Origin of the sequence: Allochromatium vinosum DSM 180 (assembly GCF_000025485.1) — a bacterium.
GTDB classification, from domain to species: Bacteria; Pseudomonadota; Gammaproteobacteria; order Chromatiales; family Chromatiaceae; genus Thermochromatium; species Thermochromatium vinosum.
Window position 1 is genome coordinate 1,713,064 of record NC_013851.1, and the last position, 57,671, is coordinate 1,770,734.

At 66.0% G+C, this 57,671-nt stretch carries 42 protein-coding genes and 1 riboswitch (2 of these 43 only partly in view); of the genes, 16 read left to right on the plus strand and 26 right to left on the minus strand.

The features are described 5' to 3' along the window. Positions 1 to 1,129 carry the 5' portion of a UvrD-helicase domain-containing protein gene (locus tag ALVIN_RS07335; RefSeq protein WP_012970692.1) on the minus strand. The gene continues 881 nt to the left of window position 1, outside the view, so 1,129 of the gene's 2,010 nt are visible here — the first part of the coding sequence; the start codon lies at positions 1,127 to 1,129; its stop codon lies off the left edge, out of view. A gap of 122 nt (positions 1,130 to 1,251) precedes the next feature. On the opposite strand from ALVIN_RS07335, the gene ALVIN_RS07340 reads away from it, so the two are divergent. After that, positions 1,252 to 1,611: a DUF2782 domain-containing protein gene (locus ALVIN_RS07340; protein WP_043795567.1), complete on the plus strand. Its 360-nt coding sequence runs from the start codon at positions 1,252 to 1,254 to the stop codon at positions 1,609 to 1,611. A gap of 42 nt (positions 1,612 to 1,653) precedes the next feature. On the opposite strand, the gene ALVIN_RS07345 is transcribed toward ALVIN_RS07340, so the two are convergent. The 3 genes from ALVIN_RS07345 to polA all read right to left on the minus strand — a co-directional run bounded on the left by ALVIN_RS07345 (position 1,654) and on the right by polA (position 5,611). After that, complete coding sequence (locus ALVIN_RS07345; RefSeq protein ID WP_012970694.1) at positions 1,654 to 2,019, minus strand: PilZ domain-containing protein; 366 nt, start codon at positions 2,017 to 2,019, stop codon at positions 1,654 to 1,656. Positions 2,020 to 2,140: 121 nt separating this feature from the next. Next, complete coding sequence (locus tag ALVIN_RS07350) at positions 2,141 to 2,461, minus strand: hypothetical protein (protein WP_012970695.1); 321 nt, start codon at positions 2,459 to 2,461, stop codon at positions 2,141 to 2,143. A 414-nt stretch (positions 2,462 to 2,875) separates the two neighbouring features. Next, complete coding sequence (polA, locus tag ALVIN_RS07355; RefSeq protein WP_012970696.1) at positions 2,876 to 5,611, minus strand: DNA polymerase I; 2,736 nt, start codon at positions 5,609 to 5,611, stop codon at positions 2,876 to 2,878. A 163-nt stretch (positions 5,612 to 5,774) separates the two neighbouring features. Here polA and ALVIN_RS16580 point away from each other — a divergent pair, with 163 nt between their 5' ends. Beyond that, positions 5,775 to 8,423: a CHASE domain-containing protein gene (locus ALVIN_RS16580; RefSeq protein WP_223295278.1), complete on the plus strand. Its 2,649-nt coding sequence runs from the start codon at positions 5,775 to 5,777 to the stop codon at positions 8,421 to 8,423. An 11-nt stretch (positions 8,424 to 8,434) separates the two neighbouring features. On the opposite strand, the gene ALVIN_RS07365 is transcribed toward ALVIN_RS16580, so the two are convergent. Continuing rightward, the gene (locus ALVIN_RS07365; RefSeq protein ID WP_050750301.1) at positions 8,435 to 11,938 is read right to left on the minus strand and encodes a response regulator; all 3,504 of its coding nucleotides are present in this window, start codon (positions 11,936 to 11,938) and stop codon (positions 8,435 to 8,437) included. A 169-nt stretch (positions 11,939 to 12,107) separates the two neighbouring features. Here ALVIN_RS07365 and ALVIN_RS16585 point away from each other — a divergent pair, with 169 nt between their 5' ends. The 3 genes from ALVIN_RS16585 to rapA are packed head-to-tail and all read left to right on the plus strand — an operon-like array spanning position 12,108 to position 18,196. Continuing rightward, complete coding sequence (locus tag ALVIN_RS16585) at positions 12,108 to 14,948, plus strand: MASE3 domain-containing protein (protein WP_190275527.1); 2,841 nt, start codon at positions 12,108 to 12,110, stop codon at positions 14,946 to 14,948. Continuing rightward, positions 14,851 to 15,351, plus strand: a complete 501-nt coding sequence (locus ALVIN_RS16590) for an Hpt domain-containing protein (RefSeq protein ID WP_050750303.1) — start codon at positions 14,851 to 14,853, stop codon at positions 15,349 to 15,351. Before ALVIN_RS16585 ends, ALVIN_RS16590 begins: the two co-directional genes overlap by 98 nt. 58 nt (positions 15,352 to 15,409) lie before the next feature. Next, positions 15,410 to 18,196, plus strand: a complete 2,787-nt coding sequence (rapA, locus tag ALVIN_RS07380) for an RNA polymerase-associated protein RapA (protein ID WP_012970700.1) — start codon at positions 15,410 to 15,412, stop codon at positions 18,194 to 18,196. A 69-nt stretch (positions 18,197 to 18,265) separates the two neighbouring features. Here rapA and ALVIN_RS07385 read toward each other — a convergent pair whose 3' ends face one another. Further along, complete coding sequence (locus ALVIN_RS07385; protein WP_012970701.1) at positions 18,266 to 18,457, minus strand: Trm112 family protein; 192 nt, start codon at positions 18,455 to 18,457, stop codon at positions 18,266 to 18,268. 380 nt (positions 18,458 to 18,837) lie between these two features. On the opposite strand from ALVIN_RS07385, the gene ALVIN_RS07390 reads away from it, so the two are divergent. Further along, positions 18,838 to 19,284, plus strand: a complete 447-nt coding sequence (locus ALVIN_RS07390; RefSeq protein ID WP_012970702.1) for a hypothetical protein — start codon at positions 18,838 to 18,840, stop codon at positions 19,282 to 19,284. 13 nt (positions 19,285 to 19,297) lie between these two features. Here ALVIN_RS07390 and nifM read toward each other — a convergent pair whose 3' ends face one another. The 9 genes from nifM to ALVIN_RS07435 form a co-directional block, all read right to left on the minus strand. Beyond that, a complete protein-coding gene (gene nifM / locus ALVIN_RS07395) occupies positions 19,298 to 20,170 on the minus strand; it encodes a nitrogen fixation protein NifM (protein ID WP_012970703.1) in 873 nt (290 codons plus the stop codon). A gap of 47 nt (positions 20,171 to 20,217) precedes the next feature. Then, entirely contained in the window at positions 20,218 to 20,682 is a 465-nt protein-coding gene (locus tag ALVIN_RS07400) for a nitrogen fixation protein NifZ (protein WP_012970704.1), read from the minus strand. Next, the gene (nifW, locus tag ALVIN_RS07405) at positions 20,666 to 21,010 is read right to left on the minus strand and encodes a nitrogenase-stabilizing/protective protein NifW (RefSeq protein ID WP_012970705.1); all 345 of its coding nucleotides are present in this window, start codon (positions 21,008 to 21,010) and stop codon (positions 20,666 to 20,668) included. The genes ALVIN_RS07400 and nifW overlap by 17 nt, the downstream gene beginning before the upstream one ends. Before the next feature lie 48 nt (positions 21,011 to 21,058). Next, positions 21,059 to 22,213, minus strand: coding sequence for a homocitrate synthase (nifV, locus tag ALVIN_RS07410; protein WP_012970706.1), 1,155 nt, complete (start codon positions 22,211 to 22,213; stop codon positions 21,059 to 21,061). 360 nt (positions 22,214 to 22,573) lie between these two features. Then, positions 22,574 to 23,749, minus strand: coding sequence for an AmmeMemoRadiSam system radical SAM enzyme (gene amrS / locus ALVIN_RS07415; protein ID WP_012970707.1), 1,176 nt, complete (start codon positions 23,747 to 23,749; stop codon positions 22,574 to 22,576). A 429-nt stretch (positions 23,750 to 24,178) separates the two neighbouring features. Next, on the minus strand, positions 24,179 to 26,908 hold the full coding sequence (locus ALVIN_RS07420) for a 1-acylglycerol-3-phosphate O-acyltransferase (RefSeq protein WP_223295279.1): 2,730 nt from the start codon (positions 26,906 to 26,908) through the stop codon (positions 24,179 to 24,181). Positions 26,909 to 27,157: 249 nt separating this feature from the next. After that, the gene (locus tag ALVIN_RS07425; RefSeq protein ID WP_012970709.1) at positions 27,158 to 27,592 is read right to left on the minus strand and encodes a type II toxin-antitoxin system VapC family toxin; all 435 of its coding nucleotides are present in this window, start codon (positions 27,590 to 27,592) and stop codon (positions 27,158 to 27,160) included. Positions 27,593 to 27,996: 404 nt separating this feature from the next. After that, complete coding sequence (locus ALVIN_RS07430) at positions 27,997 to 30,510, minus strand: glycogen/starch/alpha-glucan phosphorylase (RefSeq protein ID WP_012970710.1); 2,514 nt, start codon at positions 30,508 to 30,510, stop codon at positions 27,997 to 27,999. 97 nt (positions 30,511 to 30,607) lie between these two features. After that, positions 30,608 to 32,182: a sensor histidine kinase gene (locus tag ALVIN_RS07435; protein ID WP_012970711.1), complete on the minus strand. Its 1,575-nt coding sequence runs from the start codon at positions 32,180 to 32,182 to the stop codon at positions 30,608 to 30,610. Between the two features lie 142 nt (positions 32,183 to 32,324). Between ALVIN_RS07435 and sucC the strand changes: the two genes are divergently transcribed. The 3 genes from sucC to ALVIN_RS07450 all read left to right on the plus strand — a co-directional run bounded on the left by sucC (position 32,325) and on the right by ALVIN_RS07450 (position 36,358). Then, on the plus strand, positions 32,325 to 33,533 hold the full coding sequence (gene sucC / locus ALVIN_RS07440) for an ADP-forming succinate--CoA ligase subunit beta (protein ID WP_012970712.1): 1,209 nt from the start codon (positions 32,325 to 32,327) through the stop codon (positions 33,531 to 33,533). Continuing rightward, positions 33,530 to 34,405: a succinate--CoA ligase subunit alpha gene (gene sucD / locus ALVIN_RS07445; protein WP_012970713.1), complete on the plus strand. Its 876-nt coding sequence runs from the start codon at positions 33,530 to 33,532 to the stop codon at positions 34,403 to 34,405. The genes sucC and sucD overlap by 4 nt, the downstream gene beginning before the upstream one ends. 153 nt (positions 34,406 to 34,558) lie before the next feature. Further along, entirely contained in the window at positions 34,559 to 36,358 is a 1,800-nt protein-coding gene (locus ALVIN_RS07450) for a SufS family cysteine desulfurase (protein ID WP_012970714.1), read from the plus strand. A gap of 89 nt (positions 36,359 to 36,447) precedes the next feature. Here the strand turns inward: ALVIN_RS07450 and ALVIN_RS07455 are convergent, their stop codons facing one another. From ALVIN_RS07455 to mnmA, 8 genes are all read right to left on the minus strand, one after another. Beyond that, the gene (locus tag ALVIN_RS07455; protein ID WP_012970715.1) at positions 36,448 to 36,786 is read right to left on the minus strand and encodes a TusE/DsrC/DsvC family sulfur relay protein; all 339 of its coding nucleotides are present in this window, start codon (positions 36,784 to 36,786) and stop codon (positions 36,448 to 36,450) included. A gap of 97 nt (positions 36,787 to 36,883) precedes the next feature. Beyond that, positions 36,884 to 38,149 (minus strand): NupC/NupG family nucleoside CNT transporter, encoded by a 1,266-nt coding sequence (locus ALVIN_RS07460; RefSeq protein WP_012970716.1) that lies wholly within the window; start codon positions 38,147 to 38,149, stop codon positions 36,884 to 36,886. A 24-nt stretch (positions 38,150 to 38,173) separates the two neighbouring features. Continuing rightward, positions 38,174 to 39,046 (minus strand): Hsp33 family molecular chaperone HslO, encoded by an 873-nt coding sequence (hslO, locus tag ALVIN_RS07465; protein ID WP_012970717.1) that lies wholly within the window; start codon positions 39,044 to 39,046, stop codon positions 38,174 to 38,176. A 75-nt stretch (positions 39,047 to 39,121) separates the two neighbouring features. Continuing rightward, entirely contained in the window at positions 39,122 to 39,958 is an 837-nt protein-coding gene (locus ALVIN_RS07470) for a metallophosphoesterase family protein (protein ID WP_012970718.1), read from the minus strand. Continuing rightward, complete coding sequence (locus ALVIN_RS07475; protein WP_012970719.1) at positions 39,955 to 40,278, minus strand: thiamine-binding protein; 324 nt, start codon at positions 40,276 to 40,278, stop codon at positions 39,955 to 39,957. The genes ALVIN_RS07470 and ALVIN_RS07475 overlap by 4 nt, the downstream gene beginning before the upstream one ends. A gap of 139 nt (positions 40,279 to 40,417) precedes the next feature. Next, positions 40,418 to 43,081, minus strand: a complete 2,664-nt coding sequence (acnA, locus tag ALVIN_RS07480; protein WP_012970720.1) for an aconitate hydratase AcnA — start codon at positions 43,079 to 43,081, stop codon at positions 40,418 to 40,420. A 122-nt stretch (positions 43,082 to 43,203) separates the two neighbouring features. Beyond that, a complete protein-coding gene (gene hflD, locus ALVIN_RS07485) occupies positions 43,204 to 43,827 on the minus strand; it encodes a high frequency lysogenization protein HflD (protein ID WP_012970721.1) in 624 nt (207 codons plus the stop codon). A gap of 64 nt (positions 43,828 to 43,891) precedes the next feature. After that, positions 43,892 to 45,007 (minus strand): tRNA 2-thiouridine(34) synthase MnmA, encoded by a 1,116-nt coding sequence (mnmA, locus tag ALVIN_RS07490; RefSeq protein WP_012970722.1) that lies wholly within the window; start codon positions 45,005 to 45,007, stop codon positions 43,892 to 43,894. A gap of 201 nt (positions 45,008 to 45,208) precedes the next feature. On the opposite strand from mnmA, the gene ALVIN_RS07495 reads away from it, so the two are divergent. The 4 genes from ALVIN_RS07495 to ALVIN_RS07510 all read left to right on the plus strand — a co-directional run bounded on the left by ALVIN_RS07495 (position 45,209) and on the right by ALVIN_RS07510 (position 49,245). Further along, positions 45,209 to 45,628, plus strand: a complete 420-nt coding sequence (locus tag ALVIN_RS07495; protein WP_012970723.1) for a hypothetical protein — start codon at positions 45,209 to 45,211, stop codon at positions 45,626 to 45,628. A 9-nt stretch (positions 45,629 to 45,637) separates the two neighbouring features. Further along, entirely contained in the window at positions 45,638 to 46,426 is a 789-nt protein-coding gene (locus ALVIN_RS07500) for a polysaccharide deacetylase family protein (RefSeq protein WP_012970724.1), read from the plus strand. 38 nt (positions 46,427 to 46,464) lie between these two features. Further along, entirely contained in the window at positions 46,465 to 47,901 is a 1,437-nt protein-coding gene (hldE, locus tag ALVIN_RS07505; RefSeq protein ID WP_012970725.1) for a bifunctional D-glycero-beta-D-manno-heptose-7-phosphate kinase/D-glycero-beta-D-manno-heptose 1-phosphate adenylyltransferase HldE, read from the plus strand. Between the two features lie 99 nt (positions 47,902 to 48,000). Continuing rightward, the gene (locus tag ALVIN_RS07510) at positions 48,001 to 49,245 is read left to right on the plus strand and encodes a glucose-1-phosphate adenylyltransferase family protein (protein WP_012970726.1); all 1,245 of its coding nucleotides are present in this window, start codon (positions 48,001 to 48,003) and stop codon (positions 49,243 to 49,245) included. A gap of 111 nt (positions 49,246 to 49,356) precedes the next feature. On the opposite strand, the gene ALVIN_RS07515 is transcribed toward ALVIN_RS07510, so the two are convergent. Beyond that, on the minus strand, positions 49,357 to 49,953 hold the full coding sequence (locus tag ALVIN_RS07515; RefSeq protein WP_012970727.1) for a TMEM165/GDT1 family protein: 597 nt from the start codon (positions 49,951 to 49,953) through the stop codon (positions 49,357 to 49,359). A 141-nt stretch (positions 49,954 to 50,094) separates the two neighbouring features. Further along, a riboswitch (yybP-ykoY riboswitch) is annotated at positions 50,095 to 50,233 on the minus strand. Between the two features lie 200 nt (positions 50,234 to 50,433). Here ALVIN_RS07515 and ALVIN_RS16595 point away from each other — a divergent pair. The 3 genes from ALVIN_RS16595 to ALVIN_RS07530 are packed head-to-tail and all read left to right on the plus strand — an operon-like array spanning position 50,434 to position 55,307. Beyond that, positions 50,434 to 50,868, plus strand: a complete 435-nt coding sequence (locus ALVIN_RS16595) for a copper-binding protein (RefSeq protein WP_012970728.1) — start codon at positions 50,434 to 50,436, stop codon at positions 50,866 to 50,868. Further along, entirely contained in the window at positions 50,865 to 52,172 is a 1,308-nt protein-coding gene (locus ALVIN_RS07525; protein ID WP_012970729.1) for an efflux RND transporter periplasmic adaptor subunit, read from the plus strand. Before ALVIN_RS16595 ends, ALVIN_RS07525 begins: the two co-directional genes overlap by 4 nt. Further along, positions 52,173 to 55,307: an efflux RND transporter permease subunit gene (locus ALVIN_RS07530; protein WP_012970730.1), complete on the plus strand. Its 3,135-nt coding sequence runs from the start codon at positions 52,173 to 52,175 to the stop codon at positions 55,305 to 55,307. Here the strand turns inward: ALVIN_RS07530 and ALVIN_RS07535 are convergent. Next, the gene (locus ALVIN_RS07535) at positions 55,304 to 55,558 is read right to left on the minus strand and encodes a FeoC-like transcriptional regulator (protein ID WP_012970731.1); all 255 of its coding nucleotides are present in this window, start codon (positions 55,556 to 55,558) and stop codon (positions 55,304 to 55,306) included. The genes ALVIN_RS07530 and ALVIN_RS07535 overlap by 4 nt on opposite strands. Beyond that, positions 55,555 to 57,671, minus strand: the 3' portion of a protein-coding gene (feoB, locus tag ALVIN_RS07540; protein WP_012970732.1) for a Fe(2+) transporter permease subunit FeoB. The gene runs 277 nt beyond the window's last position; the window shows 2,117 of its 2,394 coding nt (coding positions 278–2,394); its start codon lies beyond the right edge, outside the window — the gene reads right to left on this strand; its stop codon occupies positions 55,555 to 55,557. The genes ALVIN_RS07535 and feoB overlap by 4 nt, the downstream gene beginning before the upstream one ends.

A 57,671-nucleotide genomic window follows, 5' to 3' on the forward strand; every position in this document is an offset into this window, starting at 1 on the left:
ACGTTCCGCCGCTGAGGAAATAGGGGACGCTGTGCTCGCGCAGCGCCTGCTCGAAGGGGCGCGCCTGATGATTGCCGCGAAACAGGATGGCGATGTCGCCGAAGCGACACTTCTCGGCAAACTTCAGGTGCAGGATCTCGGAGACCACGCGTGCGGCCTCGTCGCGCTCGTCGCGGCAGCGGATGACGCGGGCGCGCTCGCCGGGGCCGTGCTCGCTCCACAGCCGTTTCTCGAACACATGCGGGTTGTTGGCGATCAGGGTGTTGGCCAGCCCCAGGATGCGCGCGCTGGAACGATAGTTCTGCTCCAGCATGATGACCCGCAGGGCCGGATAGTCCTCCTGGAGCCGCGCCAGGTTCTCGGGCCGCGCGCCGCGCCAGGCATAGATCGACTGATCGTCGTCGCCGACCACGGTGAAGGCCCCGCGCGCGCCGGTCAACTGGCGCACCAGCTCGTACTGGGCGCTGTTGGTGTCCTGATACTCGTCGACCAGCAGATAGCGGATGCGTCCGCGCCACTGTTCCAGGATCGCCGGCTGGCTGCGGAACAGGCGCGTCGGCGCCAGGATCAGATCATCGAAGTCCACCGCGTTGTAGATGCGCAGACGACGCTCGTAGTCGGCATAGAGTGCCGCGAGCCGCGCCTCGAAGGCATCCTCGGCGAGCTGGGCCGCACGCTCGGGGTCGACGAGATCGTTCTTCCAGCGCGAGATCCGGTGCTGCACCGCCCCTGGACTGAGCGCATCGGCCTCGGCCAGACCGCGTAACCCCTCCTTGAGCAGCGACTCGGCATCCTGGGCGTCGAGCAGGGCAAAACCCGAATGCAGACCGGCCGCCTCGGGATGACGGCGCAGGATCTCCAGCCCCAGCCGATGGAAGGTCGAGATGGCCAGTCCGCGCGTCTGGGTGCCCTTGAGCTGATGGCTCACCCGCTCGCGCATCTCGCGCGCGGCCTTGTTGGTAAAGGTCACGGCCCGGATATGCCGGGGCGCGAGTCCGATCTGCTCGATCAGGTGTGCGATCTTCTGGGTGATGACGCGCGTCTTGCCCGAACCGGCGCCGGCGAGCACCAGCAGCGGGCCGGCGGTGTAGTGCACGGCGTCGAGTTGTCGCGGATTGAGTTCGGCCATGATGTCGGGGCGCGTTCGGGCGGAGCAGGCGGGGAGGGCGCATTATGCCCGATCGGGCGAGCAATCCGGAGCGGATCGTACTACCATTCGGGCCATGTTCCCCGACCTGGCCTGGTGATCCCGTGCTCAACCGACGACTTGCCGTTCTGATCCTCGCGTCCTGCCTGACGACCGCCCACGCTCAAGAAGCTCAAGAAGAAGCGGAGGCACCAGACGCCGGCGGATTCCTTCAGGCCCCCGAGGTCGTGCCGTCCCCGGTCACGGGCGAGGCGGTCGAACCGGATATTACCATCCGCGAGTCCGGCGACGAGATCGTCTACGAATATCGGGTGCGCGGCGTGCTGTATATGGTGCGGGTGCAGCCGCAAGTCGGGCCGGCCTATTATTTCTATGACATCAATGGGGATGGGCTGATCGACGCCCAGGAGCGCGCGGCGCGTAACACCTCCGTGCCGCAATGGGTGTTGTTCGAGTGGAAATGAGGCGTGCTGGAATCGCGCCCCGTTCGAACCGCGCGGCGCGGGTCAAACGGCGCTGAGTCCTGACCCGGCCTGGGCGTCGAAGGCGGTGTGCGGCATGGGGGGCATGGGGGGCATGAGCGACTCGGCGCTCGACTGCAAGAGATCGGGATGGGTGTCACGGAACATGACGCCGATTCCGGCGTTGTCCTGATGGACCACGATGGCGGGGATGCGCCAATCGCGGTCCATGTCCCGGACCTCGAGCACCACCAGGGTACCTGTGGGCAAGGTCAGATTGCTGACCTCGAGATACATGCCCTGGTCGGAAAGATTACGTCCCCTGGCGCTGCGGAAGCGGCGGTTGCGATACTGGATCTGGACTTCGATGTCACTCGCACGGCGCGTGCGGTAGCGATGCTCGATACTCATTGGTTGACTCCGGAGGCATCCTCGTTGCCTCGCTATGTTAGGCGCGGATGTTGACGATTGTATTCAGCGCCCATGACGAGCCCGTGAACGGGCATCCGATCGTGCGCCGGATTGGTGCATGTCAGGCGGTCTGGCACGAGTAGGTGGCACTGAGCCGGCTCACCTTCGGACTATCCTTGAATACGGCGGCCTCGATCTGATTCCGGTCGCGAATGCCGCGTGCGCGCAGATAGTGCCAGATAGCGGCGGCGAAGAATTCGGCGTCCTCGCGCAGAAAATCGAAGCCAAAGGTGCTCATGTAGTGAGCAAGGATGGTGTCGGCATGTCTGGCCGCGAATTCCTGTTCCGTCAAACGGCTGTCCGTGAGTAATCGTGCTTCGGTCTCAGGTGTCATGGCCAGATCTTCGAAGAACCCCCGGCCAATGCGAATGAGCTCGGTCATGGTCTTCCGCCCCCGTTGAAAATCAATAATCAATGTCTGAAGTATTTATATAACAACTTCGTTAAGTTCTCGTGACGGTCGCGCCGGTTCGTGGGCCTGCATGTGCGATCTGCCGTCCAGCGTTGTGAATTAATTTCTTTAAGGCAATAAATGAGCCATCCGGGAGTCAGGCGGCTGGCTGGAACGACAGGCAAGCGTGGGCGCCGAGAGCGCAGCAGGGCTGCTCGGTGATGACGGCTTGGGATGAAGTGGGTTCAATCAAAACAAAGACCCCCGAGGCTCGGGGTCAGGGCCTCGGGGGAACATTCCCCGGCCAGGGGAAGCCGGGGATTGGGGCCGTCATCCAGGGGGAGAAATGCCCGGTCCCGTTTCGCTCGAAAACTCCGACTGTCGGGATCGGATTTGGTTCCCGGCTCAGTGCGCGTCGTCCCAGTTCGCGCCCTCGCCGATGTCGACCACCAGGGGAACGGCCAGCTCGGCGGCGGTCTCCATCGCGGCGCACACCCGTGCACGGGTTTCCTCGACCGCCGACTCGGCAACCTCCAGCACCAGTTCGTCGTGGACCTGGAGGATGAGCCGGGCCGCCGGCTGTTCGGCTTCGATCCAGGCATCGACGGCGATCATGGCGCGCTTGATGATGTCGGCGGCCGTGCCCTGCATTGGTGCATTGATGGCGGTACGCTCGGCGGCGGCGCGTCTGGCCTGGTTGCCGTGGCCGATCTCGGGCAGGTGCAGTCGGCGACCGAAGAGCGTCTCGACATAGCCGTCCTCGCGCACCTGCCGGCGGGTGCGGTCCATGAAGTCACGCACGCCCGGATAGCGCTCGAAATAGCGGTCGACGTACTCCTGAGCCGCGCCGCGCTCGATGCCGAGCTGACGGGCGAGTCCGAACGCCGACATGCCGTAGATGAGCCCGAAGTTGATGGCCTTGGCCGAACGGCGCTGTTCTCCGGTGACATCCTCGGGTGCCAGCCCCAGGATCTCGGCTGCGGTGGCGCGATGGATGTCCTGACCGCCGGCGAAGGCGGCGAGCAGGCGTTCGTCGCCCGAGAGATGAGCCATGATCCGCAGTTCGATCTGCGAATAGTCGGCGGCGAGCAGGCGATGACCGGACGCCGCGATGAAGGCGCGGCGGATGCGCCGCCCCTCCTCGGTGCGGATCGGGATGTTCTGGAGGTTGGGATCGCTCGACGACAGCCGTCCGGTGGCCGTGACCGCCTGATGATAGGAGGTGTGGACGCGCCCGGTGTCGCGGTCGACCATGCGCGGCAGCTTGTCGGTGTAGGTCGACCTGAGCTTGGACAGTCCGCGATGGTCGAGGATGATCCGGGGCAGTTCATGGCCCTCGGCGGCCAGACGTTCGAGCACATCCTCGGAGGTCGAGGGCGCGCCCTTGGGCGTCTTGGCGACCACCGGCAGCCCCAGCTCGTCGAAGAAGATGGCGCCGATCTGCTTGGGTGAGCCGAGATTGAAGCGTCGGCCCGCGACCCGGTAGGCGGATTCCTCCAGTTCGAGGATTTTGCGCGCCAGCTCGGCGCTCTGCGTGGCGAGCCGGGCGCTGTCGATCAGCACTCCGGCGCGTTCCAGGCGCGAGAGCACCGGCACCAGCGGCATCTCGATCTCGCGATAGAGGCGCTCGAGCGCGGGCACGGCCGCCAGACGCGGCTGGAAGACCCGATGCAGGCGCAGCGTGACCTCGGCATCCTCGGCGGCATAGGGACCGGCCTGCTCCAGCGGCACCTGATCGAAACCGATCTGTTTGGCGCCCTTGCCGGCGACGTCCTCGAAGCGGATGGTGTCATGGTCGAGAAAGCGCTTGGCCAGCGAGTCCAGATCATGGCGCGCGGTGCTGTCGAGCACATAGCTCTCGAGCAGTGTGTCGTGAGCGATGCCGCGCAGGGCGATGTCATAGCGGGCGAGCACGCTCATGTCGTACTTGAGGTTCTGGCCGACCTTGGGGCGGCCGGGGTCTTCCAGAAGCGGCTTCAATCGGGCCAGGACGCGATCGCGGTCGAGCTGATCGGGTGCGCCCGGATAGACGTGCGCGAGCGGAACATAGGCGGCGCGTCCGGGTTCGAGCGCGAACGAGACGCCGACCAGCTCGGCCTGCATGGCGTCGAGTGCGGTGGTCTCGGTGTCGAAGGCGAAGAGGTCGGCTGTTTGCAGGCGACTCAGCCAATCCTCCAGAGCCGCTTCGGTCAGTATCAGCTCGTACTGTGGTTCGGTGCCGGCCTCGGACTCCGTCGAGTGCTCGGCCTCGTGCGAGCGTGCAGCGGTCGGCGCGCCGGCGACTCCGACCCCATCGAGCGTCGCCAGCAGGCGGCGCGATTCCAGTCGCTCATACCAGTTGCGCAGCGTCTCGACGTCCGGCGGGGTGGGGCGCAGATCGGTCGGCCCGAGATCGAGTGCGACATCGCGCTTGATGGTGGTGAGGTCGCGCGCCAGCGGCAACTGATCGAGCACCGCGCGCAGCGACTCGCCGATCTTGCCCTTGATCGTACCGGCCTGAGCCATGACGCCGTCGAGATCGCCGTATTCGGCGATCCACTTGGCCGCCGTCTTGGGGCCGCACTTGGGCACGCCGGGGACGTTGTCGACGCTGTCGCCCATCAGGGCCAGATAGTCGACGATGCGTTCGGGCGGCACGCCGAACTTCTCGCGCACGCCGTCCGGATCGAGCCGGGTGCCGGTCATGGTGTTGATCAGGGTCACGTGTTCGCCGACCAGTTGCGCCAGATCCTTGTCCCCGGTCGAGATCAGGGTCGGCAGACCCGTTGCCGCCGCTTGCGTGGCCAGGGTTCCGATCACATCATCGGCCTCGACTCCCGGCACCACCAGCAGCGGCAGTCCCATGGCGCGGATGATCGTCCGCAGCGGCTCGATCTGCGCTCGCAGATCCTCCGGCATCGCCGGGCGGTTGGCCTTGTAGTCGGGATAGCGGTCGTGACGGAAGCCGCGCCCGCCGGCATCGAAGACCACACCGATGTACTCGGGTCGATGATCCTCGATGAGCTTTCGCAACATATTGAGTACGCCAACCAGCGCCCCGGTCGGCTCGCCTCGCGAGTTGGTCAGCTTGGGCAGCGCATGATAGGCCCGAAAAAGATAGCCGGAGGCGTCGACGAGGATCAATGGATATTGGGGTATCATGAGAGGCGTGTTTGGATGCATTGGCCGTCAACGGACGTTCAACGGTAGCACAATCAGCGCTGTCGCTGGCTTTTTGCCTTTAAGCGAGATCTTTATGCCTGACTCTCGAAGACGCTTTGCGATTGCCGCCATCGCGTTCGTTTTGGGCTTGTTCTTGACGCTGTTGGCGACGATTTATACACATACGGATGTTGAATCCCAGCTTCGACGCGAACTGTCCCTGATCGGCGAGGAGACCGCCGCCAAGATTCAGGCACGGTTGCGCGCCCATGCGCTCCTGCTGCGCAGTGGCGCGGCTTTCTTCATGGGATCGGAGGCAGTCAGTCGCGAGGAGTGGCGCGCCTTCGTCCAGCGCTCGCAGATTCACTCGGTCCTGCCCGGAATCCAGGGCGTCGGTTTCGCGCGCGCCATCCGGTCCGAGGATCTCGCCGAACACGAGCGTTCGATACGCGCCGAGGGATTCGCCGACTATCGGGTCTGGCCGGCGGGCGAACGTCCACTCTACACGGCCATCGTCTATCTCGAACCCTTCAGCGGGCGCAATCTCCGCGCCTTCGGCTACGACATGTTTTCCGAGCCGGTGCGGCACGCGGCCATGGAGCGCGCCCGTGACCTGGATGTCGCCGCGCTCTCGGGCAAGGTGCATCTGGTTCAGGAGACCGAGCGCGACGTCCAGGCCGGAACACTGATGTACGTTCCGGTCTATCGCGTTGGAATGCCCGTCGCCACCATCGAGCAGCGACGTGCCGCCTTGGTCGGTTGGGTCTACAGTCCCTACCGGATGGACGACCTGATGCGCGGCATCCTGGGCGGATGGGATCGCTACAATGGGCGGCGCATCCATCTCAGACTCTATGCGGGTGATCAGCCCGTGCCGGCGTCCCTGCTCCACGACAACGAACCGGCCGCCACCGAGGATTGGGAGCCGGCCGGACTGGACATCCCCTCCATCCCGATCGATTTCGAGGGGCAGCGCTGGACGCTGGATCTGACTCGGCCCGATTTGAATGAAACCTTGTTCTGGGATATCCGGGTCTGGGGAGTGGCCACCTCCGGGGTTCTCGTCACCCTGCTGATCGCGGCGCTGTTATTCGCCCTGGACAGGTCTCGTCGGCAGACGGTGCGATTGGTCATGGAACTCAGGGCGCGCGAGGAGGCTGAGGCCGCCTTGAGCGAGAGTGAGCGGAACTACCGCGAGTTGCTCGACAATCTGCACGTAGGCGTGGTGGTCCATGGTCCGGATACCGCCATCCTGCTCGCCAATCCCATGGCTTCGCGCCTTTTGGGGCTGGCGGTCGATCAGCTGCATGGTCGCACGGCCATGGACCCGGCCTGGCGCTTCGTCCGCGAGGATGGGACACCGATGCCGCTGGCCGAATATCCGGTCACCCGCGTCGTGAATACCGGCGTGATCGTGCAGGATCTGGTACTGGGCATCCTCGAACCCGAGGACATCCGGCTCACCTGGGTGCAGTGCGAGGCGTATCCGCTCTGGGACGAGCCGGGGCGCCTTCAGCAGATCGTCGTAACCTTCTTCGACATCACGGCGCGCAAGAGCGCCGAAACCGAGTTGGAGCGCTATCGTCAGCACCTGGAGTCACTGGTGGCCTCGCGTACCCAGGAATTGAGCGAGGCGCGCGACGCGGCCGAAGCGGCCAACCGTGCCAAGAGCGCCTTTCTGGCCAACATGAGCCACGAGATCCGCACCCCGATGAATGCCATCATCGGTCTGAATCATCTGCTGCAACACGAGGTCACGGACCCGCGCGCACACGACTGGCTGACCAAGGTCGGCGAGGCGGCCGCCCATCTGCTGCGGATCATCGACGACATCCTGGATCTGTCCAAGATCGAGGCCGGGCATCTCACGCTCGAAACGGGCGAGTTCTCGCCGCGCAATCTGATCGAGCGGACCTTCAGTCTGCTCGGTGACCGGGCGCGGCAGAAGGGGTTGCGGCTGCACGCGGCCATCGCACCCGATGTGCCCGAGTCGCTGGTCGGTGATGCGCTGCGTCTGCAGCAGATCCTGCTCAACTTCGTCTCCAACGCCATCAAGTTCTCCGAACAGGGCGAGATCCGGGTTCGCGCCTGGACGCAGGCCGAAGACGCCGAGTGGATGCGGCTGCATCTGGACGTTGCGGACCAGGGGATCGGCCTGACCGCCGAACAGCAGGCACGCCTGTTCCAGCCCTTTGCCCAGGGGGACGAGTCGACGACCCGGCGCTATGGCGGCACGGGTCTGGGACTGGCGATCGCGCGCCGTCTGGCCAATCTCATGCAGGGTGAGGTGGGCGTGGTGAGCGAACCCGGTCGGGGCAGCACGTTCTGGGCGAGCGTGCGCCTGCGCCGGTCCCCCTCGGCCGCCGCCCCGGACGGGGCGGCCCGATCCGAACACGCCCAGCTCCAGCCGGAGCGGCTCATCGCCCAGCGTCATCAGGGCGCACGCCTGCTCCTGGTCGAGGATGACCCCATCAATCAGGAGGTCGCGCTCCAATTGCTGAGCACCACCGGCCTGATCGTCGATGTGGCCGACAACGGTCGTCACGCGCTCGAATGTCTGCGCGCGCGCGACGACTACGCCCTGGTGCTGATGGACATGCAGATGCCGGTCATGGATGGTCTGGAGGCGACGCGCGCCATTCGTCTCCTGCCGGGGCGCGCGGCGTTGCCGATCCTGGCGATGACGGCCAATGCCTTCGAGGGCGATCGGCAGCGGTGTCTGGAAGCGGGCATGAACGATCATCTCGGCAAGCCGGTCGAGCCGCGCAAACTCTACGAAGCCCTGCTCAGATGGCTGCCGGGAGCCGGATAGGTGCGCTCTGGTCAGGCGCCGTGCTCGACGGCAATCCCAAGCCGGTCGGCCAGCACGCGCACCGCTGCCACCCCGCTGCGGGCATCGAAGTTTCCGAGCGCTTCGCGCAGGTCGACGAGCCGGTCGTCGGGCAGCTCGTGCGCGAGCCGTTTGACGGCTGATTCGGCGCCGATGATGTCGAACTCGTTGAGGGCGCTCAGGGCTGCATGCAGGAGCGGTGCGATCCGGCCGCGCTTGGCGGCGGATTCCGGTTCGGCCGCCATACCCGCCTCGGACACGACCGGCGTCTCGCGCGCGTAGCGGGCGATGGAGTCGAGCGCTGTCTCCAGGGCTGACTGCAGGGCCGTCATGGACGTTGCGTCCGACTCGGCCGCGACCGGATCGGCCATCAGCGACTCCAGTCTGCCGGCCTGCGACGCAACCTCGGTGAGTCCCAGATTCCCGGCAACGCCTTTGAGCGTATGGAGCAGTTGCTGAGCCAGCGGCGGTTCGGCCGCTGCGAGGCGGCTGACCACATCGGCGTATTCCTGCGCGAACCGGCGCAGATAACGACGATAGGTTTCGGCCTCCTGCCACATGGTCAGCGCGCGATCGATCGCCAGTCCCGGTAGCGGCAAGGCGTTCGGTGCGTGCGTGGCTGACGTGGCGGCCGAGGCGGGCGGGTGCTCCGTGTCGGATGCCTTGAGCGTCGACGCCCGCGTCTGGCCCCGGTCGTCTGTCAGGCGCCGGATGACAGTCACCGCCTGCTCGACCTCGAAGGGCTTGGGGATGAAGTCATCCATTCCGGCCTCCTGGGCCAAGACCTCCTGGGAATGCAGCGCGCCGGCGGTGAGCGCCACCACCGGCAGGCGTGAGAGCTCCGGGATCTGGCGAATACGACGTGTGGCTTCGTGGCCATCCATGATCGGCATTTGCACATCCATCAGCACCAAGTCGACGGCATCCGGATGCGCCTGGAGCCAGTCGAGCGCCTGTTGACCATCGTTGGCCAGCGTGATCGTCGCCCCTTCGTCGCTAAAAATGCGCCGAGCGACCTCGCGGTTGATCTCGCTGTCGTCGACCACCAGCAGGCGCCGACCCGCGAGCCGTCGCGGCTGGCGGCGGACGCGCGCGGGTGTCTCGATCTTGCCGAGACGCCGGCCGCGCGCCTTGGCGACAGCGTCGTACAAGGGGGTGGGGGTCAACGGCTTGGCGAGCACGGCCTCGATGATGTCGCCGTCGGGACGTTGCCGGATCTGGTCGGCCGGCGCCTGGGTCAACAGGAACAGCAGCGGCCGGCGTGACGCGGGCAGGGCCTGGCAGATGGCTTGAGCGGTCGCCAGCCCGTCGCGCTCCGGCCCCCAGTCCAGAAGCACCGCGGCATCCGGTCCCTGCAGGAACGAATGATTCAAGACAGCGTCCAGCACCGCGTCCCGCGAGTCCACCGAGGTCGCTGACCAGCCCAGGGCACTGACCGTCGCCCACAGCGCATCGCGGACACAGGGATGGTCGTCGCTGATCAGCACCTGTAGAGGCCGCGCCCGAGGCCGATCCGGCGCGTCCGGTTCGGTGCGGCCTAGCGGAACCTCGAACCAGAAGGTGCTGCCGACGCCCGGCGCACTCTCGACGCCCAGCCGTCCGCCCATGAGTTCGACCAGTTGCCGCGAGATCATCAGCCCGAGACCGGAGCCTCCGAAGCGGCGCGTGGTGGACGCATCCGCCTGCATGAAGGGCTGAAACAGCCGGGCCTGGGTCTCGGCATCGATGCCGATCCCCGTATCCCGAACCGTGAACCGCATCACGAGATTGGATGCGCTGGACTCGACAGGCGTGATCCGCACCTCGACCACGCCGGAGTCGGTGAACTTGATGGCATTGTTGGTGAGGTTGATGAGGATCTGGCCCAGTCGCAGCGGATCACCGAGCAGCGGCCAATCACAGTCGCGCGGCGGCACGATGGCCAGCGCGAGATCCTTGCCTCTGGCCGCCGTGGTCATGATGGTTGCCAGGTTGTCCAAGACCTGACTGAGCTGAAACCTGGTCTGTTCGATCAAAATCTTCCCCGACTCGATCTTGGAGACGTCGAGGATGTCGTTGATGATGCCGAGCAGACTCTGGCCGGAGTGATAGATCTTGCGTGCCAGGTCGCACGCCTCCTCGGGCAGGTTTTCCTGACGCTCCAGTAGATAGGCCAGCCCCAGCACGGCATTCATGGGAGTGCGGATCTCATGGCTCATGTTGGCCAGGAACTCGCTCCTGGCCTGTGCCAGCCGCAGCGCCTGCTCACGCGCCGCGCGCAGCTCGGCGGTACGCTCGGTCACGCGCTGCTCCAGGTCGGCATTGAGTCGCCGCACGGCCTCTTCGGCCTGGAGGCGCGCGGTGACATCGCTGCCGACGGAGAGGATTTCGCTCACCGCGCCGTGCGCGTCGCGGATCGCCTGGTTGGTCCAGCTCATCCAGACCCGGCGCCCATCGCGGCAGACGTTTTCGTTGATGTTGCTGCGATAGTCCTCCGGGTGCGCCAGGAGGTTTTCGATCAGTCCGCGGAGATCGGTCCCGGTCGATGTCTGGTCCGGCACCAGGATGTCGATGCGGCATTTGCCGACGACCTCCTCGGCACTCCAGCCGAAAAAGCGTTCGGCATACTCGTTGAAAAAGGTCAGGGTACCGTCGCGGGTCCAGCGGATGATGGCGCTGCTGGCGCTCTGCACCAGCTCGCGGTAGCGTCGCTCGCTCTCGCGTAGCGCCGCTTCGGCCTGTTGCTGCTCGGTGATGTCGCGCAGGATGAAGGTGTAGGTTCTGGAGCCGAAGACGGACGCGCACGAGCTGCTGGCCTCGAGCGTGAGCATCCGCCCATCATGGCGTCGGCCTTCCACCACCACGTAACGGCGTTCATAGACCTGGGTGCCAGTCAGATCGCCCGGTGACTTGAGTTGGACCGGATTGCATTTGAGCCGCTCGTAGCCATCGCCCGGCAGCAGAAAGCCGATGCCCTGGCCGAGCATTTCGCGCATGGCATAACCGAAGATGGCTTCGGCACCCTGGTTGTAGACCTGGATCCGGCCGTGTTCGTCGACGACCATGATGGCGTCCTGAACGCTGTCCAGAAGCGCGCGGAACTGCACCTTGGTCACCAGTGTCTGGCGGCGACGGTTGGCTTCCTGGAGCTCACGCTCGACCAGCACTCCCAGGCGCGCCAGATGCCCCTTGAGGATGTAGTCGTTCGCACCGGCCTTCATGGCGCGGACACCGATATCCTCATCTGCGGCATCCAGGAGGACGATGAGCGGAACGTCCGGCCATCCGCGTCGCATGCGAGCCAGAGCCTTGGGGTCGTCGAGGCCGGGCAGGCGATCGTCCGAGATGATGATGTCCCAGGGGCCGATCAGCCATGCTTCCCGGAGCTGCTCAACCGTTTCCACGCAGCGATGCTCGACCTGATATCCGGCCTCTTTTAGAGTGTGTACGAGCAGGCCGGCATCGTCGGCTGAGTCCTCCACGATCAGGAGGCGTAGGAGTGTCGGTGCCGTTTCCATTATCATCGCGTCCATTCCATCCAATATGTCCGCCTGTCCGCGTCGGCTACACTGTGGTCGACGGAGGCCGGTCTCGATGTTTCACCCACGGGTACGCGAGGTTTCGGAGTTGGGTCTCAAAGCCAATAAACCAAGATCCAGTGGGTTCGCGGATCCAGATCAGACTGTGATGTTGCCAGTGAACGCTCATCCGCAAGTTCGCGCGGCGCTGACTCCGCTACGTGGAGGGCGTCTGTTCGTTCCTCTGCTGGTCATTGCCCTGCTCGTGCCGGTGAGCGCCTTCAGTTTCCCGCTGTTCCACATCCTGGCCGAGCTGATTCCGATCATCATCGCCACCAGCGCCTTCACCATCGCCTGGAGCACCTACCCCTTTTCGCGCAACAGCTTTCTGTTGTTCCTCGCCACGGGCCTCTTCTGTCTGGGGCTGCTGGATCTCTTCCACTCGCTCGTCTACAAGGGCATGGAACTCTATCCGGGCCAGGCCGACTCCAACCGGCCGACCCAGTTCTGGATCGGCGCCCACTATCTGCAAGCGTTGCTCCTGTTGATCGCCCCGTTGACCTCGAACCTTGCGCTGAAGCGAGTGCCCCTGCTGCTGGCGATGGGCGGCTGCACGTTGCTGGTATTCGCCTGGATCATGAGCGGCCATTTTCCCGACGCCTTCATCGAGGGGCAGGGACTGACATCGTTCAAGATCTACAGCGAATACCTGATCGTCGCCCTGCTGGCGGCGTCATTGATACAGCTTCACCGCCGGCGCGCGGACCTGGGCGCGGATCTCGTGACCCTGGTCCAGGTCGCCGTGTTCGTCACCATCCTCTCCGAGCTGTCCTTCACCTTCTACGTGAGCGTCGATGGCCTCTCGAATCTCGTCGGACATCTGCTCAAGATCATCGCCTACTGGTACATCTACAGCGTTTTCATGGATTTCGCCATTCGTGCCAGGGCCGAGAGCGAGGACCGCTTTCGCTCCGTTTTCGACCAGCAGTTCCAGTTCATGGCCATCCTCACGCCCGAAGGCCGTGTCATCGACATCAACGAGTTGGTACGCCGCTTCCAGGGCTATGCCCGTGAGGACTTCATTGGCCAGCTGTTCTGGGAGTCCCCGGCCTGGCGTGACTATCCGGAGTGGCGGGAGATCTGGCCAAAACGTCTCGCGCAGGCGACCACGATGGATGGCCCGCTGATCACACATGACATCTATCAGAAGCGCAATGGCGAGATCCGCATGGCCGATGCCGCCACCACGGCGATCCGCGGACCCGATGGCGCGGTACGCTGGTATGTGATCCAGGCCACGGATACGACAGAGCGTCGTCGGGCCGAGGCCGCGTTGCGCGAGAGCGAAGAGCGGCTGCGCATGCTGCTGCGCCGCATCCCCGACCTGGTGTGGCTGAAGGATCCTGATGGCCGGTATCTGACCTGCAACGCACGCTTCGAGACGCTCTTCGGCCGGCCAGAGGCAGAGATCATCGGCAAGACCGACTACGACTTCGTCGATCGTGCGCAGGCGGATTTCTTCCGGGCCAATGACCTGGCCGCCATCGCCGCCGGTGGCCCCAGGGTCAACGAGGAGGAGATCGTCTTTGCCGGCGACGGTCATCGTGAACGCATCCAGGTCGTCAAGACGCCCGTGCATGACGCCGATGGAACCGTGATCGGTGTGCTCGGTATCGCGCGCGACATCACTGAGATGCGACGGGTGGAGCAAGAACTCGAACAGCACCGTCATCATCTGGAGGAACTGGTGGCGGAACGCACGGAGGAACTCACGCAGGCGCGCCTGGAGGCCGAGCGTCTGGCCCAATCCAAGGGCGAGTTCCTGGCCAACATGAGCCATGAGATCCGCACCCCGATGAACGCCGTGCTCGGTCTGGCCTACCTGCTGGAACGTCAGCCCTTGCCCGATGAGGCACACGAGCTGGCGCGCCAGATCCATCGTTCCGGTCAGAGCCTGCTGCACATCATCAATGACATCCTGGACTTCTCCAAGATCGAGTCCGGTCGTATCGAGATCGAACGCATTCCCTTCCAGCTCGGCGAGGTGCTCGACAATCTGGTCACCATCGTGGGTACGAGCGCGGCCGACAAGGCCATCGATCTGGTCATCCGGCCGCCCGAAGATCTGGAGTCCAGCCTGGTCGGCGACCCGCTGCGCCTCGGTCAGATCCTCATCAACCTCACCAGCAATGCCGTCAAGTTCACCTCCGACGGTCAGGTCGAGGTGCGGGTCGAGTCCATCGCCCGCAGCCATACCGAAGTCACCTTGCGCTTCACGGTGCGCGACACCGGCATCGGCATCGACCCGGAGACCCAGGCCCATCTGTTCCAGCCCTTCACCCAGGCGGATGCCTCCACCACGCGGCGCTTCGGCGGCTCGGGACTCGGGCTGGTCATCTGTCGTCGTCTGGCCGAGCTGATGGGCGGGCGTCTGGGACTGGACAGTGTGCCGGGTGAAGGCAGTACCTTCTGGCTCGAGCTGACCTTCGGCCTGACTGAACACGAGAGCCGGCCGGGAACCTCTTCGCTCGACGCCTCCCCGGAGTCAGGCGAGCCCCCGTTGAGCGGTCTGCGTGTGCTGGTGGTCGACGACAGTGAGATCAACCGCGAGGTCGCCCAGCTCATCTTCAGCGGTGAGGGCGCTGAGGTCTGTTCGCTGAACGATGGGCGCCAAGCCGTCGATTGGCTCATCGCGCATCCGATGGCTGTCGACATCGTCCTGATGGATGTGCACATGCCGGTCATGGATGGACGCACGGCCACCCGTCTGATCCGCGAGACACCCGAGATCGCCTGGATTCCCATCGTGGCCCTGACCGCCGATGCCGTGGGCGATCAGGAGGGCGCGGCGCTGGAGGCCGGCATGGATGCCTTTTTGCCCAAGCCGCTCGATGTGCCGGCGGCCGTCGCCTTTGATCCGGCGTCTGACCGGGCGGGCGGTCGAGATCCCAGAGGATCGCCATACGCCCGATCCCGCTGCCGGCAGCGTCCAGATCCACTCGTCCGATAGCGAACTCGAGTTCCCCGGTCTCGATGTCGAGCGCGCGCTGACGGTCTGGAAAGACGCTGACGTCTATGGTCAGTACCTGCGTCATTTCGTCGACAGCTATGGTGAGGTGAGCCGCCGCCTCGTCACGGCCGAGCCGGAGTCGGCGCGACAGCTGGCGCACAAACTCAGGGGCGCGGCAGGCAATCTGGGGCTCGTCGATGTAGCCGCCCGCGCCGCCGAACTGGAGCAGGCACTGAAGTCGGCCGGAACCGGCACGACTCCGGAGATCGACAGTCAGGTCGTCGCACTCCAGGGGGCGCTCGCAACCGCCCTGGCCAGCATCGAGCGCTTCGCGACTGTCCCGTCGTCGGTGCCGACAGGTCTCCGGCATCACATCGGGAGCCGTGCAAACCCAGGTCGCTAAAGAGGCGAAGATCGAGTACAACGCGCCCTTTACCACATGGTTTGAGTGATCGTTCCAGATGCAAGATTTCGTACCCGGTCAGCGTTGGCTGAGCGAGACCCAGACCGAGCTCGGACTCGGCCTGGTCGAGGCTGTCGATGGCCGCCATGTCCGGATCGCCTATCCGGCGACCGGCGAGACCCGTCTCTATGCCAGGAGCGAAGCACCGCTGGCGCGGCTGGTGGTCGAGCGCGGCGAGCGTATCCGCGACCGCGCCGGGCGCGAGCTGCGCGTCATCGAAGCCCGTGTTGAGCACGGACTCATCATCTATCGCGGCGAGGATGCTGAGGGTCAGCTCCGGGAGCTGCCCGAGCCGGAACTCGACGATCGCCTGAGCTTCAACCGTCCAGGCCAACGCCTGCTCGCGGCCCGACTCGACAGCGATCACTGGTTCCGGCTGCGCCATCGGACCTGGACGCAGGGAATGCGTGAGGCCGGTTCACCGACCCTGGGACTGGTCGGCGCACGGGTGGCGCTCATCCCACATCAGTTGCATATCGCCGCTGAGGTCTCGCGGCGCGAGGCCCCGCGCGTGCTCCTGGCCGACGAGGTGGGGTTGGGCAAGACCATCGAGGCCGGTCTGATCCTGCATCGGATGCGCCTCACCGGGAGTGCGCGCCGGGTGCTGATCCTGACCCCCGAGCCGCTGCTGCATCAGTGGCTGGTCGAGATGCGTCGTCGTTTCAATCTGGCGCTGGCGCTGTTCGATCAGGAGCGCTTCGAGTCGATCCGGGACGACAATCCCTTCCTGTCCGAACAATGCGTGCTATGCGGGCTGGAACTGCTGGTTGCTCAGGCCGGGGCGGGGCGGGCGGTCCTAGAGGCCGAGTGGGATCTGTTGATCGTCGACGAGGCCCATCATCTGACCTGGTCCGAGACCGATCCGAGTCCGGCCTATCGGCTGGTCGAAGCGCTGGCGAGCCGCATTCCCTCGGTACTGCTGCTGACGGCCACGCCCGAACAGCTCGGGCGCGCCGGCCATTTTGGACGGTTGCGCCTGCTCGATCCGGCCCGCTTCCATGATCCGGCCGCCTTTCAGGACGAGGAGGCGCGCTATGCACCCATCGCCGCCTTGGCCGCACGCCTGCTTGATGACGAACCGCTCGACGACGCTGACCGGGCGCGCCTCGAATCGCTGCTCGGCGAGTGCGACGGACTAGACCGCGAGACGCTCATCGAGCGCCTGATCGACCGTCACGGCACCGGGCGCGTGCTCTTCCGCAACACCCGCGCCACCATTCCCGGCTTTCCGCGCCGCGAACTGATCGCTCATCCGCTGCCGGAACCGGACGCCTACCGCACCGTTCCGGACCTCGACCCGCTGGCACGCCTGACTCCGGAGTGCGCGCACGGCTCCGGCTGGGAGTCGGTCGACCCGCGACTCGACTGGCTGATCGCGACCCTGCGCGACCTGCGTCCGGCCAAGGTGCTCCTGATCTGCGCCCAGGCGCACACCGTGCTCGAACTGCGCGAGGCGCTGCGCCAGCGCGCCGGCATTCATGCCGCCGTCTTCCACGAGGGAATGGAGATCGTCGAGCGCGACCGGGCGGCGGCCTATTTCGCGTCCGTCGAGGATGGCACCCAGATCCTGCTGTGCTCGGAGATCGGCAGCGAGGGGCGCAACTTCCAGTTCGCCCATCACCTGATCCTGTTCGACCTGCCGCTGGAGCCGGATCTGCTCGAACAGCGCATCGGACGGCTCGACCGCATCGGCCAGGCCCAGACCATCCGCCTGCACGTGCCCTATCTGAGCGGCGGCCCGATGGAGATCCTGTTTCGCTGGTATGCCGAGGGGCTGGGCGCCTTCGAGCAGCTGTGTCCGGCGGCCGCCGCCGTGCACGAGCGTCTGGGCGGGAGACTGAGGGACGCCCTGGCCGATCCCGCGCAGGCTGAGGCGCTGATCGCGGAGACCCGAATGCTGGCCAGCCAACTCAACGGCGAACTGGCCGCCGGGCGCGATCGGCTGCTCGAACTGCACTCGCACCGGCTCACGCGCGACGCGGCCCTGGTCGAGTCGATCGCGGCCAGCGACGCTGAGCGCTCGGTCGCGGACTATCTGAGCGACTTCTGGGACGCCTTCGGTGTGGAGCACGAACCCGGTCCGGGTGGATCGGTGGTGGTGCGGCCCGGTCCGCAGATGCTCCAGGAGACCTTTCCGCGTCTGCCCGAGGATGGGCTGACCGCGACCTTCGACCGCGCCCAGGCACTGGCCAACGAGGACCGCGCGTTCCTGACCTGGGAGCATCCGATGACGCGCGAGGCGATGGAGCTGCTGACGGCGTCCGAGCTGGGCAGCGCGGCGCTGATCCTGATCCAGGGCGATGCGCGCTTCCCCCGTGCCACGCTGTTGCTGGAGATCCTCTACGTTGCCGAATGTCCGGCTCCGCCCGAACTCCAGGTCGAGCACTTCCTGCCACCGACCCTGGTGCGTCTGCTGCTCGACGCCGAGGGGCGGGATCGCGCCGGGGAGATCGCGCACGAGAGCCTGCGGGGCGACTGCCTGAGCCATAACGGCACGCTCGCCCGCGCCCTGATCGCCTCACAGGCGTCGCGTCTGGCCGAACGGCTGGAGCAGGGCGAGGAGCTGGCGCACGGGGCGCTGAAGGATCTGGAGCAGGAAGCGCGAGCGCGCATGCATCAGGTGCTCGGTGATGAGCTGGAGCGGCTGCTGGCGCTGGCAGCGGTCAACCCTGCGGTGCGCCCCGACGAGATCGCGCGTCTGCGACACAGGCGTGAGCGGCTCGACGTGCTGCTCGGTCAGGCACACCTGCGACTCGACGCATTGCGGCTGATCATCGCGCATTGAGTGGCGATGAATCGCCTCTGATGAGGAGACGGGCGGGCGACTGGACGGACCTGTGCGCCCGCCGCCCCTTCAACGATAGCTGTCGAGTTCGTCCAGCGTCAGGCGACGTGCTTCGTCCTCCAGCATGATGGGGATATCGTCGCGGATGGGGTAGGCGAGCTGGGCCGACAGCGAGATGAGCTCCCCGCGCGCCTTGTCGAGGATCAGCGGACCCTTGGTGACCGGGCAGACGAGGATGTCGAGGAGTTTCTTGTCGAGCATGGGTTGATCGCTCCTTGGGCGAGACATAGCTTGGTAGATACGGACCAAGTTTAACTGTTATCGTGCCCATGGAGATACTGGACAGGCGGTAGTCTGAATTTTGCCGCCGGCCTGCTCTCGGCGGTCAGGGCAACAGGCCCGGCCACCTTGATTTTTCAGGCTGACATAAAAACAAATATTGATTATGGGCAATCTATATTCATCCCTGAGTTTGACGTAAAATGCAGAAACCATGGTGGTTTACTTGAGTCGCGACACCTTTATCTCACGTCAAACGCGACCTGTACCATCGATCCAGCCCGCAAGGGAACCGCGTCCCCGCGGGAAATCACCAGAATAATCATCCCCGCTATCCACCGTTCGGCAGGAGGAGTCTCGACATGGTCGCTTTCGAACAATTACACGCTCAGAACCATAAGATCACGGAGCTCTCGAACGTCTTCCTCTATCTGGTGCGGGAGCGTTCCATGTGCGATACCGATGTCACGTGCAACGTCTTCTTCGATCTCACCAATCATGTGCGTGAGCACATGGAAGTCGTCGACCGTGATCTCTGCGGCAAGCTCCTGTCCTATCCGGACCAGTCGGTCAAGAACACCGCCAACCGCTTCCTGTCCGGCTCGACCGAGATCAAGCGCATCTTCAGCGCCTATGTCAAACAGTGGTGCTCGGAGAAACGCCACTCGCTGACGATCAACGATCACGCCTCCTTCGTGCAGGATACCGAACAGATGTTCGCCCTGGTCATGGATCGCCTGCAACGCGAGACCGAGTATCTCTATCCGCTGATTCGCAATCTCGACGAGAAGGAGCAGGCGGCGGCTTGAGCGCGCCCCTCTTTCAGGTGCCGGCGCGGCGCAGCCGAGCGATCCAGGCTTTCTGGCAGTCGTGCCGGCGCTGGGATTGGAGTCGCTCCCGGATGTGTGGGCGCGCCTGCTCGAAGTCGATCGTGCGCCCCGGCTCGATGTGCTCGCACCAGAGTAGATGGAAGCCGATCTCGGATTCCAGCACGCCGCTGACCTGACCCGCGTCGAGGGCAAAGAGCGCGGCGTCGAGTTCGGGGTAGAGCCGTCCGCGGGGGAGGGTGCCGAGGCGTCCGTCTTCCAGCGCGGTCGGGCATTCGGAATGACGGCGCGCGAGTTGGCCGAAGGCGTCCGGGCGGGCCTGAGCGTCGGCGGCGAGCGCTTCGATACGGGCACGTGCCGCCTCACGGCCGTTCTCGGCGTAATCGGCGTTGATGGTGATCAGGATATGACGTGCCGCGCGTCGTTCCGGGATCTGGAAGCGCTCGGGGTGCTCGGCATGGAACCGGCGCACCTCCTCCTCGCTGACCGCCTCGGCACGCGCCCCGACGCGCGTCATCACGGCATCGAAGATCAGTTCGCGTCGCAGTGCCTGACGCAGCCCCGTCTCGTCGAGCCCATTGCGCGCGAGATCCGCCAGAAACGCGCCTTCGTCCGGGTAGCGGCGTCGAACCTCGGTCAGCGCCTCGTCGAGATGCCGCTCGGGAATCAGCGTATCGCGTGCCTCATCCGTGGCCAGAACCAGTGATTCGAGCGTCCAGGTCTGCTCGGCCAGACGCTCGACCACGGTCCGTTGCGCCGCGTCCAAGGCATCCACGGGCGCCTGGAAACGCTCACTGGCGGCGCGTAGCCGATGGTAGCGGTATTCGGCCGATGGTGTGTGTCGATGTCTGTCGGCAATCTGGTTCATCTTGGGATACTCGCGCGTGCCCGGAATCGAATCACATGCCGTCCGATCTAGGCCGAGGCTGCGGCGGCCAGAGGCTCGGGTTCGGTCAGGGCGGTCTCGGGGACGATCAGGGTGTTGCGATCGGGGAAATGGACGTGATAGGCCACGCCGCCCGGATGGTCGCGCAGGACGCGGATCACCTCGCCGACCTCGCCGGCCTCGACCAGGACACGCCCCTGGAGTCCGAGCGGTAGCCGGGCGGCGACCTGATCGCGGAACTCGAAACGGCTCGGGATCCAGGGCGCGTCGGCGTGCTGGAGTTCCTCGGCGCGGCAGCCGACGATGCGATCGCTGTCCAGGAAGTGCACCGAATAGATGATCTGATCCTGCAGAAAGGTGCCCACGTCACGCACGAAGCCGGTGCTGCCGCGCCGGATCAGGAGCGCGCCGGTCGGCTCACCCGGATAGGTGCCGTCGTTGCGCACGTTGCGCAGCACCCGCACCTCGTCGCCATATTCATACTCGGGTCGCATGGGGGCGGCTCTCCATCAGGTCGTTGAGCGGGATGGCCACTTGTCGTGGTTCATGCATCCGGAACACCCGAAACACCTTCTCGGTGCGCGCGTCCGAGGTCTCGAAGTCCTGGTAAGCCGCTTGCAGCCGATCGGCGTACAGCGCCCACTTGGCCTGGACCGAGTCCGGCATCTCGTCGACCTGATCGAGATAGTCGTGGAAGCGTTGCAGGATGTGCAGGCGATTGACCTGCACCACGGCCGGCTGATACTGGATACCGAAATAGTCCAGGAAGTCCTCGGCGCTGGTCAGTTCGCTCAGATCGAGTTCGAAGTCGTCGTCGGTCATGGAATCACCTCTGTCGTTGGGCGGTCGTGGGTGTTTAGCGGCCACCCGTCATTGCAGTCGCGCCGTTTGCGGATAGCCGATCTCGGCGAGGAAGCGGCGCAGGTCACCAGTCTCTGGACTGCGCTTGGTCTCGGTGACGAAGCGGCGCACCAGCGGCAGCAGACGTTCGGCCTGCTCCTGATCCAGCTCAAAGCACAGGCTTTCGGCATAGACACGTTGAACGGCATGTCGGCCCGAGTGCTTGCCAAGCACCAGCCGATGGTTGAGTCCGAGTTCGGCCGGATCGACGCCCTGATAATTCAGCGGATCCTTGATCAGACCATCGACATGGATACCGGCCTCATGCGTGAAAGCACCGGCGCCGACCAGACTCTTGTGCCAGGCGATCGGCTTGCCGGAGGCTTGGGCGACCAGGCTCGATAGCGCCGAGAAACGTTTCAGATCGACGCCGCAGTCGAGTCCCTGGACATGCCGGAGGCCCATGACGACCTCTTCGAGCGCCGCATTTCCGGCTCGCTCACCGAGACCGTGGACCGTGGTGTTGACATGGGTCGCGCCGGCACGGACCGCCGCCAGGGTGTTGGCGGTCGCCAGTCCGAGATCGTCATGCGCGTGCATCTCGATTTCGAGATCCACGCGGGCGCGCAGCGCGTGCAGCCGCTCGTAGAGACCGAAGGGATCCATGAGTCCGACCGTGTCGGCGAAGCGGAAGCGCCGCGCGCCGGCGGCCTGAGCGGTCTCGGCCGCGCGCCATAGGAATTCGGAATCGGCGCGCGAAGCGTCCTCACCACCGACACAGACCTCCAACCCCAGATCCAGGGCCAAGCGAACCTTGCGCTCGATCTGGGCGAGCACCCAGCCCCGATCGCGCCCGAGCTTGCGGGCGATCTGCTGATCCGAAAGCGGCATGGAGAGGTCGACCAGTTGCACCCCGAGATCGCGGCATTGAACGATGTCGTCGGCCAGCATCCGCGTCCAGACCATGAGCCGCGCCGAGAGTCCGAGTGCGGCCACGGCGCGGATCGACTCGCGTTCCTCCTCGCCCATCGCCGGGATACCGATCTCCAGCTCCGGGACGCCGAGCGCGTCGAGACCCTGCGCGATGGCCAGCTTCTCGTCGAGTGAGAAGGCCACGCCTGCCGACTGCTCGCCGTCGCGCAGGGTGGTGTCGTTGATGATGACTGAATGCTGGGGGTTCGACATGGCTCGCTCCAAAAGACCTCTGGTGAAGCTCTATGCACAAAGCGAGCCAGTTTATTTTACTTCTTCGTTTCAGATGCTTAGGACTTTCTCGCCGTCCAGTCCCTGTGTTATTTACGACAAAAGGGCGAGATTCATCCACTCTGCGCTTGTGGCAGGGTGCGTAGACGTCCCATAAAAAAACCCCGCCGGTGAAGGCGGGGTGAATCACCACTGAGGAAGTCAGAGAACGAGACAGAGGGACAAGCCTCAACTCTGCCGCTTTTCAGCAAGGCATTTTCAGTGCCAGCTTTTTGTAAGTGGCTGTTTTCACTTTTGTATCAGGCTTCTACACGCAGCGATCGATGTGGCGTATGACCGGGCTTACTGCAAATCGAGGCCGTTTTGACCTGGATTCGACCCGCTTGCACTCGATTGGTGCATCGGCGTCGAGGCGCGTTCTTCAGCGCGCCCCAGACCAATCCCCGCCACAGGCGTTCCGCAGTCCGGACAGATGCCATGCCGGACACGGTTCTCCAGCAGCTGAAAACCGTGACGGTGGATGAGCCGCGCGCCGCATCCGGGGCAATGGGTATCCTCGCCGCCATCGCCCGGCAGATTGCCGACATAGACATACCGCAAGCCGACCGCAAGCCCGATACCGGCAGCACGTCTGAGCGTCGCCGAGGGCGTGGGCATCACATCGGCCATGTGATAGGCGCCATGGAACCGCGAGACGTGCCAGGGGATGTCGGGCGAGACCGAATGGATGAAGCGCGCGATGTCGCGCAATTCCTCGTCCGAGTCGTTGACGCCCGGAATCACCAGGGTCGTGACCTCCACCCATACACCGAGGGCGTGATAGCGACCGATGGCGTCGAGCACCGGCTGGAGCCTGACGCGGCTGATGTGACGGTAGCTCTCGTCGCGGAAGAACTTGAGATCCACGTTGGCCGCGTCCAGCACACCGGCCAGCTCGCGCTGGGGCGCCGCGTTGATGTAGCCGTTGGTGACGAAGATATTGATCAGCCCCGCCTCGCGCGCCAGACAGGCCGTCTCATAGGCCAGCTCATAGAAGATCGTCGGCTCGGTATAGGTGTAGGCGATGGAGCGCGCGCCCGCTGCCTGGGCCGCGCGCACGATCTGCGCCGGCGTCACCGGCTCGCCGGGCACCCGGTCGCCGAGTCGCGCCAGTTGGGGACAGAGCGGCGTCCCGTCCGCCGACACGGCCTCGTCCGGCTCCAGATGCTTGGGAAGACGCTCGCGCGGCCACTGCGAGATCTCCCAGTTCTGGCAGAACTCACAGCGCAGACTACAGCCGACCGTGGCGATCGAATAGGCCGTCGATCCGGGATAGACATGGAACAGCGGCTTCTTTTCGATCGGATCGAGACTGCGCGAGACGATCCGATCGGCCACCAGCGTGAAGAGGGTGCCCTGACTGTTGTAGCGCACCGCGCAGACACCGCGACCCGCGTTCGGGATGATGCAGTCGTGTGGACAGAGCCGGCACTGGACGCGCTTGGCGTCGAGCCGGTCGTAGAAGCGAGCCTCCTTCATCAGTTCCTCCGCGAGAAACCCCGTCCTTCAGGGCGGGGAGGGATAGTGGCTACGACCGTGCAGTCGCCGGAAACAGGTGCAGGCTTTCCACCTGCCGGGCCGCGAGGCTCTGCCCGTAAGGGCCTGGTGACGGTGCGGCGTCTCACGACGCCACACGCTCCCCTCGCCAATGTGTGCAACCGGCTCCCGCTGGCGCGGCGATCAAAACCTTCGACGCTTTACCTTTCGCCTGCATCATTTCGACCTTTCAGAGCGGCGGACTGAGGAAGCATCCGCCGGTGAGTCTTAGCGACCTGTTGCATACGTAGCCCCTTTCGACCGTCCTGGTCAGGCGGGCTGAGGCTGGTCAACCCAGCTTGCTCTCACAAGCTCCGGCCTTCAGGCCGGGGTAGTTGACGTTCGGACCCTCCCAAACAGACCACAGGCCGCTCAGGCCGCGTCCCGAGCGGCGATGACGGCGCGGGCGGCATCGCGCAGCAGGCTGGCTGCCTCCCAGTCCGTTCCTTGGGGAAGGATCGGCGCCGCGATGACGACTTCGATCGTCCCCGGACGCGGGCGGAAACGGTCGCCCGGCATGACGGCGCGCGTCCCCCGGATCGTGACCGGCAGAATCGGCACACCCGCCTCGGCCGCCGCCACGAAGGCCCCCATACGGAAGGGTAGCAGACCCGGCCGCTCGCGGAAGGTGCCCTCGGGGAAGAAGGCCAGACTCGCCCCATCACGCAACGCCGTCTGCAAGCGCTCGCCCTCGCGATGACTCTGCTGGAGATCGAACCGCTCGACGAACAGCGTTCCCAGGCGTTCGAGAAAGCGCCCGGCCAGCGGATTGGCGTTCAGTTCGCGCTTGGCGACGAAGCGCATCGGACGCGGAACGGCCTCGATCAGGGCCAGGGCATCGAGATAACTCTGATGGTTGGCGACCAGTACTAGGCTTCGCCCAGCGGGTGGCAGATGCTCCCGCCCCGTCATACGCAGACGCACACCCATGAGTCGACGCAAGAGCCGGACGCCGCCACGCGCCAGCGACCAGCGCCAGGCCGGACGCGGGCTCAGCATGACGCCGCCCCATACCCAGGGCGCCAGCAGAGTGAATACGCCCCAGGCATAGCCGGCATAGAGGGTTTCAGGCAGTCGGACGCCCCAGGTACGCAGTCGCGCCAGAACCGCCCGCGCGCCGACCCGCGCCAACTGCCAGACAGGTGCCGGCGGTGTATCGAACAGCCGCCCGGCCAGATAGCGTTCGCGCGTATCACCCCGGCGCAGCTTGCCGCTGGAGGTCTTGAGCACGGCGCGCGGCGGGGCCAGCACGATCTCGTCGGGTGGGAGACCCAGCACCTCGGTGGCCCGCTCACGCGCACGCTGAGCCAGGGCCGCCCGCCGCTCGGGATCGCGCTCCTTGCTCTCGGCCACGATCACCAGCCGTTCGCTGCCCTGACGCGCATCGCGGGCGGCGAACGCGACCACGCAACCGCGCCGGATGCCCGTCAGCTCGCCGAGTGCCTGCTCGACCTCGTAGGGATAGAGATTGCGCCCGCCGCGGATGATCAGATCCTTCACCCGTCCGGTGAGATGGATGTCGCCGCCAGCCAGATAGGCGCGATCGCCGGTCTCGTGCCAGCCGTCGCGGATCAGGCGCGCCGTGGCCTCCGGGTGGCGATAGTAACCCTGGGTCGCCGATGGACCCTGGAATTGCAGCAGGCCCTCGTGCCGCTCGGGTCGCTCCCGGCCCGACTCGTCGACCACCCGCACCCGATAGCCCGGCAGCGGACGCCCGCAGGCGACCACCGCCATCGCGTCCGGATCGTCGCAGGCCACTGGCAGGGCATAGCCCGAGCCGGCGAAACGCGCGCGGTCGATACAGTCGATGCGCGGCCCGCGTTCCACCGGCGGAAAGGCCAGACCGACCGCCGCCTCGGCCAGCCCATAGACCGGAGCCAGCGCCTCAGGCCGCAACCCGCAGGGCGCAAAACGCTCGGCGAATCGATGCAGGGTCTCGGCGCTGACCGGCTCGGCGCCGTTGAAGGCCCGGCGCCAGGAACGCAGATCCAGCCCCTCCAGCTGGCTGTCGGAGAGCCGCGTCAGACAGAGTTCATAGGCGAAGTTGGGCGCCGCCGACAGCGTGCCGCGATGCGCGCTGATCGCCTGGAGCCAGCGCCTGGGACGGGCGAGAAAGGCCAGTGGCGACATGACGATCAGCGGCACGCCGAAATAGAGGCTCCCCAGCCAGGCGCCGATCAGTCCCATGTCGTGATAGAGCGGCAGCCAGCTGACGAAGACATCGTCGGGCGCGATGGCGATGGCCTCGCCCATGGCGCGGATGTTGGCGAGCAGGTCGGCATGGGTGAGCATCACGCCCTTGGGATCGCCCGTGCTGCCGGAGGTGTATTGCAGAAAGGCCAGATCGCCGGCGTTTGGGGCGGCCCAGTCGGCGCGGCTCAAGGGGGCTGTCTCGTCCGGCGTCTCCAGCGTCAGGATCTCGTGCAGTGACGGCACCTGGGCACTCAACAGCCGGGCGACGTGACGCGCCTCGGACACCGTGATCAGCACGCACACGCCGGCATTGTCGAGCAGTCGCGCATGGCGGCGCAGATGATCTTCGAGTTGCTGGGGCCGTGCCGGCGGATAGATGGGTACGGGTACGCCGCCCGCGATCAGCACGCCGAAGAAGGCGAAGAAATAATCCAGGCCGGTCGGCAGCATGATCGCTACCGTCCCGCCGCTCTTGAGTCCCGCCGCATGCAGTCGGGCGGCGACGCGCTCAGCGCCCTCGGCCAAAGCGGCATGGGTGAGCGGATGGGGCCGGTCGTCGCCGTCGTAATAGGTCAGATGGACACGCTCGCCCTGGCGGTCGCGATGCCAGGCGAGCACGTCGAGCAGTGTCCGTGCGCCGGATGGATGCTCCAGCCCTGCACCTGTCGGCGCGGCGAGCGTGACGCCCTGACTCCCGCCGGCCTGGGTGTCCGGCGTCCCGCGCATCCGCGCCAGCAGCTCGCGCGGCGTGTCGGCCAGCAGTGCCGTATCGGGCAACTGGATGTTCAGGCCGCGCTCGATACGCGCGATCAGTTCCGAGCGGCTCAGGCTGTCGAGTCCGAGATCGGATTCGAGCCGGGTGTCGAGCGTCAGGCCCTCGCGCGGCTCGGGCAGATGCGATTCGCGCACAAAGTCGCTCAGAACACTCAGAAGTCGGCGGGCAGGCTCATCGTGGACGGGTGTGGTCGAGTGGGCCGGCGCCGCCTCATGGCGTTCATCGGTTGGATGTGGGTGGCTCGTCACGGTACAAAGGCTCGGATGGCTGAAACCAGAGTGTCATTTGAGCCGTTTCGATCCTCGATGCAAGCGTTTTCCGTGCGCAACCCGCCTGCACTGCGGGGGCGCGCCAGGCGTCCCCCACAGCGCTCGTCGTCAATCTCAGGCGGCCGCCGCCTGGACCTGGCGAAGCAGTTCGCCGGGGGCGAGCACGGGCAGGGTGGCCGCGTCGAAGTCGGGCGCATTGAGTGAGATCACACGATCGAGTCCGTTGACACGGGCACACTCGTGGATGAGTGCATCGTCGAAATAGCGCCAACCCAGCCCCATGGCCGAGTCGATGACCTCGGCATCGACTGGAGCGATCTCGAGCATGGCGCGCAATGCGCTCAGTTTGGCACTCGCGCCCGGATAACCGTGGGTGCGCGCGAGGAGGTCGTGGAGCGACTCGATCGTCGCGGCGCAGACATAGCCGGTGATATGGCCAGTGGCGGCCAGCGTCAGGGCGGCGGAAGATTCGGGCGCGGGATGCTCCGCGTTGGTCAGGGCATCGACCAGTACACTGATGTCGAACAGTGTCTTGAGCGGTGGGTTCATGGTGTCACTCCTGTTTACATCGATGATCCGCCGGGACCGTCGATCCGGCCCCGTGAGTGCGCCGAACGGACTGCGTGCGTCCATCACCCGTAGGGTTCACTCGCGCGAAGAGAATCCCGGCGACTCCAGCCGCTCGGGTGGTTGAAACCGGTGTATCGAACGCTGGAGGCGGGATGGGGTGCCCAATCGCGCTGAGACGGGGCGGGCGAACTGGAGACTGGCGAATGCCAGCCTCCCGGATACCTTTGATGTGTATGGTTTCCGGGAGGCCAAAAGGCCCGGGGAGCGACTCCTGGATGAGGCTGAGCATCTCCTTGAATGTCCCTGCTCGTCGTCATCGAATGGTCGTATTCTAAACGGCGTTCGGGTTCAGACAAGCGATTTTTGATCCACGCGGCCGGGCTTTAGGACTGACTGTGGTGTGCCGGTTCGATGCGCTTTGGAGTCACCTTCCAGATGTGCTCGGCATATTCGCGGATCGCCCGATCCGAGGAGAAGCGCCCGATGCGCGCGACATTGAGGATCGACATCCGCGTCCAGCGCGGCGTGTCCCTGTAGGTCTCGCTCACCGTCTTCTGACAGTCCAGATAGGCGCGATAGTCGGCGAGCACCATGAAGGGGTCATGGTTGACGAGATTGTCGGTCAGCGGGCGGAAGAGCTGGGTGTCGCCGTGCGAGAAGAGTCCCGAGTTGATCAGATCGATGTCGGACTTGAGTTCGGCGTCGCTTTGGTAGAACTCCCAGGGCCGATAGCCGCTCATCTGGCGTTGCAGCGCCTCTTCGGCCGTCATCCCGAACAGGAAGAAGTTCTCGGCCCCGACCGCCTCGCGGATCTCGACATTGGCCCCGTCGAGCGTGCCGATGGTCAGCGCTCCGTTCATCGAGAACTTCATGTTGCCCGTGCCCGAGGCTTCCTTGCCGGCGAGCGAGATCTGCTCGGAGAGATCGGCGGCCGGATAGAGCCGCTGACCGTTCTTGACGTTGAAGTCGGGCATGAAGGCCACGCGGATCCAGCCGTTGACCTGGGGATCGTTGTTGACGACCTCACCGACGGCGTTGATGAGCTTGATGATGAGCTTGGCCATGAAATAGCCCGGCGCCGCCTTGCCGCCGAAGATGAAGGCGCGCGGCACCAGATCCTGCGACTGGCCCTGTTTGATGCGCTGATAGCAGCGGATGATGTGCAGCACCTTGAGATGCTGGCGCTTGTACTCGTGGAAGCGCTTGGCCTGGACGTCGAACAGCGATTCCGGGTCGAGGCGGACGCCGGCGGCCTGCTGCATCCAGGTCGCCAGATCCTGCTTGGCCGCGCGCTTGACCGCGCGCCAGTCCTCCAGCAGACCGGCGTCGTCGACATGGGCCTCCAGCTCGCGTACCCGCTCCAGGTCGAGGATCCAGTCATCGTGACCACAGGTCTTGGTGATGAGCTGGGCCAGACGCGGATTGGCGACGACCATGAACCGCCGGGGCGTGACCCCATTGGTAACATTGTGGAAACGCTCGGGCCAGAGTTCGGCAAAGTCCTTGAACAGCGTGGCCTTGACCAGTTCGGAATGCAGCTCGGCCACGCCATTGACCGCCCGGCTGCCCACCACCGCCAGATTGGCCATGCGTATCCGCCGCTCGCCGCCCTCGGCAATCAGCGACATGCGCCAGACCCGCGCCTCGTCGCCGAGGAAACGCATCCGCACCTCGTCGAGAAAGCGGCGGTTGATCTCGTAGACGATCTCCAGATGACGCGGCAGCAGGCGCTCGAACAGGCTCACCGACCAGGTTTCGAGTGCCTCGGGCAGGAGCGTGTGATTGGTGTAGCAGAAGGTGCGATGGGTGATGTCCCAGGACTGCTCCCAGCTCATGACGTGCTCGTCGAGCAGCAGGCGCATCAGCTCGGCCACCGCGAGCGCCGGATGGGTGTCGTTGAGCTGGGCGACGAACTTGTCGGCGAAGCTCTCCAGCGGGCCGACCGTGTTCAGATGCAGCCGGATCATGTCCTGCATCGAGCAGGAGACGAAGAAGTATTGCTGCTTGAGCCGCAGTTCCTTGCCGGCCTCGGGTTCGTCGTTGGGATAGAGCACCTTGGAGATGGTCTCGGCCTGGATGTTGGCATAGACCGCGCCATAGTAGTCGCCGGTGTTGAACGCCTGGAAGTCGAACGAGGTCGGCGCCTCGGCCTTCCACAGCCGCAGCAGGTTGGCGTTCGCGGTGCCGTAGCCCAGGATCGGGGTGTCGTAGGCCATGCCGTTGATCACCTGGGCCGGACGCCAGCAGACGCGGCTGCGGCCTGTGTCGTCCCGATAGGATTCAGTGTAGCCGCCGTAGCCCACCGAAAAGCGGATCTTGGGCCGTGGGATCTCCCAGGGATTGCCGTTGCGCAGCCAGTTGTCGGTCTTCTCGACCTGCCAGCCGTCCTCGATGGCCTGATCGAAGATGCCGAACTCGTAGCGGATGCCGTAGCCGATGGCCGGGATGCGGCAGGTCGAGAGTGATTCCATGAAGCAGGCGGCCAGACGGCCCAATCCGCCGTTGCCCAGGCCCGGTTCCTCCTCCTCCTCGAGAATGGCGTCGAGATCCAGCCCCAGCTCCTCGCCGGCCTCGCGCGCCGCCTCGGTGATGCCGAGATTGACCAGGTTGCAGGCCAGATGCGGGCCGAGCAGATATTCGGCCGAGAGATAGCAGACGGTGCGCGCATGACTGGTCTTGAAGACCTGCGCCGATTCCACCCAGTGCTTGAGCAGCCGGTCGCGCGTGGTGAAGGCGGCGGCCATGTAGAGGTCGTGCGGCGTGGCCACCTCACGAAAACGTCCCTGGATATAGAAAAGATTGTCGAGGAAGTCCTGTTTCAGCGCGGCCTTTGACAGACCGGTGCGGGTGCGTTCACGCTCGCTGTCCAATGACTCCGTGGGGTTCGGCGTGCTCATGGGTGTCCTCTCGTCGTTCTTGGGCGGGGAATTCGCCACGCGACTCTAAAACGCCTGAATGCGGGCGTCCACCACGAAACCGTGACCGCCGGACGGCTTAGACGAAGGTCAGGACGAAACGGCTGCCCTGCGGTTTGACGTCCGTGTAGGTCAGGCGAATGCCGTTGGATTCGGCCAGCTCGCGGGCGATGTAGAGTCCGAGTCCGGTGCCCTGGCTCCGGGTGGTGAAGAACGGGTTGAAGATGTCGCGCGCGGTCCTCGGGTCGATCCCCGGACCGGCGTCACGAACCTCCAGACGGATCCCGTCCGGATCGCTCCCCAGCCGCAGTTGGATGTGTGCCGGTTCATCGGGTCCGTGCCCGTGGACGAGCGCGTTCTCGCACAGGTTGGCCAGGATCTGATGCAGATGACGCGGGTCGGTCTCGATGTCGAGCGGACGCGCCTCGATCAGCACCTGGAGTCTGGAGTCGTCGAGTCCATGCTGTTCGCGAAAGTCCTCGGCGAAGGCCAGGGTCCAGGCCGCCAGCTCGATCGGACGCGGCTCGACCTGATTGCCGCGCGAGAGCTGGAGCACGCTGCGCACCGTCTCCTCGATGCGCGCGCTGTTGCGCTGGACGATGTCGAGCAGATGCCGGTCCTCGTCCGACAGGGCCGGGCCTTCCGAGAGGAGCTGGCCGGCGTGACTGATGGCGCTCAGCGGATTGCGGATGTTGTGGGCGATGCTGGCCGTCAGGGTGCCGAGCGAGGCGAGCTTGATCTGCTGGGCTTCGTGCTCGGCCTCCTGATTGTCGCGGAGATAGACGACGACACCATTGGCGCACCTGTGTCCGAGTCGCTTGAGCGAGACCCGAACCTGACGGTCGGCGATGGTCAGACGCCCCTCACGCGGCGAGCCGGCACGGATCTGGGCGGCGAGCCACTGATTCAGTTCGACCGAGAGTTCCTGGAGCGCGGTGCCCGACTTGGCGCGCCGTACATCGAGCAAATGCAGCGCGGCGGTATTGATCAGCCGCAGCCGTCGTTCGCCGTCGGCGACCAGGATGCCGGTCCCGATGCTCTGGATGATGAACTCGTTGAGCTGTGAGAGATCGTCGATGTCGACCTGGCGCCGCGCGGCCAGCGCCTCGGCCGAACGCACCCGGCGGTAGAGAACATGGGCCAGCAGGGCGACCGTGAAGAAGAGCAGACCCAGCAAGCCGGCCTGGGTGAAGGAGATCGCCCGGCTGCCGCCGAGCATGGCGCTGTAGATCTGCTCGCTGATGACCGTCAGCGAGGCCAGGGCCGCAAACAGCAGCGACAGCCGCCCTTCGAGCATGAGCGCGCCGGCCGCCACGGCGAGCGCAATCAGGATTCCCAGCCCGCTGGTGACACCGCCGGCGGTGTGCATGAGCGCGGTGTAGACGAGGATGTCGGTGAAGATAGCGAGCTGGACCTGACTGATCCGTGACGGCCGGCGCAGTGAGAGTCCGAGTCCGCTGAGTAGCACCAGCACCGCATAGACCACGAGCACATTCCAGGCGAGTTGGTTGTCGGAGCGGGCGAGTGCCGGGTCGCTGGCCGCGGGCGAGAAGGCCAGCACCAGACCGACGACCATCAGCAGCCGGAAGAGAAAGAGCCAGCGCAGGGCGCTCCAGCTCGGATAAACGGATTCGGTTCCGGGTTCGACATCCATCGGGGTTGGGTGGGCCAGGGGCGCGCGATCGAGAAAGACCAGACCCGCCAGACGCGACGGGCATTCGATTGTATTATGCGCCGACCAAGCCGTTTCGCCGATCGCCTGCGGGCATCGTGCGCCTCATTCACGGTCGATCCGAATGAACTTACACGAATTTCAAGCCAAACAGTTGTTGCGGGAGCGCGGACTCGCGGTCCCGGATGGAGTCCTGGTCGAGCGTCCCGAGGCCGCACGCGACGCCTGCGTTCAGCTCGGCGGCACGCGCTGGGCGGTCAAGGCGCAGATCCACAGCGGCGGTCGCGGCAAGGCTGGGGGCGTAGTGCTGGTCGACAGTCCCGAGCAGGCCGAGAGCGAGACGCGCCGTCTGCTCGGCTCACGGCTCGTCACGCTCCAGAGCGGGCCGGACGGGCTGCCGGTCGGATCAGTCCTGATCGAACGCCCGACCGCCATCGCGCGCGAGCTCTATCTGAGTCTGCTGGTCGATCGCGCCAGCGAGCGGTTGCTGTTCGTCGCCTCGGCGGCCGGCGGCATGGACATCGAGACGGTGGCGGCCGAAACGCCCGAGCGGATTCTCAAGGTCGCGCTGCATCCGGTGGTCGGCTTCCAGCCTTACAAGGCGCGCCGGCTCGGCTTCGGGCTGGGATTGGACGAAAGCCAGATCAAGGCGCTCGGTACGCTGATGGATGGACTCTATCGGCTCTTCGTCGACACGGACGCCAGCCTGATCGAGATCAATCCGCTGGTCGTCACCGACACGGGCGAGCTGCTGGCGCTCGATGCCAAGATCACGCTCGACGACAACGCGCTCATGCGTCATCCGGCACTGGCCGCACTCCGCGACCCGAGTCAGGAAGACCCGCGCGAGGCGGCGGCGCGGGCGCACGATCTCAACTACATCAGTCTCGACGGCAACATCGGCTGTATGGTCAATGGGGCTGGGCTGGCGATGGCGACCATGGATCTGATCAAGCTCCAGGGCGGACGGCCGGCCAACTTCCTCGATGTCGGCGGCGGGGCGACGGCGGCGCGCGTGGCCGAGGCGTTCAAGCTCATTCTCTCCGACCCCAAGGTCGCCTCGATCCTGGTCAACATCTTCGGCGGTATCGTGCGCTGTGACCTGATCGCCGAGGGGATCATCCAGGCGGTGCGCGAGGTTGGGGTGTCGGTGCCGATCGTGGTGCGCCTGGAAGGCACCAATGCGCCGCAGGGGTTGCAACTGCTCGCCGACAGCGGGCTGGCGCTTCAGACGGCCGGCGAACTCGACGCGGCCGCGACACTGGCGGTCGAAGCCGCGCGGCGTGGTATCGGCGCATCATCGAACACCGTGGAAGAGGAGGGCCGCCCATGAGCATCCTGGTCGACGCCAAGACGCGTGTCATCTGTCAGGGCTTCACCGGCAAGCAGGGGACGTTCCACAGCGAGCAGGCCATCGCCTACGGCACCCATCTGGTCGGCGGCGTGACGCCCGGCAAGGGCGGACAGCGCCATCTCGACCGGCCGGTGTTCGACACCGTGAGCGATGCCGTGCGCGAAACGGGCGCGGATGCCAGCATGATCTATGTACCGGCGCGCTTTGCCGCCGATGCCATCCTGGAGGCAGCCGACGCCGGGATTCGGGTCATCGTCTGTATCACCGAGGGCATCCCGGTGCTCGACATGCTGCGGGTCAAGGCGGCGCTCAGCGGGACGGGGGCGGTGCTGATTGGTCCGAACTGTCCGGGTGTCATCACGCCGGGCGCGTGCAAGATCGGCATCATGCCGGGACACATCCACCAGCCGGGACGGGTCGGGATCGTCTCGCGCTCGGGCACCCTGACCTATGAGGCGGTCTATCAGACCACCCAGGCCGGTCTGGGTCAGAGCACCTGTGTCGGCATCGGCGGCGATCCGATTCACGGGCTGGATTTCATCGACTGTCTGCGCCTGTTCGAGCGCGACCCCCAGACCGAGGGCATCATCCTGGTCGGCGAGATCGGCGGCGAAGCCGAGGAGGCGGCCGCCGAGGTCATCCGGACCGAGATCAGCAAGCCGGTGGTGGCCTATATCGCCGGGGTCACGGCGCCGGCAGGCAAGCGGATGGGACATGCGGGGGCCATCGTCACGGGGGGCGCGGGCACGGCCGAAGGCAAGTATGCGGCGCTGGAGGCGGCCGGCGTGCTGACCGTGCGCTCACCGGCTCAGATGGGGGCGCGGTTGGCCGAGCGGTTGCGGGGCGCCTGAGCATCTACTCCGAACGACCAGGGGCCGACCCAGCCGGGTCGGCCTTCACGCCCGATGTGCCCCTTCCGCTCAAATTGCCCAACTGTCATACTGGGATTCAGAACGCGACCGGCTCGAATCGACGAGTCCGCCTTTGGACAGACGGCCCATATCATGCTCAACACCGCTCCCGCACACGCTGATCACCCCGCGCTCGACGTGGAGGCGATCCGCGCCCAGTTCCCCATCCTGACGACCCCGACCGACGGCCAACCGCTGATCTACCTCGACAGTGCCGCCAGCACCCAGCAGCCCGAGTGCGTGATCGACGCCGTGGCCGACTATCATCGCGGCCATCATGCCAACATCCATCGCGGCGCCTACCAGCTCTCGCGCACCGCGACCCGGATGTACGAGGCGGCACGCGAGCGGGTCGCCCGCTTCCTCAACGCCGCCGATCCGGTCGAGTGTCTGTTCACGCGCGGCACGACCGAGTCGATCAACCTGGTCGCCGCCATCTGGGGCCGCGCCACGCTCCAGCCCGGCGACGAGATCCTGATCTCGACCCTGGAGCATCATTCCAACATCGTCCCCTGGCAGATGGTGGCCGCGACCACGGGCGCGCGCCTCCGTGTCATCCCGATCGACGATGCCGGTGATCTGGATCTGGACGCCTATCGACGTTTGCTCTCGCCGCGCACGCGGCTGGTCGCGGTCAATCAGGTCTCCAACGCGCTCGGCACCATCAACCCGGTGGCCGAGATCATCGCCGAAGCCCATGCCGCCGGGGCGCTGGTGCTGATCGATGGGGCGCAGTGGGTCGCGCACGGCCCGACCGACGTCCAGGCGCTCGACGCCGATTTCTATGTGTTCTCCGGCCACAAGCTCTATGGACCGACCGGCATCGGCGTGCTCTACGGCAAGCGCCGGCTGCTGGAGTCCATGCCGCCCTATCAGGGCGGGGGCGACATGATCGAGCGCGTCACCTTCGAGCACACCACCTATGCCGGACTGCCGAACCGCTTCGAGGCCGGCACGCCGCACATCTCGGGCGCGGTCGGCCTGGCGGCGGCCATCGACTGGGTCGAGTCGATCGGCCTGGAGGCCATCGGCGCGCACGAGCAGGCGCTATTGCATCAGGCCACCGGACGGCTGGCGCAGATTCCGGGGCTTACGATCAAGGGCACGGCCCGACACAAGAGCGGCGTCATCTCCTGGGTGATGAACGATCCGCCGATCGCCACGCTCGACATCGGCACCGCGCTCGATCTGCGCGGCATCTGCATCCGCACCGGGCATCACTGCTGTCAGCCGCTCATGGACCGACTGGGCGTGAACTCGACGGCGCGCGCCTCCTTCGGCGTCTACAACCGGCTCGACGAAGTTGAGGCGCTGGCCGAGGCGTTGAGCGAGATCCGCGCCTCGGCGAGTCGTCAGCGGCACGCATCGGGCGTGTCTCAGGTGACACCGGGAGCCGCCGGGGAGAGTTTGAACCCAGGAAGCGGGGAGGGGCCGGAACCGACCCTGAGCTACCCGGCCGCCATGGCCGATTCCCCGCGAGCCGCCGCCGACGAGATCGCCGAGGTCTTCGAACTGCTGCCCGACTGGCCGATGCGCCATCAGCACATCATCGACCTGGGCGATCGACTGCCGCCCATGCCGGACTCGCTCAAGACCGAGGCCAACGCGGTGCACGGCTGCCAGAGTCAGGTCCACATCGCCGCGCGGGTGCGGCCCGGAACCACGGATGTCATCGAGTTCCTGGCCGACAGCGACGCCAACATCGTGCGCGGTCTGATCGCGCTGCTCCAGCAGCTCTACTCGGGTCAGCCGGCACGCGACATCCTGGCGTTCGATGTCGAAGCGTTCTTCAAGCAGATCGGACTCGACCAGCATCTGAGCCTGACACGGCGCAACGGACTGGAGGCCATGGTGCGGCGTGTGCGTCAGTTGGCGGGGACGATCGCGGGCTGATGGGACGGGGAAGCGGATGTTGAACCGCCAGGGCGCGAAGGACGCCAGGGATGGCGATGCCCGGCTTCGCGCCTCGACGGTTGTGCGGTCTAGTAACCGCCCTTGCGCTTGACCGCCGGCAGTCCGGCGATCTTGGTGCCCTGCTTGGTGGGCGCCAGCGGGAAGAGCAGGTAGAGATCCTTGCTGGTGGGCTTGGTGCCCCACATCTTGCCCATGTCCTTGAGCACCACGCGCTCCATCGGCTGATTCTGGCCGTTGTTGATGTACTCGTCGCGCAGATAGTTGATCACGTCCCAGTGCTTGTCGGTCAGCTCGATGCCCTCGATCTCGGCGAGCTTGCGGGCGACGTCCTCGTCCCAGTCGGAGTGGTTCTCCAGATAACCGGTGTCAGTCGTGGCGATGGTGCGGCCGTTGACCTCGATGGCCATGTCTTGCTCCTCTCTGTCATCAGAATTGTCGTGTGGTTGGCCTAGATAGCGGCATTGCCTGCCGTTCTCAATTCAGAACATTCGGATTTTATGATGCTCATAGCAGGATCGCCACTACCGCGCCCGTCATCAGGGTCGCGAGCGTGCCGGCGAGGATGGATTTGAAACCGAACGCGACGATCTCGGGTCGGCGCTCCGGGGCCAGGGCGCCGAGTCCGCCGATGAGGATGCCGAGACTGCCGAGATTGGCGAAGCCGCACAGCGCATAGGTCAGGATGATCCGGCTGCGCTCGCCGAGCGCTTCGGGAGGCAGCGCGGCGAGCTGGAGATAGGCCACCAGCTCATTGAGCACGGTCTTGACGCCCATGAGCGCGCCGGCGGTCTGAGCCTCGGACCAGGGAATGCCGATCAGCCAGACCACCGGCGCCATCAGCCAGCCGAGCAGCCGTTGCGCCGTGAGCGGCTCGCCGGCGACCGCCGGCAGCAGACCCAGCGCCTGATTGAACAGACTGACCAGCGCGACCATGACGATCAGCATGGCGATGATGTTGAGCCAGAGCGGGATGGCTTCCAGTGCGCCGCGCGTGATGGCGTCCATGGCGCCGTGGGTTGAGCGCTCGATCCGAGTGTCGAGAACCGGCGTGTTTCCGGCCGGCTCGGGGATCAGGAGTCCGGCGATCACCAGCGCGGCGGGCGCGTTGATCAGCGAAGCGGTGAGGATATGGCCCATGGCGTCCGGCACCACAGGCCCGATGAGACTGGCATAGAGCACCATCACGGTGCCGGCGATGGTCGCCATGCCGCAGGTCATGAGTCCGAACAGCGCCGAGCGCGACAGGCTCGACACATAGGGCCGGATCAGCAGGGGCGCCTCGGTCATGCCGACGAAGACATTGGCGGCGGCCGCCAGTCCCAGCGGCCCGCCGGTGCCCAGGGTGCGTCGCAGCAGCCAGGCGAAGCCGCGCACGACCAGCGGCAGGATGCGCCAGTGGAAGAGCAGGGACGAGAGCGCGCTGATGACCAGGATCAGCGGCAGGGCGCGGAAGGCGAGCACGAAGCTGTTGTGCGGATAGACCGTCTCGAACGGGGCGGACCCGCCGCCGAGATAGCCGAAGACCAGCTCGGTGCCGGCCTGGGTCGCAGTCTGGATGGACAGCACCAGTTGGTTGAGCAGCAGAAAGCCGTCCTTGACCCCCGGCAGCTTGAGCAGCGCCAGCGCCATGAAGAATTGCAGTCCCAGACCGGCGAGCACCAGCCGGGGACGCACGGCGCGCCGATCCTCGCTCAACAGCCAGGCCAACGTCAGGAACGCCAGTAGCCCGAGCAGCGGCTGGAGTCGCGTCAGGATGTCAGGATGGTCCACGGGTCGGCGGCGGGCGTCAGCGGATCATTGCTGGGTCGCCGGGGGCGCGTGGCGGGTGGCGCCGGCGAAGAGCTGGCGCGCGTCGACCGGGTCGAAGCGATAGAGCCGGTTGCAGAACTCGCAGGTGACTTCGATCGCCCCGTGCTCGTCGAGCAGGTGGTCGATGTCGGATTCGCCGAGCAGCTTGACCATGTCGGCGATGCGCGAGCGCGAGCAGCCGCAGCGGAAAGAGACCGGCTCTGATTCGAACAGCCGCACGGTCTCTTCGTGGAAGAGCCGGTGCAGTAGCGGTTCGGTCGCCAGGTCCAACAATTCGCCGGGCGTGAGCGTATCGGCGAGCAGGGTCACGCGGTTCCAGTCTTCTTCGGTCGCGCCGGCCTCGGGCAAGCGTTGCAGCAACAGACCCGAAGCACGCGACGGACCCGCCGCCAGCCACAGTCGGGTCGGGATCTGCTCGGAATCGGTGAAATAGTGCTCGATGGCATCGGTCAGACGCGCACCGGCCAGAGGGATCACGCCCTGATAGGGCTGGCCGCGCCCCTGGTCGATGGTCAGCACCAGTTGTCCCGTGCCGAACTGCGCGCTCAGCGAGTCGGCGGCTGGAACCTCAGCCTCCCAGCGCGCCAGACCGCGCACCGTGCGCGCGTGCGTGGCCTGGGCGACCAGGGTGCGGATCGGGCCTGAACCCTGGATCTGGAGTATCAGCGACCCTTCGAACTTGATGGTCGCCGCCAACAGCGAGGCCGCCGCCAGCGCCTCGCCCAGTCGCGCGGCCACTGGCTCGGGGTAGGGATGCGCCTCCAGCGCAGCACGCCAGCTCGCATCCAGATGGACCAGATTGCCGCGAATGCCGGCGTGTTCGAAGAGAAAGCGTGAGAGTGTATCCGAGTCGTTCATCGAATGATTTTGGGGCGTGTTGTTCAGTGCGTTGAATTTCGTTCAGTTCGTTCCGTCGATCGCAACCATTGCCGCTCAGTCGAGCGTCGCCAGAAACGCATCGACGGTCGGTTGCAGCGCGCGTTCACCGGCCAGCACGGCCGTCTCGAAGTCACGGCGCCACAGCTGCATCAGTGGTCGGGCGCGCTTCCATTCCTCGAACAGGATGCGTGCCAGCGGCCCGCCGTGCTCGATGAAGCCGAGGTCGTCGAAGTCGCGCGCGGCCTGTTGGCGGTCATAGGCGAAGCGCACGATCTCCCAGCTCCAGGCACCGCGCTCGAACGTCAGCAGGGCATAGCTGCCGCGCGGATCGCCATCGAAGGGCGAGCCGACCGAGCCGACGTTGAGGATAGGCAGGCCGTCGAGTACCCGCTCCAGCGGACGATGGGTGTGGGCGGTGACGAAGAGCGCCAGATCGGTCGGCAGTGTACCGCGCAGCTCTTCGTCCGTGACGCTGGTGCCGATGCCGTGGCGGTTGCTGACCAGGGTGCCGTGGGTGACATGCACCCAGGAATCATCGGTGCCAGCGTTGAAACAGAGATGATCCGGCCAGTCGACGAGTGCGTCGAGCCGGGGTTCGATCTGCTTGTAAGTCCAGTCGGCGAACAGACGCATCTCGGCTTCGAGCGCATCGCGCGGGGCTTCATGTCCGCAACGCTGGATCCAGGTCTCGTGGTTGCCGTTGACCGGCAGCCAGCCGCGCGTGCGCCTCAATTCGTCGAAGCGTTCCAGACAGGCCAGACTGCTGGGTCCGCGATTGATGAGATCCCCGGCCATGACCACCAGATCCGGCCTCCAGTCGAGGATATGGGCGACGGCCTCGTCCATGGCGGGCCGGTTGCCCTGGACATCGGAGAAGATGGCGACCTTCATGGCTGGTCGGCCGTCGGCGCGTCGAGCCGGCGGCGCACCGAGTCGAGCTTGCCGGTCAGGCGTCCACTCGCTCCAGGGCGGATGTCGAACTTGGCGACCACATAGACGCGCTCGGCACCGAATCCGTCCAGGATGGCGTTGGCGCGCTCGATGATGGCCAGCGCCTCGGGCAATGTATCGGTTTCGACCTGGGTGCCCATGGGCGAGAGCTGATGCTCGAAGCCGCTGTCGCGGATCATGGCGATCACGGGTGCGACGAACCGGCTGAAACTGCTCCCCTGATCGGTCGGGAAAATGGTGAGATCGAGGATCACGGACATGGGTGTGCCACCTCTGGTGGACGGACGCCGGTTATTGCGGCGTTCAAGCGGGATTGAGCCAGTCGTGCTGAGGTCGGGGCGGGACGACCGGGATTCCAGGCGTGACCTGGATGTCCCGGTCGTCGGGCGGGATGGCCGATCAGGCCGCGAGCTTGCGCAGCACGTACTGGAGGATACCGCCGTGACGGTAGTAATCCACCTCGTTCGGCGTATCGATGCGCACCCGCGCCTGGAAGGTCTTCACCGAGCCGTCGGCGCCGGTCGCACGGACTTCGACCTGCTTGGCCTCGCCGCCGTTCAGACCGACGATGTCGAAGGTCTCGGTGCCGATCAGACCGAGCGACGCGGCATTCTCACCCGCCAGGAACTGAAGCGGCAGAATGCCCATGCCGACCAGGTTGGAGCGGTGGATGCGCTCATAGCTCTCGGCGATGACCGCGCGGATGCCGAGCAGACGCGGCCCCTTGGCCGCCCAGTCGCGCGAGGAACCCGAACCGTACTCCTTGCCGGCGATGACGATGGCGGGCGTGCCCTCGGCCTGATAGCGCATGGCCGCGTCATAGATCGACAGCTGTTCCTGACTGGGCTGATGCAGGGTCACGCCGCCCTCGGTGCCCGGCGCCATGAGATTGCGCAGCCGGATGTTGGCGAAGGTGCCGCGCATCATGACTTCGTGATTGCCGCGCCGCGAGCCGAGACTGTTGAAGTCTTTCGGCTCCACGCCATGCTCGATCAGGTACTTGCCGGCCGGCGAGTTGGGCTTGATCGATCCGGCGGGCGAGATGTGGTCGGTGGTGATGGAATCACCGAGCACGGCCAGACAGCGCGCGCGGCTGATGTCTTCGACCGGGGCGACCTCCAGGCTCATGCCCTGGAAATAGGGCGGATTCCGGATATAGGTCGAATCCGCCGGCCAGTCGTAGGTCTGGGTGGCCACGGCGTCGAGCGACTGCCAGCGCGCATCCCCCGCGAACACATCGGCATAGGCCGCCGTGAATTCCGCCGGGGTGACGAACTCGGCGATGGCCGCGTTGACCTCGTCCTGGGTCGGCCAGATGTCCTTGAGATAGACCGGATTGCCCTGGGCATCCGTGGTCAGCGGGTCATTGTAGGGATCGATGTCGATGCGACCGGCGATGGCATAGGCGACGACCAGCGGCGGGCTGGCCAGATAGTTCATGCGCACCTCGGCATGGACACGGCCCTCGAAATTGCGGTTGCCCGACAGGATCGAGACGGCGCACAGCTCATTGTCGGCGATGGCCTTGGAGACCGGCTCGGGCAGCGGGCCGGTGTTGCCGATACAGACCGTGCAGCCATAGCCGACGTTGTGGAAGCCGAGCGCCTTGAGCGGCTCGGTCAGCCCGGCGCGGTCGAGATAGCGGGTGACGGCCATCGAGCCGGGACCGAAGGCGGTCTTGACCCAGGGCGCGCGCTTCAGACCCAGCGCCACGGCTTTCTTCGCCACCAGTCCGGCGCCGATCAGCACGCTGGGGTTGGAGGTATTGGTACAGGAGGTGATGGCCGCGACCACGATCGAGCCGTCCGAGATCTCGACCTCCTGGCCGTCGATCACCGCCTTGGCCGCGCCCTTGGTGGGCAGATTGCGTTCGGCCTTGAGCGCGGCGAGTGCCTTGGGGAAGTGGCTCGCCATGTCGGTGAGCGCGACGCGATCCTGCGGACGCTTCGGCCCGGCGAGCGAGGGCGCCACATCGCCCAGATCCAGCTCCAGGGTCTCGGAATACTCGGCCTCGGGCGCATCGGCAGTGTGCCACACGCCCTGCGCCTTGCAGTAGGCCTCGACCAGCGCGATCTGAGCCTCGTCGCGTCCGGTCAGACGCAGATAGTCGAGCGTGACCTGATCGATGGGGAACAGGCCGCAGGTCGCGCCGTATTCAGGCCCCATGTTGGCGATGGTGTTGCGCTCGCCCATCGGCAGGCTGGCGATCGCCGGGCCGTAGAACTCGACGAACTTGCCGACCACGCCATGCTTGCGCAGTTGCTCGACGATGGTCAGCACCAGATCGGTGGCGGTCACGCCTTCCTTCAGGGTGCCGGTGAGCTTGAAGCCCACGACCTTGGGCACCAGCATCGACACCGGCTGACCCAGCATCGACGCCTCGGCCTCGATGCCGCCCACGCCCCAGCCGAGCACGCCGATGCCATTGACCATGGTCGTATGCGAGTCGGTGCCGACACAGGTATCGAAATACGCCTGGGTCGTGCCGTCGACCGGCTTGGGGAAGACCACCCGCGCCAGATACTCGACATTGACCTGATGCACGATGCCGGTATCCGGCGGCACGACCTTGAAGCCGTCGAACGCCTGCTGACCCCACTTGAGGAACTTGTAGCGCTCCTGATTGCGCTGGAACTCAAGCTCCGCGTTGAGCGCGAACGCCCCATCCGAACCGAAGTGATCGACCTGCACCGAGTGGTCGATGACCAGCTCAGCCGGCTGGAGCGGGTTGATTCGGGTCGGATCGCCGCCGAGCGCGCGCATGGCATCGCGCATCGCTGCCAGATCCACCACCGCCGGCACGCCGGTGAAGTCCTGCATCAGCACCCGCGCCGGGCGGTACTGGATCTCCTTGTCCGGCTCGGCCTGGGGGTTCCAGTTGCTGAAGTACTCGATGTCCTCGCGCGTGACGGTCACGCCGTCCTCGTTGCGCAGCAGGTTCTCCAGCAGGATCTTGATCGAGAACGGCAGGCGCGCACTGTTCGGCACGGCGTCGAGCTTGAAGATCTCGTACTCCTGGCCGGCGACGTTCAGGGTGGACTTGGCGTTGAAGCTATTGGGCATCGAGGGCTCCGGTGGCATGGATCGGCTAGTTATCGTTTGGAGCGCTCGATTCTAGCGTCCGGTGCTGGGATATTCCATATGCTGCACTGCAACGAAAACCGGATCGCATGTCGGCGTCCGCTTCAGCCATGCCGATCGAGATAACGCCGCGCTTCATCCAGGATCGGCCGGTTGCGAAACAGCAGTTGCCAGCGCGAACCGCCGACCTGACGCCACAGCCGCGCCGCGCGTACCGCCGCCAGCAGCAGCGCGCGCAGCCGGTTCTGGTTGTCGGGGTTGCGCAGATGCAGCGGGTCGCCGTGGATCAGAATACGTGGTTGCAGATGACTGAGCGTCTGGCTGTAGAGATCGGCGAAATGGGCCAGCAGGTTGGGGTGAAGCAGCTCGAAATGGACGCGCTTGGATTCGGCCTCGCGGATACCGTCCCCGAGGATCGCGAGCAGATCGGGCCGCTTGGCCAGCTCGCGTTCGAGCTTGATGACCTGGACTGCATAGCGCGTCAGCTCCAGGTTGCGCTCGGGCTGCCCGGTCAGCTGGGCGACGAGCTGGCGCGCGCCATTGGCCAGCACGCCCGGCTCGCCGAAGACCGACTCGACGTTCTCGGCATCGACCTGGAACAGGCTATGGATGCAGGGCTGCATGATCTCGGTATCGACCGAACCCTGGCGGGCGATGCGGATGACGCAGTTGACGGCCTGATAGAGGCCGGCGAGGGCGATGGTGCGCTCCAGGTTGGTACGGGGCATGGATATGGGGTCTCGATCGCAATACGTTGTGGCTGATGACGCCATCTTACAACGCATTCGAGGCTCAGGACGCCACGCCACGCTCGATGACGGCCCCGCCCAGACACTCGGTCTCCTGGTAGAAGACGACCGACTGGCCGGGCGTGACCGCACGCTGCGGCTCGTCGAAGCGCACCCGGCATCCATCGGCCCCGATCTCGACCAGTTCGCAGGCTTGCAACGGTTGGCGATGGCGCAGGCGCGCCAGACAGCGAAACGGCGTCTCGGGCGCCCGACCGCTGATCCAGTGGGGCTGGAGCGCCTCCAGCCCGGTCGACATCAGGAGCGGATGCCGGCTGTCCTGGACCACGATCAGCCGGTTGTTCGCGCTGTCTTTGACGGCGACATACCAGGGCGCCTCGCGTCCCTGGCTGACTCCGCCGATCCCGAGTCCCTGACGCTGGCCGAGGGTGTAATAGGCCAGCCCGTGATGCTCGCCGAGCCGCACGCCTTCGGGCGTCTCGATCGGTCCCGGCTCGCGCGGCAGATAGCGGGCGAGGAAGTCGCTGAACCGCCGCTCGCCGATGAAGCAGATGCCGGTGCTGTCCTTCTTGGCGGCATTGGCCAGACCGAGTCGGCGAGCCAGGGCGCGCACCTCGCCCTTGGTGAGATCGGCGAGCGGAAACAGGGCACGCGACAACTGTTCCTGATCCAGCAGATGCAGGAAATAGGTCTGATCCTTGTCGGCGTCGACGGCGCGATGCAGGTGATAGCCGCCCTGCGCGTCGGCGACGACCCGGGCATAGTGCCCGGTCGCGATCGCCTCGGCGCCCAGGCCGAGCGCATGGTCGAGGAAGGCGGCGAACTTGATCTCGCGGTTGCAGAGCACGTCCGGGTTGGGTGTGCGCAGCGCCTGGTATTCGCGCAGAAAATACTCGAAGACCCGATCCCAGTACTCAGCCGAGAAGTTGACCGTATGCAGCCGGATTCCGAGCCGCTCGGCCACCGCGCGCGCGTCGGCCAGATCCTCGGCGGCGGCGCAGTAGCCCTCGGCGTCGTCCTCCTCCCAGTTCTTCATGAACAGCGCCTCGACCGCATAGCCCTGTTCGAGCAGCCGATGGGCGGCGATGGCTGAATCGACACCGCCGGAGAGACCGACGATGACGCGCTGAGCGGAAGGAGTCTGGGCGTTTGCTGGCATGACGAAATGACGAAGCGATGGTTGAACTTGGGGAGATCCAGAATCGACAGGGCGCCCGCGAGGGTTCATCCTTGGAACCCGATCACAGACCCAACCGCGTCGGGAGCCGACTCGCTGGCGCGAACCACTTGGCATCCCAGTACCGGCCCCGCTGGTCGGTCCACGATGATGTCACAAGGATACAGCACGAGATAGACTGCCATGTCAGAGGCAACTTTCGATCTGGTCGATGCCCGGGATTCATTCATGGATACGGACTGGTTCCATCACTGCCGGCAGACGCGCACGCCCTATATCGTGATCCGCAGCGCCGAAACCTCGGCCGATGTGCTCTGGGACTATGTCACCCTGTCGCCCGAGGCCGATGTCCGGATTCGCACCGATTTCGCGGCCTTCGAGCGCGAGGCGCGCGCCATCTTCGAGCGTTGCGCCGGTCCCGATTCCTATCTGCGCATCAAGCCGACTCAGATCTGCTTCGACCACCTGGCGCTCGACCGCGCCAAGCGCGCCGCGCTCGATCTCTATAGGCTGGTCGAGACCTATCTGTCCGCCCGCCCGGTGATGCGGGAGCCGGAGCACGCACGGCCGAGTCTCCGCGAGGCGGCGGCTTCGATCGCCTGAGGGACGCCGATGTTCACGCCATCCGGGCCGCGCGTTTCGATACTCATGTACCATCAGGTCGGCGTGTTCGCGCCGATGCGCGAACATCGCGCCAACTATTGCGACCATCGGCGCTTCGGCGCTCAGATGGATCTGCTCGCGCGTCTCGGCTATCGGGTGCTGGGTCTCGACGACGCCCTGGCCGGTCTGCGCGGTGAGCGTCCGCTACCGGCGCGTGCCCTGGTCCTGACCTTCGACGACGCCTACGACAACTTCGCCGAGTATGCCTGGCCGGTGCTGGAGCGGCATGGCTTTCCGGCGACCGTCTATGCCATCAGCGGCTGGCTCGGGCGACGCGCCGAGTGGTTCGCCAAGGATCCGGGGCGCCCGATCCCGACGCTGATGAGCGCCGGGCGTCTGCGCGAGCTGCACGCCGCCGGCATCACGATCGGCTCGCACAGCGTCGATCATCTCAAGCTCGGTACGCTCGATCCCGAGGCTCAACGCCGTCAGCTCGTCGACAGCCGCGCGGCGCTCGAAGACGTGCTCGGCGCGCCCGTGCGGCATCTCTGCTATCCCTTCGGCAGCTTCGACCGGACGACGGTCCATCTGGCCGGGGAGGCCGGCTACCGGAGCGCGACGACCTGTCTGCGCGGCGCGGCTGGCCCGGACGATCATCCGCTGGTACTGCCGCGCAAGGCGATCTCCTTCGGTGACGATCGGCTCGGCTATTGGTGGAAGCTCGCCGTCAAGCACGCGCCCAAGCCCGAGCTGGTCGAGTGGCGCCGACGTCTGGCCGGAGCGACGGCTTCGGGCTAGACTGCCAAGCCAATTATTTCCACCGCCCGGCCTCGATCGTGACCACTCCATCGACCTTCCCCGATTTCGCGCGTGCCCGAGTGCTGGTGGCCGGCGATCTGATGCTCGACCGCTACTGGACCGGCGCCACGCGCCGCATCTCGCCCGAGGCGCCGGTGCCCGTGGTGCATGTCGAGGGCGTCGAGGACCGACCCGGCGGTGCGGCCAATGTCGCGCTCAATCTGGCCATGCTCGGCGCGCGCGTGACGCTGGCCGGCGTGACCGGCGACGACGAGGCCGCCGCGATCCTCGAAACGCGCCTGAGCGGGCAGGGGATCGCCACCCGTTTCGAGCGCCGCGCCGGGGTGCCGACCATCACCAAGCTGCGCGTGCTCAGTCATCATCAGCAGCTCATCCGGCTGGACTTCGAGCGCTCGCTGGCGCCGAATGGTCCAGACCCGCTGCCGGCCTTGGTGTGGCCCGCACTGGCCGACTGTGATCTGCTGCTGCTCTCGGACTATGCCAAGGGCACGCTCGACGATCCGCAGCGGCTCATCGCGCTGGCCCGCGACCAGTGCAAGCCGGTCCTGATCGACCCCAAGGGCCGCGATTTCAGCCGCTACCGGGGCGCCACCCTGCTGACGCCGAACCGCGCCGAGCTGGAGGAGATCATCGGCGCCTGCCCGGATGACGCCGTGCTCATCGAACGGGCCGAGCGGCTGCGCGCCGAACTGGAACTGGAGGCGCTGCTGGTGACGCTCGGCGAGCGCGGGATGCTGCTGGTGCGCGCAGGCGCCGAGGCGCTGCACCTGCCGACCCGCGCGCGCGAGGTCTTCGACGTCACGGGCGCGGGCGATACCGTCATCGCGACCCTGGCCGCCGCGCTGGCCGCCGGCGCCGAGCTGGCCGACGCCTGCGCCCTGGCCAACTGTGCCGCCGGTCTGGCCGTCGGCAAGCTGGGCACGGCCAGCGTCGGCGCGGCCGAACTGGAGCGCGCCTACCTGGGGGTCGAGTGGCGCCCGATCCTCGATCGCGAGGCGCTGATCGCGGCGGCGGAGACCGCGCGCGCGGCCGGTGAACGGTTGGTCATGACCAACGGCTGCTTCGACATCCTGCACGACGGGCATGTGGCCTATCTCCAGCAGGCCAGGCGGCTGGGCGACCGGCTCATCGTCGCCGTCAACGACGACGATTCGGTGCGCCGGCTCAAGGGCGAAGGCCGTCCGATCAATGGCGTCGAGCAGCGCATGGCGGTGCTGGCCGGGCTGGCCTCAGTCGACTGGGTCTGTCCGTTCGGCGAGGACACGCCCGAGGCGTTGATCCGCGCCGTCGGGCCGGACGTGCTGGTCAAGGGCGGCGACTATCGGCCCGAGCAGATCGCGGGCGCCGACGCGGTGCTGGCACGCGGCGGCGAGGTGCGGGTGCTTGACTTCGTGCCCGGACGTTCCACGAGCCGTATCATCGGTGCGATCGGTCGGCGCGGCGACGGGGCCTGACGCAACGTCGGCGGCGCCTCTGGATCGACCTCCCACGCGCGGTTTAGACTCGGCGTCTACCCGCCTTCTCATTCATCGCCAAGGGTTCGCTCTGCCATCATGTCCTCCGACACCCTGATTCTCATCCTGGCTCAGGATCGCGGCCTGGGGCTCGATGCCCTGACCCGCCAGCGCACCAAGGCCGCCGTGCCCTTTGGCGGCAAGTACCGGATCATCGACTTCACCCTGGCCAACTGTCTGCATTCGGGATTGCGCCAAGTGCTGGTACTGACGCAGTACAAGAGCCACTCGCTCCAGAAACATCTGCGCGACGGCTGGTCGATCTTCAATCCCGAGCTGGGCGAGTTCATCACCCCGGTTCCGCCCCAGATGCGCGAAGGACAGGACTGGTACAGCGGCCCCTTCGACGCCATCCGCCAGAACCGCTATCTGATCGAGCGCAATCGCGCCAGTCAGGTGCTGATCCTGCAAGGGGAGGCCATCTATCGCATGGACTATGCCGAGCTGGCGCGCGCCCATCGCGAGACCGGAGCGGCGATCACGGTCGCCACGCGCACCGTGTCGGCGCCGGGCACGGGACGTCAAGCGCGGGTCGTGCTCGACGCCGATGAGCGTATCCTGGAACTGTGTGCGCCCAGCGCGGATGGGGCCGATGGAACCGAAACGGCGGAGGGCGAGCACCAGGAGACCATGGGCGTCTATCTGTTCGACAAGTCCCTGCTGCTCGATGCCCTGGCCGGCTACGAGCGCGGTGTCTCGCCCGATGCGGATCTGGCGCTCGACGTCATCGCACCACGGCTCGCGGCGCATCCGGTTCGCGCCTATCGCTTCGGTCAGACGCGCGGCCGGGTGACGCCGGACCGCTACTGGTGCGATCTGGCCTCGGTCGACGCCTACTATCAGGCCAACATGGCGCTGTTGCGCGCCGAGCCGCCGCTCGATCTCTATCAGCCTGACTGGATCATCCATACCCATCAGGGGCAGTATCCGCCCGCCCGCACCGTCCCCGGCCCACGGACCGGCAACGAGGGCGTCTTCGTCAACTCGATGCTGGCGGCCGGAACCGTCATCAGCGGCGGCGGGGTCAATCACTCGATCCTGTTTCCCCAGGTCCGTGTCGAGGATGGCGCCATCGTCGAGGCGTCCATTCTGTTCCAGGGGGTGAGCGTCGGCGCCGGCGCCCATCTGCACAACTGCATCGTCGAGAAAGACGTCCGGATCGCTCCCGGCGACCAGATCGGCTTCGACGCCCGGCGCGATCGCGAGCGCTTCGAGGTCTCGCCCAACGGGATCGTCGTGGTCACGGGCGAGAATGGATCATCGATGGGGCTGGCGTCTCGGTGAAGTGTTCGACTGACGGTTTGCAGCGACCATTTGGGTGTAGTGCCTGACCCCGGCCACCTCCATCGCCGCCGGAGCGCAGACGAGTCGCGGTCCGGCGGATGAAACATCGGCTCAAAAGACCTTGGTCGCCGCGAAGGCCGCGAACAGGAGAAACAAGAGGCCGCTGATCTGATGCAGCCGATGCAGGGGAATGTGTCGCAGCAGACGCCGCCCGACAAAGACACCGAGCGCCGATGTCGCACCCAGCGCCAAGGTCGCACCGATCCAAACGGGGATCGCCGGCAGGGTGCCCGTCATACCGGCCACGGCGAGCTGCGTCTTGTCGCCCATCTCGGCCAGGAAGATCATCAGGAAGGTCGTGACGAAGAGACCGTGACCGCTGAACGTCTTGGGTTCTTCCGTTTCATCCTGTTCCTCGGCGCGCAGCGACAGCAGACCGAACACCGCAAACAGGACAGCCACGACCGCCGCCAGAACCCGCTCCGGCACCCAGTGAGCCAATCCGGCACCAAAGACGACCGCCAGCCCATTGAGCACCACAAACGCCGCCAGCGCCCCCAGGAGGACAGGCCGGTGACGGTGCCGGGCCGCCAGTGCCATACAGACCAGCTGACTTTTGTCGCCGATCTCAGCCAGAAAGATCAAACCGAATGTCGTCGCGGTCGCCGTCAGGCTGCCAAGCAGCGATGTCGCGGTCAATGACTCCATGGACGGCCTCCAGCGATCGCCGGCAAACAGCCGCCATACTGGGTGAGTCGTCTCCGGGGAGCGCGCGAGGCGTGTCGTACAGAACAGCGTGACATGAACGATCCAAAGGGGGCCGGGACGATGAACCTTACAGACAGGACAGAGCGCGCCCAGCCCCAGCCGGACACTCCATCGAGTCCAAAGTCTCGTCAAGCCACAAGCCGCGCACGCCATGACCGATCGGTCAAGGATGTTGACGTGCGCCCCTTCCATCGCGGAAGGGCGACTACTCCCCTCAAGACGCGCGGCACCTTACGGTGCGCGTGTCGGCCTGTCAAGGACGACGATAACGCTACTGATCGCCGTTTCACCCCCTATATTGAACTAGGCGGACCCGTCGCTGTCCGTGACGAACGGATGCATCGATCCACAGCGCCCGAGCCATGGTTCAGCTCACCGCCATGATCCGGGCCTCATGACCTCTCTATTCAGGAGACCAAGATGCCTCAGATTCCTGTCGATCACAGCGCCTTCTCGGCGCGTTTCTCCTCGCCGCCTTCAGCGGCCACTGGCCTGTCTGGCTTGGCCCTGCTGATGGCGCTCAGCGTCTCACCGGCCATCGCGGCCGATCCGGCCGCGCACGGCGAAGCCATGATGAACCACGGTCCAATGGGCGACCACGCCGGAATGCACGGTCAGGCGAGTGCCGGAGCCAGTGGCCAGGGACTCATCAACAGCGTCGATCAGGCGCAAGGACTGGTCAACATCACGCACGAGCCGATACCGGCCCTGAACTGGCCGGAGATGACCATGGATCTGCCTGTGGCCGAAGGCGTCGATCTGGAGACGATACAGGCGGGCGAGGCCGTGCGCTTCCGCGTGGAGCTGGGGGCGGATCAGGTCTACCGGATCACCGAAATCGAGGCGATGCCTTGAGCCGGCCGGCGTTCCTGCTCGGAGCGGCCGCGCTCGGCTGGAGCGTCTGGGCGATGACCTTCTGGGGCACGGTATCCGCGGCAGAGGCGGCCGTCGGTTCCCCCTCGGCCACAACGCACGACGACAGCCACGCCGGGCACGTCCACGCTGATACGCAACCGCCAGCCGTCACCCAGTACGTCTGCCCGATGCATCCGCAGATCATCCGCGACGAACCCGGCACCTGCCCGATCTGCGGCATGGATCTGGTCGAGAAACGGGTCGAACCCATGACCGGCCGCTATCCGCCGGTCAGCCTGACGCCGGCCGTGGTTCAGACGCTCGGGGTGCGCACAGCGGTCGCGGAGCGCGGACTCCTCTGGCGCGCCATCCGCACCCTCGGGCGCGTGACCTATGACGAGACGCGCCTCGCCCATGTGCATCCGCGCGCCTCGGGCTGGATCGAGGCGCTGGATCTGCGCGCCGAAGGCGAGCCGGTCAAGCGCGGTCAGACGCTGGCGGAGTTCTACGCACCCGACATCCTCTCAGCCCAGATCGATTTCCTGCTGGCGCGCGAGGGGCGCTCCGGCGCCCGCATCGATGCCGACAAGGCGCGCAATCTGCTGCGGCTACTGGCGGTGCCGGACGACGTGATCAGCGCCATCGAGCGCGACGGCCGGCCGCGCAACCGCATCCCGGTGCGCGCGCCCATGGACGGCATCGTCACCCGAATCGAAGCGCGCGAGGGCATGTATGTGACCGAGTCGACCGAGATGTTCCGGGTCGCCGACCTGAGCCGCGTCTGGGTCATGGTCGACGTCTACGAGCATCAGATCGACTGGCTCAAACCCGACGCGCCGGCCGAGATCCGGGTACCGGCCCGCCCCGGACGCACCTGGAACGGCCGGGTCGACTATCTCTATCCGGAACTCGATCCCGACACCCGCACCCTGCGCGTGCGCCTGGTGTTCGACAATCCGGACCTCAGTCTCAAACCCAACATGTTCGCCGATGTCGAGATCTTCGGCGGACCCAAGCGCGATGTGCTCAAGATTCCGGCCGAGGCGCTGATCGTCACTGGCGCGCGCACGAGCGTGGTCCGGGCGCTCGGCGACGGACGCTTCCAGCCGGTCGACGTGGTCAGCGGCATGCAGCGTGACGGCGTGGTCGAGATCCTGTCCGGACTCGAAGCCGGGGATCGCGTCGTCACCTCCGGGCAGTTCCTGATCGACTCCGAGTCCAATCTGCGCGCGAGCTTCCAGCGTCTGGGTGAGCCGGGCGCCGAGGCCGCCGCCGCGGCACACAGTGGCCATGGAGGCCACTGAATGAAAGCCGTCATCCTCTGGTCGCTCAAAAACCGCTTCCTGGTCCTGCTCGCGGCCCTGGCGCTGACCGCCTGGGGGCTCTATGCCCTGGTCCGCACCCCGCTCGATGCCATTCCGGACCTGTCCGACGTCCAGGTCATCGTCAAGACCAGCTTTCCCGGTCAGGCCCCGCGTGTGGTCGAGGAGCAGGTCACGTACCCCATCACCACCACCATGCTTTCGGTGCCGGGCGCCAAGGCGGTGCGCGGCTACAGCTTCTTCGGCGACAGCTATGTCTATGTGATCTTCGAGGACGGGACCGATCTGTACTGGGCGCGCGCCCGAGTGCTCGAATATCTGAACCAGGCCGCCGCCGATCTGCCGGATGGCGTGCAGCCGCGCCTGGGACCGGATGCGACCGGCGTGGGCTGGATCTACAGCTATGCGCTGGTGGACCGCTCCGGCCGGCACGATCTGGCCGAGCTGACCAGCCTGCAGAACTGGTTCCTGAAGTTCGAGCTGCAATCCCTGCCCGGCGTGGCCGAGGTCGCGACCGTCGGCGGCATGGTGCGTCAGTATCAGATCGTCGTCGACCCGGAGAAACTGCGCAGCTTCGGCCTGCCGCTGCGGCAGGTGATCGCGGCGGTGCAGAACGCCAACCGCGATGTCGGCGGCTCGGTGCTGGAGCTGGCCGAGGCCGAATACATGGTGCGCACGCGCGGCTATCTGCGCTCACTCGAAGACATCGAGCTGATCCCGGTGAAGACTTCGCCCGAGGGCACGCCGGTGCTGTTGCGCGACATCGCCCGAGTGCAGATCGGTCCCGAGATGCGCCGTGTCGTGGCGGACCTCGACGGCGAGGGCGAGATCACCGGCGGCATCATCGTCATGCGCTCGGGCGAGAACGCGCTGGCGACCATCGGCGCGGTCAAGGAACGTCTCGACGCCCTGCGCGCGAGCCTCCCCGAGGGCGTGGAGATCGTCGAGACCTACGACCGCTCCGGGCTGATCCTGGACGCGGTCGACAACCTCCGGACCAAGCTGATCGAGGAATTCGTCGTCGTCGCTCTGGTCTGCCTCGCCTTCCTGTTCCATCTGCGCTCGGCGCTGGTGGTGATCCTGAGTCTGCCGCTCGGCATCCTGGCGGCCTTCATCGTCATGCAGCACCAGGGCATCAACGCCAACATCCTGTCCCTGGGCGGCATCGCCATCGCCATCGGCGCCATGGTGGATGCGGCCATCGTCATGATCGAGAACGCCCACAAGCATCTGGAGCGCTGGGAGGCCGCGCATGGGGCGTGTCCGCGCGGCGAGGACCACTGGCGGGTGATCGGCGAGGCGACGGTCGAGGTCGGCCCGGCGCTCTTCTTCAGTCTGCTGATCATCACGCTGAGCTTTCTGCCGGTCTTCAGCCTCCAGGCGCAGGAAGGGCGGCTGTTCAGTCCGCTGGCCTTCACCAAGACCTATGCCATGGCCGCCGCCGCCGGACTGGCTGTCACCCTGGTGCCGGTTCTGATGGGCTATCTGGTGCGCGGGCGCATCCCGAGCGAGACGGCCAATCCGCTCAACCGCTGGCTCATCGCACTCTACCGTCCGGGGCTGCGCGCGGTGCTGCGCCGGCCGCGCCTGACCCTCGGCGTGGCGGCGCTCGTGATGCTGAGTGCCTGGTGGCCGCTCAAGCATCTCGGCACCGAGTTCATGCCCGATCTCTACGAAGGCGACCTGATGTACATGCCGACCACCTTGCCGGGCATTTCCATCGGCAAGGCCCAGCAGTTGCTGCAACAGACCGACCGGCTGATCGCCGGCCTGCCGGAGGTCGAACGGGTGTTCGGCAAGATGGGCCGCGCCGATACCGCCACCGACCCGGCCCCCCTGACCATGGTCGAGACTCTGATCCAGCTCAAGCCGCGCTCCGAGTGGCGCGAAGGCATGACGCTGGAGACACTGATCGCCGAGCTGGACGCGACCGTCGCGCTGCCCGGCGTCACCAATGCCTGGGTGATGCCGATCAAGACCCGCATCGACATGCTGGCCACCGGCATCAAGACCCCGGTCGGCATCAAGATCGCCGGCCCGGATCTGACCGAGATCGAACGCCTCGGCACCCAGGTGGAGCGGGCGGTGAAACAGGTGCCGGGCACCGCCTCGGCCTTCTCCGAACGGGTCGCCGGCGGGCGCTATATCGAGATCGTCCCGGATCGGCTGGCGGCGGCGCGGGTGGGCTTGAACGTCAGCGACATCAACGATCTGGTCGCGGCGGCCATCGGCGGTCTCAATGTCAGCCGCAGCGTCGAAGGACTCGAACGCTATCCGATCAACATCCGCTTTCCGCGCGAGCAGCGCGATGACCTCCAGAAGCTGCGCGAGCTGCCCATCGTCACCCCGAGCGGCGCCCAGATCCCGCTGGCGCAGATCGCCGAGGTCAGGATCACCGATGGCGCGCCCATGCTCAAGAGCGAGAACGCGCGCCTGAACGGCTGGGTCTTCGTCGACATCCGTGGGCGGGATCTCGGGCGCTGGATCGCCGAGGCGCGGCAGGTGGTCGCCGAACAGGTCCGGCTGCCGCCGGGCTATTCGCTGACCTGGTCCGGGCAGTACGAGTACCTGGAACGCGCCCAGGAACGTCTGGCGCTGGTGGTGCCGCTGACGCTCTTGATCATCTTCGTGCTGCTGTATCTGACCTTCTCTCGGGCGTCCGAGGCGCTGTTGGTGATGTTGTCGCTGCCCTTCGCCCTGGTCGGCGGTCTGTGGCTGATCCATCTGCTCGACTACAACCTGTCGATCGCCGTGGCCGTGGGCTTCATCGCGCTGGCCGGCGTGGCGGCCGAGTTCGGCGTCATCATGCTGGTCTATCTCGACAACGCGCTGGACGAGGCGCGCCGCGCCGGGCGTCTGGCGAGCGACGCGGATCTGAAGGCCGCCATCGAAGAGGGCGCGGTCCTGCGTATCCGTCCCAAGGCCATGACGGTCGCCACCATCTTCGCCGGACTCCTGCCGATCATGCTGCTGGGCGGCGTCGGCTCCGAGGTCATGCGCCCCATCGCCGCGCCCATGGTCGGCGGCATGATCACCGCGCCGCTGCTGAGCCTGTTCGTCATCCCGGCGATCTATCTGCTGTGGCAGCGGAACGCGGCAGGGTCGGCGGATCCTTAGGGGACCGGCGAACCCACGGCGGTTTCGTGCCGATCCACCCATTCATAGATCTCGATCGTCGTCGGATCGCACTGGCAGCACCCCCCGGCGCAGGGCGTATCGGCCGGGAGCTTGCGCACCCGACCCTTGCGCTCCAGCGTTTCCAGCATTCCGCGCAGCGCGTCCGGCTCGGCATCGAAGCGATAGGCCAGATCGCGCACGGCGGCGCGGCGGTTGTCGCGCAGATAGCGCGAGAGTTCACTGACGATCATGACGACACTCCCTCGGCGGCGGCCAGTTTGACGGTGGCCGGCTCGCGCTGTGCCCAGAGACGCATCCCGATGACGACGGTGAGCAGCAGCCCGAGCATCACGCCGATCCAGATCGAGGCGTTGACCGGATCACGGTCGAAGATCGCGGCCTGATAGAACACCGTGGCCGTGACATAGCCCAGTCCCGTGGTCCAGAGCACCGCGAAAGCGGCCCAGCCGGTGCTGGTCTCGCGCTGGATGGCGCCGATCGCGGCGACACAGGGCGAGTAGAGCAGGATGAACAGCAGATAGGCGAAGGCTCCGGCCTGTCCGTCGAAACGCGCGGCCATGGCGCCGAAGGTGCCGCTGCCGACCTCCAGTTCCTCCGCAGCGGCTTCGGGATCGACCGTCTCAGCAACGCCGCCCAGGCCCAGCGGATCGGCCCAACTGCCCAAGGCATCGATCAGATTGACCGGAATGGTCGCCACGGCTTCGTTCAAGCCGGCGCTCAGGCTGTAGGGCGCGTCCGCCTCGGTGCCTGCCTCCTCACCCGCGTCGGCGGCCGCCAGGCCCGAATAGGTTGCGTCCAGCGTGCCGACCACGGCTTCCTTGGCCAGGATGCCGGTGAAGATGCCGACCGTCGCCGGCCAGTTCTCGGCGTTCAGCCCCATCGGCGAGAAGGCCGGCGCGATGGTGCGCCCGATGGCGGCGAGCACCGACTGTTCGCTGTCCTCGTTGCCGAAGCTGCCGTCGGTGCCCGTAGTGTTGAGCACGTTGAGCACCAGCACCATGGGCACGATCACCGCGCCGGCGCGCACGACGAAGCCCTTGGTGCGATCCCAGGTGCGCAGCAGTACGCCCTTGAGCGTGGGCAGATGGTAGGGCGGCAGTTCCATCACGAAGGGCATGACCTGACCTTCGAGCAGGGTGCGCTTGAGGATGAAGCCGGTCAGCACGGCGGCGAGGAGACCGATCAGATAGAGCGCGAACACCACATTCTGCCCGCCGGCCGTGAAGAAGGCGGCGGCAAAGAGTGCATACACCGGCAACCGCGCCCCGCACGACATGAAGGGCGCCATCAGCACCGTCAGGATGCGGTCGCGCGGATTCTCAAGGGTGCGTGCCGCCATCACAGCCGGCACGTTGCAGCCGAAACCGACCAGCAGCGGTACGAACGACTTGCCCGGCAGCCCGATGGCGCGCATGAAGCGATCCATGACGAAGGCGGCGCGCGCCATGTAGCCCGAGTCTTCCAGCGCCGACATGAACAGATACAGGAAGGCGATGATCGGGATGAAGGTCGCCACCACCTGCACGCCGCCGCCGAGTCCGCCGGCCAGACCGATGATCAACCACTCGGGCGTGCCGATCCGACCCAGCAGCTCGGCGGCACCATCGACGAAGATGGCCCCGGCGGCAATGTCGAAGAAGTCGATGAAGGCCCCGCCGATGTTGATGGTGAACATGAACATCAGATACATGACGGCCAGGAAGATCGGGATGCCGAGCGCGCGATTGAGCACCACGCGGTCGACCCGGTCGGAGAGCGAACGCGAGGCCTGGCCCGATTGCTTGACCGTCGCCTGGGTGACGGCATGCGCAAAGCCGTAGCGCGCGTCGGCAAACAGGATATCGACGTCGTCTGCCTCGTCGCCGAGCAGGGCGCGGACTTCGTCCGCCGTCACCGTCGAGCCGGTCAACTGACGCGCCAGATCGTCGCCTTCGAGCAACCGCGCCCCCAGCCAGCGCACCGGATCGCCCTGGGCCTCGGCGATCGCACTCAGACGTGGTTCGAGCGCACTGATCGCCGCTTCCAGCGTCGGGCCGAACGGAATCAGGACCGGCGGTGCGATGGCACGGCCGGACGCGTGCGCGGCTTGTTCGAACAGTGTCTGCTTGAGTTCCGGCAGTCCCCGGCCATTGGCCGCCACCAGCGGAATCACCGGACAGCCGAGCCGTTTGGAGAGCGCGGCGATGTCGATCTGGATGCCGCGCGCTTCGGCCACATCCATCATGTTGAGCGCCAGCACCAGCGGGCGGCCCATCTCGATGAGCTGGGTGGTCAGATAGAGATTACGCTCCAGGCTGGAGGCATCGAGGATGTTGAGGATGACATCGGCCTCGCGCGCATGGA

What these genes read in the sequence shown, in the direction of transcription:
- ALVIN_RS07455 (WP_012970715.1), bottom strand. Translation starts at nt 36,786, where the DNA reads ATGGCCATCGAGGTCAACGGCCGCACCATCGCCACGACTGACACCGGT.
- ALVIN_RS07470 (WP_012970718.1), bottom strand. Translation starts at nt 39,958, where the DNA reads ATGAAGGTCGCCATCTTCTCCGATGTCCAGGGCAACCGGCCCGCCATG.
- sucC (WP_012970712.1), top strand. Translation starts at nt 32,325, where the DNA reads ATGAACTTACACGAATTTCAAGCCAAACAGTTGTTGCGGGAGCGCGGA.
- ALVIN_RS07500 (WP_012970724.1), top strand. Translation starts at nt 45,638, where the DNA reads ATGTTCACGCCATCCGGGCCGCGCGTTTCGATACTCATGTACCATCAG.
- ALVIN_RS07400 (WP_012970704.1), bottom strand. Translation starts at nt 20,682, where the DNA reads ATGCGACCCGAGTATGAATATGGCGACGAGGTGCGGGTGCTGCGCAAC.
- ALVIN_RS16585 (WP_190275527.1), top strand. Translation starts at nt 12,108, where the DNA reads ATGTTGCCAGTGAACGCTCATCCGCAAGTTCGCGCGGCGCTGACTCCG.
- hflD (WP_012970721.1), bottom strand. Translation starts at nt 43,827, where the DNA reads ATGCCCCGTACCAACCTGGAGCGCACCATCGCCCTCGCCGGCCTCTAT.
- ALVIN_RS07425 (WP_012970709.1), bottom strand. Translation starts at nt 27,592, where the DNA reads ATGAACCCACCGCTCAAGACACTGTTCGACATCAGTGTACTGGTCGAT.
- nifW (WP_012970705.1), bottom strand. Translation starts at nt 21,010, where the DNA reads ATGACCGACGACGACTTCGAACTCGATCTGAGCGAACTGACCAGCGCC.
- polA (WP_012970696.1), bottom strand. Translation starts at nt 5,611, where the DNA reads ATGATACCCCAATATCCATTGATCCTCGTCGACGCCTCCGGCTATCTT.
- ALVIN_RS07430 (WP_012970710.1), bottom strand. Translation starts at nt 30,510, where the DNA reads ATGAGCACGCCGAACCCCACGGAGTCATTGGACAGCGAGCGTGAACGC.
- ALVIN_RS07345 (WP_012970694.1), bottom strand. Translation starts at nt 2,019, where the DNA reads ATGAGTATCGAGCATCGCTACCGCACGCGCCGTGCGAGTGACATCGAA.
- ALVIN_RS07350 (WP_012970695.1), bottom strand. Translation starts at nt 2,461, where the DNA reads ATGACCGAGCTCATTCGCATTGGCCGGGGGTTCTTCGAAGATCTGGCC.
- ALVIN_RS07475 (WP_012970719.1), bottom strand. Translation starts at nt 40,278, where the DNA reads ATGTCCGTGATCCTCGATCTCACCATTTTCCCGACCGATCAGGGGAGC.
- hslO (WP_012970717.1), bottom strand. Translation starts at nt 39,046, where the DNA reads ATGAACGACTCGGATACACTCTCACGCTTTCTCTTCGAACACGCCGGC.
- amrS (WP_012970707.1), bottom strand. Translation starts at nt 23,749, where the DNA reads ATGAAGGAGGCTCGCTTCTACGACCGGCTCGACGCCAAGCGCGTCCAG.
- acnA (WP_012970720.1), bottom strand. Translation starts at nt 43,081, where the DNA reads ATGCCCAATAGCTTCAACGCCAAGTCCACCCTGAACGTCGCCGGCCAG.
- ALVIN_RS07495 (WP_012970723.1), top strand. Translation starts at nt 45,209, where the DNA reads ATGTCAGAGGCAACTTTCGATCTGGTCGATGCCCGGGATTCATTCATG.
- ALVIN_RS07385 (WP_012970701.1), bottom strand. Translation starts at nt 18,457, where the DNA reads ATGCTCGACAAGAAACTCCTCGACATCCTCGTCTGCCCGGTCACCAAG.
- nifM (WP_012970703.1), bottom strand. Translation starts at nt 20,170, where the DNA reads ATGAACCAGATTGCCGACAGACATCGACACACACCATCGGCCGAATAC.
- mnmA (WP_012970722.1), bottom strand. Translation starts at nt 45,007, where the DNA reads ATGCCAGCAAACGCCCAGACTCCTTCCGCTCAGCGCGTCATCGTCGGT.
- ALVIN_RS07450 (WP_012970714.1), top strand. Translation starts at nt 34,559, where the DNA reads ATGCTCAACACCGCTCCCGCACACGCTGATCACCCCGCGCTCGACGTG.
- ALVIN_RS07535 (WP_012970731.1), bottom strand. Translation starts at nt 55,558, where the DNA reads ATGATCGTCAGTGAACTCTCGCGCTATCTGCGCGACAACCGCCGCGCC.
- sucD (WP_012970713.1), top strand. Translation starts at nt 33,530, where the DNA reads ATGAGCATCCTGGTCGACGCCAAGACGCGTGTCATCTGTCAGGGCTTC.
- rapA (WP_012970700.1), top strand. Translation starts at nt 15,410, where the DNA reads ATGCAAGATTTCGTACCCGGTCAGCGTTGGCTGAGCGAGACCCAGACC.
- nifV (WP_012970706.1), bottom strand. Translation starts at nt 22,213, where the DNA reads ATGTCGAACCCCCAGCATTCAGTCATCATCAACGACACCACCCTGCGC.
- ALVIN_RS16595 (WP_012970728.1), top strand. Translation starts at nt 50,434, where the DNA reads ATGCCTCAGATTCCTGTCGATCACAGCGCCTTCTCGGCGCGTTTCTCC.
- ALVIN_RS07365 (WP_050750301.1), bottom strand. Translation starts at nt 11,938, where the DNA reads ATGGAAACGGCACCGACACTCCTACGCCTCCTGATCGTGGAGGACTCA.
- ALVIN_RS07515 (WP_012970727.1), bottom strand. Translation starts at nt 49,953, where the DNA reads ATGGAGTCATTGACCGCGACATCGCTGCTTGGCAGCCTGACGGCGACC.
- ALVIN_RS07530 (WP_012970730.1), top strand. Translation starts at nt 52,173, where the DNA reads ATGAAAGCCGTCATCCTCTGGTCGCTCAAAAACCGCTTCCTGGTCCTG.
- ALVIN_RS07435 (WP_012970711.1), bottom strand. Translation starts at nt 32,182, where the DNA reads ATGGATGTCGAACCCGGAACCGAATCCGTTTATCCGAGCTGGAGCGCC.
- ALVIN_RS07510 (WP_012970726.1), top strand. Translation starts at nt 48,001, where the DNA reads ATGTCCTCCGACACCCTGATTCTCATCCTGGCTCAGGATCGCGGCCTG.
- ALVIN_RS07390 (WP_012970702.1), top strand. Translation starts at nt 18,838, where the DNA reads ATGGTCGCTTTCGAACAATTACACGCTCAGAACCATAAGATCACGGAG.